The 56,635-nt window shown below is 71.5% G+C and carries 50 protein-coding genes and 1 pseudogene (1 of these 51 cut by a window edge); 28 read left to right on the forward strand and 23 right to left on the reverse strand.

The genetic code is table 11. The features are described 5' to 3' along the window. Positions 1-56: 56 nt before the first annotated feature. The 4 genes from tilS (at position 57) to folE (ending at position 4,707) form a co-directional block, all read left to right on the forward strand. Positions 57-1,109: a tRNA lysidine(34) synthetase TilS gene (gene tilS / locus ACIQAC_RS11250; protein WP_402189166.1), complete on the forward strand. Its 1,053-nt coding sequence runs from the start codon at positions 57-59 to the stop codon at positions 1,107-1,109. Between the two features lie 53 nt (positions 1,110-1,162). Continuing rightward, positions 1,163-1,723, forward strand: coding sequence for a hypoxanthine phosphoribosyltransferase (gene hpt, locus ACIQAC_RS11255; RefSeq protein ID WP_402189168.1), 561 nt, complete (start codon positions 1,163-1,165; stop codon positions 1,721-1,723). 207 nt (positions 1,724-1,930) lie between these two features. Beyond that, a complete protein-coding gene (ftsH, locus tag ACIQAC_RS11260; protein WP_402189169.1) occupies positions 1,931-3,970 on the forward strand; it encodes an ATP-dependent zinc metalloprotease FtsH in 2,040 nt (679 codons plus the stop codon). A gap of 131 nt (positions 3,971-4,101) precedes the next feature. Further along, positions 4,102-4,707 (forward strand): GTP cyclohydrolase I FolE, encoded by a 606-nt coding sequence (gene folE / locus ACIQAC_RS11265; RefSeq protein ID WP_402189171.1) that lies wholly within the window; start codon positions 4,102-4,104, stop codon positions 4,705-4,707. 33 nt (positions 4,708-4,740) lie between these two features. On the opposite strand, the gene ACIQAC_RS11270 is transcribed toward folE, so the two are convergent. The 6 genes from ACIQAC_RS11270 to ACIQAC_RS11295 form a co-directional block, all read right to left on the reverse strand. Further along, positions 4,741-5,229, reverse strand: coding sequence for a DUF3180 domain-containing protein (locus ACIQAC_RS11270; RefSeq protein WP_402189173.1), 489 nt, complete (start codon positions 5,227-5,229; stop codon positions 4,741-4,743). 109 nt (positions 5,230-5,338) lie between these two features. Continuing rightward, positions 5,339-5,950, reverse strand: coding sequence for a 2-amino-4-hydroxy-6-hydroxymethyldihydropteridine diphosphokinase (gene folK / locus ACIQAC_RS11275; RefSeq protein WP_402189174.1), 612 nt, complete (start codon positions 5,948-5,950; stop codon positions 5,339-5,341). Beyond that, the gene (gene folB, locus ACIQAC_RS11280; RefSeq protein WP_402189176.1) at positions 5,947-6,306 is read right to left on the reverse strand and encodes a dihydroneopterin aldolase; all 360 of its coding nucleotides are present in this window, start codon (positions 6,304-6,306) and stop codon (positions 5,947-5,949) included. Before folB ends, folK begins: the two co-directional genes overlap by 4 nt. 249 nt (positions 6,307-6,555) lie before the next feature. After that, positions 6,556-7,059 carry a nuclear transport factor 2 family protein gene (locus tag ACIQAC_RS11285; RefSeq protein WP_402189178.1) on the reverse strand — a complete coding sequence of 168 codons (504 nt, stop codon included), beginning with the start codon at positions 7,057-7,059 and terminating at the stop codon, positions 6,556-6,558. After that, positions 7,056-8,060: a dihydropteroate synthase gene (gene folP / locus ACIQAC_RS11290; RefSeq protein WP_402189179.1), complete on the reverse strand. Its 1,005-nt coding sequence runs from the start codon at positions 8,058-8,060 to the stop codon at positions 7,056-7,058. Before folP ends, ACIQAC_RS11285 begins: the two co-directional genes overlap by 4 nt. Positions 8,061-8,160: 100 nt before the next feature. Then, a complete protein-coding gene (locus ACIQAC_RS11295) occupies positions 8,161-9,996 on the reverse strand; it encodes a phosphatidylglycerol lysyltransferase domain-containing protein (protein ID WP_402189180.1) in 1,836 nt (611 codons plus the stop codon). A gap of 530 nt (positions 9,997-10,526) precedes the next feature. Here ACIQAC_RS11295 and ACIQAC_RS11300 point away from each other — a divergent pair. Then, on the forward strand, positions 10,527-12,203 hold the full coding sequence (locus ACIQAC_RS11300) for a hypothetical protein (protein ID WP_402189182.1): 1,677 nt from the start codon (positions 10,527-10,529) through the stop codon (positions 12,201-12,203). A 107-nt stretch (positions 12,204-12,310) separates the two neighbouring features. Here the strand turns inward: ACIQAC_RS11300 and ACIQAC_RS11305 are convergent, their stop codons facing one another. Further along, positions 12,311-13,645, reverse strand: coding sequence for a PH domain-containing protein (locus ACIQAC_RS11305; protein ID WP_402189183.1), 1,335 nt, complete (start codon positions 13,643-13,645; stop codon positions 12,311-12,313). After that, positions 13,642-14,145, reverse strand: a complete 504-nt coding sequence (locus ACIQAC_RS11310; RefSeq protein WP_402189184.1) for a PH domain-containing protein — start codon at positions 14,143-14,145, stop codon at positions 13,642-13,644. Before ACIQAC_RS11310 ends, ACIQAC_RS11305 begins: the two co-directional genes overlap by 4 nt. A gap of 31 nt (positions 14,146-14,176) precedes the next feature. Between ACIQAC_RS11310 and ACIQAC_RS11315 the strand changes: the two genes are divergently transcribed. Then, on the forward strand, positions 14,177-15,328 hold the full coding sequence (locus tag ACIQAC_RS11315; protein ID WP_402189185.1) for an NADH-quinone oxidoreductase subunit D: 1,152 nt from the start codon (positions 14,177-14,179) through the stop codon (positions 15,326-15,328). Positions 15,329-15,365: 37 nt separating this feature from the next. On the opposite strand, the gene ACIQAC_RS11320 is transcribed toward ACIQAC_RS11315, so the two are convergent. Beyond that, positions 15,366-16,403 carry an SAM-dependent methyltransferase gene (locus tag ACIQAC_RS11320; protein ID WP_402189324.1) on the reverse strand — a complete coding sequence of 346 codons (1,038 nt, stop codon included), beginning with the start codon at positions 16,401-16,403 and terminating at the stop codon, positions 15,366-15,368. Positions 16,404-16,710: 307 nt separating this feature from the next. Between ACIQAC_RS11320 and ACIQAC_RS11325 the strand changes: the two genes are divergently transcribed. The 3 genes and pseudogenes from ACIQAC_RS11325 to ACIQAC_RS11335 all read left to right on the forward strand — a co-directional run. After that, complete coding sequence (locus ACIQAC_RS11325) at positions 16,711-17,913, forward strand: sensor histidine kinase (protein WP_402189186.1); 1,203 nt, start codon at positions 16,711-16,713, stop codon at positions 17,911-17,913. A gap of 82 nt (positions 17,914-17,995) precedes the next feature. Next, positions 17,996-18,667, forward strand: a complete 672-nt coding sequence (locus tag ACIQAC_RS11330) for a response regulator (protein ID WP_402189187.1) — start codon at positions 17,996-17,998, stop codon at positions 18,665-18,667. Between the two features lie 118 nt (positions 18,668-18,785). Continuing rightward, positions 18,786-19,019: pseudogene (locus tag ACIQAC_RS11335) on the forward strand (ATP-binding protein); the annotation flags it as partial. A gap of 15 nt (positions 19,020-19,034) precedes the next feature. Here ACIQAC_RS11335 and ACIQAC_RS11340 read toward each other — a convergent pair. Further along, a complete protein-coding gene (locus ACIQAC_RS11340; protein ID WP_402189189.1) occupies positions 19,035-20,138 on the reverse strand; it encodes a DUF5937 family protein in 1,104 nt (367 codons plus the stop codon). Positions 20,139-20,266: 128 nt separating this feature from the next. Next, entirely contained in the window at positions 20,267-21,529 is a 1,263-nt protein-coding gene (locus tag ACIQAC_RS11345; protein ID WP_402189190.1) for a threonine aldolase family protein, read from the reverse strand. A gap of 198 nt (positions 21,530-21,727) precedes the next feature. Between ACIQAC_RS11345 and ACIQAC_RS11350 the strand changes: the two genes are divergently transcribed. The 10 genes from ACIQAC_RS11350 to ACIQAC_RS11395 all read left to right on the forward strand — a co-directional run bounded on the left by ACIQAC_RS11350 (position 21,728) and on the right by ACIQAC_RS11395 (position 30,141). Continuing rightward, on the forward strand, positions 21,728-22,657 hold the full coding sequence (locus tag ACIQAC_RS11350) for a Rossmann-like and DUF2520 domain-containing protein (protein WP_402189192.1): 930 nt from the start codon (positions 21,728-21,730) through the stop codon (positions 22,655-22,657). Then, entirely contained in the window at positions 22,654-23,646 is a 993-nt protein-coding gene (gene panC / locus ACIQAC_RS11355) for a pantoate--beta-alanine ligase (protein WP_402189194.1), read from the forward strand. Before ACIQAC_RS11350 ends, panC begins: the two co-directional genes overlap by 4 nt. Then, positions 23,643-25,364 carry an L-aspartate oxidase gene (locus ACIQAC_RS11360; protein ID WP_402189196.1) on the forward strand — a complete coding sequence of 574 codons (1,722 nt, stop codon included), beginning with the start codon at positions 23,643-23,645 and terminating at the stop codon, positions 25,362-25,364. Before panC ends, ACIQAC_RS11360 begins: the two co-directional genes overlap by 4 nt. A 5-nt stretch (positions 25,365-25,369) precedes the next feature. Beyond that, the gene (nadC, locus tag ACIQAC_RS11365) at positions 25,370-26,350 is read left to right on the forward strand and encodes a carboxylating nicotinate-nucleotide diphosphorylase (protein WP_402189197.1); all 981 of its coding nucleotides are present in this window, start codon (positions 25,370-25,372) and stop codon (positions 26,348-26,350) included. Positions 26,351-26,366: 16 nt separating this feature from the next. Next, the gene (locus ACIQAC_RS11370) at positions 26,367-27,164 is read left to right on the forward strand and encodes a type III pantothenate kinase (protein ID WP_402189198.1); all 798 of its coding nucleotides are present in this window, start codon (positions 26,367-26,369) and stop codon (positions 27,162-27,164) included. A gap of 427 nt (positions 27,165-27,591) precedes the next feature. Beyond that, positions 27,592-28,242 carry a hypothetical protein gene (locus ACIQAC_RS11375; protein ID WP_402189325.1) on the forward strand — a complete coding sequence of 217 codons (651 nt, stop codon included), beginning with the start codon at positions 27,592-27,594 and terminating at the stop codon, positions 28,240-28,242. A gap of 47 nt (positions 28,243-28,289) precedes the next feature. Next, on the forward strand, positions 28,290-28,469 hold the full coding sequence (locus tag ACIQAC_RS11380; protein ID WP_402189200.1) for a hypothetical protein: 180 nt from the start codon (positions 28,290-28,292) through the stop codon (positions 28,467-28,469). Positions 28,470-28,605: 136 nt separating this feature from the next. Continuing rightward, positions 28,606-29,028, forward strand: coding sequence for a BlaI/MecI/CopY family transcriptional regulator (locus tag ACIQAC_RS11385; RefSeq protein ID WP_402189201.1), 423 nt, complete (start codon positions 28,606-28,608; stop codon positions 29,026-29,028). Between the two features lie 9 nt (positions 29,029-29,037). After that, complete coding sequence (locus ACIQAC_RS11390; RefSeq protein WP_402189203.1) at positions 29,038-29,580, forward strand: amino-acid N-acetyltransferase; 543 nt, start codon at positions 29,038-29,040, stop codon at positions 29,578-29,580. Between the two features lie 225 nt (positions 29,581-29,805). Then, positions 29,806-30,141: an Lsr2 family protein gene (locus ACIQAC_RS11395; protein ID WP_402189205.1), complete on the forward strand. Its 336-nt coding sequence runs from the start codon at positions 29,806-29,808 to the stop codon at positions 30,139-30,141. Here the strand turns inward: ACIQAC_RS11395 and ACIQAC_RS11400 are convergent. Then, positions 30,120-30,824, reverse strand: coding sequence for an SCO3374 family protein (locus ACIQAC_RS11400; RefSeq protein WP_402189206.1), 705 nt, complete (start codon positions 30,822-30,824; stop codon positions 30,120-30,122). The genes ACIQAC_RS11395 and ACIQAC_RS11400 overlap by 22 nt on opposite strands. Positions 30,825-31,255: 431 nt before the next feature. Between ACIQAC_RS11400 and ACIQAC_RS11405 the strand changes: the two genes are divergently transcribed. Beyond that, positions 31,256-33,781 (forward strand): ATP-dependent Clp protease ATP-binding subunit, encoded by a 2,526-nt coding sequence (locus tag ACIQAC_RS11405; protein WP_402189208.1) that lies wholly within the window; start codon positions 31,256-31,258, stop codon positions 33,779-33,781. Positions 33,782-33,900: 119 nt separating this feature from the next. Here the strand turns inward: ACIQAC_RS11405 and ACIQAC_RS11410 are convergent, their stop codons facing one another. Further along, complete coding sequence (locus ACIQAC_RS11410; RefSeq protein WP_402189210.1) at positions 33,901-34,545, reverse strand: HAD family acid phosphatase; 645 nt, start codon at positions 34,543-34,545, stop codon at positions 33,901-33,903. A 445-nt stretch (positions 34,546-34,990) separates the two neighbouring features. Here ACIQAC_RS11410 and ACIQAC_RS11415 point away from each other — a divergent pair, with 445 nt between their 5' ends. Next, positions 34,991-35,638, forward strand: coding sequence for a M23 family metallopeptidase (locus ACIQAC_RS11415; protein ID WP_402189211.1), 648 nt, complete (start codon positions 34,991-34,993; stop codon positions 35,636-35,638). A 75-nt stretch (positions 35,639-35,713) separates the two neighbouring features. Here the strand turns inward: ACIQAC_RS11415 and ACIQAC_RS11420 are convergent, their stop codons facing one another. After that, positions 35,714-36,328: a TetR/AcrR family transcriptional regulator gene (locus ACIQAC_RS11420; RefSeq protein WP_402189213.1), complete on the reverse strand. Its 615-nt coding sequence runs from the start codon at positions 36,326-36,328 to the stop codon at positions 35,714-35,716. A gap of 132 nt (positions 36,329-36,460) precedes the next feature. On the opposite strand from ACIQAC_RS11420, the gene ACIQAC_RS11425 reads away from it, so the two are divergent. Further along, complete coding sequence (locus ACIQAC_RS11425; protein ID WP_402189215.1) at positions 36,461-38,053, forward strand: MDR family MFS transporter; 1,593 nt, start codon at positions 36,461-36,463, stop codon at positions 38,051-38,053. 317 nt (positions 38,054-38,370) lie between these two features. Here the strand turns inward: ACIQAC_RS11425 and cseC are convergent, their stop codons facing one another. The 5 genes from cseC to ACIQAC_RS11450 form a co-directional block, all read right to left on the reverse strand. Continuing rightward, positions 38,371-39,732 (reverse strand): two-component system sensor histidine kinase CseC, encoded by a 1,362-nt coding sequence (gene cseC, locus ACIQAC_RS11430; RefSeq protein ID WP_402189217.1) that lies wholly within the window; start codon positions 39,730-39,732, stop codon positions 38,371-38,373. 18 nt (positions 39,733-39,750) lie between these two features. Continuing rightward, on the reverse strand, positions 39,751-40,458 hold the full coding sequence (cseB, locus tag ACIQAC_RS11435; protein WP_402189218.1) for a two-component system response regulator CseB: 708 nt from the start codon (positions 40,456-40,458) through the stop codon (positions 39,751-39,753). A 29-nt stretch (positions 40,459-40,487) separates the two neighbouring features. Further along, a complete protein-coding gene (locus tag ACIQAC_RS11440; protein ID WP_402189220.1) occupies positions 40,488-41,144 on the reverse strand; it encodes a hypothetical protein in 657 nt (218 codons plus the stop codon). Further along, positions 41,132-41,671, reverse strand: a complete 540-nt coding sequence (locus ACIQAC_RS11445; RefSeq protein ID WP_402189222.1) for a SigE family RNA polymerase sigma factor — start codon at positions 41,669-41,671, stop codon at positions 41,132-41,134. Before ACIQAC_RS11445 ends, ACIQAC_RS11440 begins: the two co-directional genes overlap by 13 nt. Before the next feature lie 282 nt (positions 41,672-41,953). Next, entirely contained in the window at positions 41,954-42,943 is a 990-nt protein-coding gene (locus ACIQAC_RS11450) for an A/G-specific adenine glycosylase (RefSeq protein ID WP_402189224.1), read from the reverse strand. Between the two features lie 323 nt (positions 42,944-43,266). On the opposite strand from ACIQAC_RS11450, the gene ACIQAC_RS11455 reads away from it, so the two are divergent. Further along, a complete protein-coding gene (locus ACIQAC_RS11455; protein WP_402189226.1) occupies positions 43,267-44,142 on the forward strand; it encodes a hypothetical protein in 876 nt (291 codons plus the stop codon). 409 nt (positions 44,143-44,551) lie between these two features. On the opposite strand, the gene disA is transcribed toward ACIQAC_RS11455, so the two are convergent. Together disA and radA are read right to left on the reverse strand one after the other, a co-directional pair. Beyond that, positions 44,552-45,676: a DNA integrity scanning diadenylate cyclase DisA gene (gene disA, locus ACIQAC_RS11460; protein WP_402189228.1), complete on the reverse strand. Its 1,125-nt coding sequence runs from the start codon at positions 45,674-45,676 to the stop codon at positions 44,552-44,554. 81 nt (positions 45,677-45,757) lie between these two features. Further along, a complete protein-coding gene (gene radA, locus ACIQAC_RS11465) occupies positions 45,758-47,167 on the reverse strand; it encodes a DNA repair protein RadA (protein ID WP_402189229.1) in 1,410 nt (469 codons plus the stop codon). 218 nt (positions 47,168-47,385) lie between these two features. Here radA and ACIQAC_RS11470 point away from each other — a divergent pair, with 218 nt between their 5' ends. Beyond that, a complete protein-coding gene (locus ACIQAC_RS11470; RefSeq protein ID WP_402189231.1) occupies positions 47,386-49,110 on the forward strand; it encodes a hypothetical protein in 1,725 nt (574 codons plus the stop codon). Positions 49,111-49,238: 128 nt separating this feature from the next. Here the strand turns inward: ACIQAC_RS11470 and ACIQAC_RS11475 are convergent, their stop codons facing one another. After that, on the reverse strand, positions 49,239-50,162 hold the full coding sequence (locus ACIQAC_RS11475; RefSeq protein ID WP_402189233.1) for a hypothetical protein: 924 nt from the start codon (positions 50,160-50,162) through the stop codon (positions 49,239-49,241). 83 nt (positions 50,163-50,245) lie between these two features. Between ACIQAC_RS11475 and ACIQAC_RS11480 the strand changes: the two genes are divergently transcribed. The 4 genes from ACIQAC_RS11480 (at position 50,246) to ilvD (ending at position 55,121) form a co-directional block, all read left to right on the forward strand. Next, positions 50,246-51,190, forward strand: coding sequence for a Ppx/GppA family phosphatase (locus ACIQAC_RS11480; RefSeq protein WP_402189234.1), 945 nt, complete (start codon positions 50,246-50,248; stop codon positions 51,188-51,190). A 388-nt stretch (positions 51,191-51,578) separates the two neighbouring features. Continuing rightward, positions 51,579-52,403: a sugar phosphate isomerase/epimerase family protein gene (locus tag ACIQAC_RS11485; RefSeq protein WP_402189236.1), complete on the forward strand. Its 825-nt coding sequence runs from the start codon at positions 51,579-51,581 to the stop codon at positions 52,401-52,403. Positions 52,404-52,455: 52 nt separating this feature from the next. Further along, on the forward strand, positions 52,456-53,106 hold the full coding sequence (locus ACIQAC_RS11490; protein ID WP_402189238.1) for a TetR family transcriptional regulator: 651 nt from the start codon (positions 52,456-52,458) through the stop codon (positions 53,104-53,106). A gap of 161 nt (positions 53,107-53,267) precedes the next feature. Then, positions 53,268-55,121 (forward strand): dihydroxy-acid dehydratase, encoded by a 1,854-nt coding sequence (gene ilvD / locus ACIQAC_RS11495; protein ID WP_402189239.1) that lies wholly within the window; start codon positions 53,268-53,270, stop codon positions 55,119-55,121. A gap of 228 nt (positions 55,122-55,349) precedes the next feature. Here the strand turns inward: ilvD and ACIQAC_RS11500 are convergent, their stop codons facing one another. After that, positions 55,350-56,635 carry the 3' portion of a serine/threonine-protein kinase gene (locus ACIQAC_RS11500; RefSeq protein ID WP_402189241.1) on the reverse strand. 910 nt of this gene lie beyond the right edge of the window, so the window shows 1,286 of its 2,196 coding nt (coding positions 911-2,196); its start codon lies beyond the right edge, outside the window; its stop codon occupies positions 55,350-55,352.

Below are 56,635 nucleotides of genomic sequence, written 5' to 3' on the forward strand. Positions count from 1 at the left end.
ACTCTGAGTGACCGAGCTCGGGCTCACCCCCGACAACTTCATGAAGGGAACCGGACATGGGTCCCCATCCTGCGGTCGCGGCGATACGCCTGGCGGTCCGCCGCGTCCTCCACGACATCCTCACCGAACACAGCCGAATCCCCGATCCGACCGGACTGATCCCGGCCGGCCGGCACGAGCGCCCGCCGACGCCGCTCGTGCTCGTCGCCTGCTCCGGCGGTGCCGACTCCATGGCACTCGCGTCCGCCCTCGCCTTCGAGGCCCCCCGGCTCGGCATCCGGGCCGGCGGCATCACCGTCGACCACGGCCTCCAGCCCGGCTCGGGCATGCGCGCCGACGAGGTCGTCCAGCGGATGCGCGGACTCGGCCTGGACCCCGTAGAGGCCACCTCGGTCACCGTCGGCCGCGAAGGCGGCCCGGAAGCCGCCGCGCGGGACGCCCGTTACGCAGCCCTCGACGCCTGTGCCGAACGCCACGGCGCCGCAGCGGTCCTGCTCGGCCACACCCGCGACGACCAGGCCGAGACCGTCCTGCTGGGCCTCGCCCGCGGCTCCGGCATCCGGTCCCTGTCCGGAATGGCGGCCGTCTCCGGCGGCCCCGGGGCCGCCCGCCGCTACCGCCGCCCCTTCCTCCAGCTCGACCGGCAGACCGCCCGCAAGGCCTGCATGGTCCAGTCGCTGCCCGTCTGGGACGACCCGCACAACGCCGACCCCGCGTACACCCGTTCACGCCTGCGCCACGAAGGTCTGCCCGCCCTGGAGAAGGCGCTCGGCAAGGGCGTCGTCGAGGCGCTCGCCCGTACGGCCCAGCTCTCGCGCGACGACGCGGACGCCCTGGACACCTGGGCCCGCCAGGCCGAGGCCGCCGTACGGGACTCCACGGGGCTCCTGGAGTGCGCCAAGCTCTACGCGCTGCCGCCCGCCGTACGCCGCAGGATCCTGCGGCGCGCCGCCATCGAGGCAGGCGCCCCGGCCGGTTCGCTGTTCGCCCGCCACATCGAGGAAGTCGACCGGCTGATCACCGGCTGGCGCGGCCAGGGAGCCATCAACCTGCCCGGCAAAGTCGTCGCCCAGCGGCAGGGTGGCAGACTGGTCATTCGGCAAGGCTGAACCGGCACCCCTCCGTCGAGGGTCACGGTCAGCCGGTAGGACGACCGAAAGTGATGCGGGTGGACGCGAACGACATGGGTGCCGACCTCCAACAGGTGCTCCTCACCAAGGAAGAGATCGACGCCAAGCTCATCGAGCTGGCCGCGAAGATCGACGCGGAGTACGCGGGCAAGGATCTGCTGATCGTCGGCGTCCTCAAGGGTGCGGTGATGGTCATGGCCGACCTCGCCAGGGCGCTGTCCACCCCCGTCACGATGGACTGGATGGCGGTGTCCTCGTACGGCGCGGGCACCCAGTCCTCCGGCGTCGTGCGGATCCTCAAGGACCTCGACACCGACATCAAGGGCAAGCACGTCCTGATCGTCGAGGACATCATCGACTCCGGACTGACCCTGTCCTGGCTGCTCTCCAACCTCGGCTCGCGCGAGCCCGAGTCGCTGAAGGTGTGCACACTGCTGCGCAAGCCGGACGCGGCGAAGGTCGCCATCGACGTCGAGTGGGTGGGCTTCGACATCCCCAACGAGTTCGTCGTGGGCTACGGTCTCGACTTCGCGGAGAAGTACCGCAATCTCCCGTTCGTCGGTACGCTCGCGCCCCACGTGTACGGCGGCTGACACCGTCCGCAGGGGCGACTGGACCGTACGGCCCAAGCGGTACGGGGAGATCGGGAACCCCAGCGGGGTCCGCGCCGTTGGAGCATGCGTGGACGGGTTGTCGGCAGTCCCGTGCGGCTTCGCACGACAATGCTGCGGTACCGTCAGAAGAACTGTCTTATCAAACTCACTATGGCAGGAGGGACGGGGCGACACCGCTCCGTATGGATGGACGTGAAGCGATACTTCCGTGGGCCGGTCATGTGGATCGTGCTGGCCGTCCTTGCCGTGGTCGTGTTGATGCAGGTCGTCGGCTCGTCCGGCGGCTACAAGACGGTGGACACCGGCCAGGTCGTCCAGGCGATCAACGAGAACAAGGTCGAGGCTGCCAGGCTCACCACCGGCGACGAGCAGATCATCAAGGTCACCCTCAAGGACGGCCAGAAGATCGAGGGCAGCTCGAAGATCCAGGCGAGCTACATCGGCGACCAGGGCGTGACCATTGCCGGCACGCTCCAGAACAAGTTCCAGGAAAAGCAGATCCCGGACGGCTACACCGTTTCGCCGTCCAAGCAGAACCCGTTCGTCGGCATTCTGCTGTCACTGCTTCCCTTCGTCCTGATCGTGGTCGTCTTCCTGTTCCTGATGAATCAGATGCAGGGCGGCGGCTCCCGAGTGATGAACTTCGGGAAGTCGAAGGCCAAGCTCATCACCAAGGACACCCCCAAGACGACCTTCGCGGACGTCGCCGGCTCGGACGAGGCGGTCGAGGAACTCCACGAGATCAAGGAGTTCCTCCAGGAGCCCGCGAAGTTCCAGGCCGTGGGCGCCAAGATCCCCAAGGGCGTACTGCTCTACGGGCCTCCTGGTACCGGCAAGACGCTGCTCGCGCGGGCCGTCGCCGGCGAGGCGGGCGTCCCCTTCTACTCGATCTCGGGTTCCGACTTCGTCGAGATGTTCGTCGGTGTCGGTGCCTCCCGAGTCCGTGACCTCTTCGAGCAGGCCAAGGCGAACGCCCCGGCGATCGTCTTCGTCGACGAGATCGACGCGGTCGGCCGCCACCGCGGTGCCGGCCTCGGCGGCGGTCACGACGAGCGCGAGCAGACGCTGAACCAGCTGCTCGTCGAGATGGACGGCTTCGACGTCAAGGGCGGTGTGATCCTCATCGCCGCGACGAACCGGCCCGACATCCTCGACCCGGCGCTGCTGCGCCCCGGCCGCTTCGACCGGCAGATCGCGGTCGACCGTCCGGACATGCTGGGCCGGCTGGAGATCCTCAAGGTCCACCAGAAGGGCAAGCCGGTCGCGCCCGACGTCGACCTGTCGGCCGTCGCCCGCCGTACGCCCGGCTTCACCGGTGCCGATCTCTCCAACGTGCTGAACGAGGCCGCGCTGCTGACGGCCCGTTCGGACCGGAAGCTGATCGACAACCAGATGCTGGACGAGGCGATCGACCGGGTGGTCGCGGGCCCGCAGAAGCGGACCCGGATCATGTCGGACAAGGAAAAGAAGATCACCGCGTACCACGAGGGCGGACACGCCCTGGTCGCGGCGGCCTCCCCGAACTCCGACCCGGTGCACAAGATCACGATCCTCTCCAGAGGCCGTGCTCTCGGCTACACCATGGTCCTGCCGGACGAGGACAAGTACTCCACCACGCGCAACGAGATGCTGGACCAGCTCGCGTACATGCTGGGCGGCCGCGCGGCGGAGGAGCTCGTCTTCCACGACCCGACCACCGGTGCGGCGAACGACATCGAGAAGGCCACGTCGACGGCGCGCGCGATGGTCACGCAGTACGGCATGACCGAGCGGCTCGGCGCCATCAAGTTCGGCGGCGACAACACCGAGCCCTTCCTCGGACGTGAGATGGGTCACCAGCGCGACTACTCGGAAGAGGTCGCCGCACTGGTGGACGAGGAGGTCAAGAAGCTCATCGAGACGGCGCACAACGAGGCCTGGGAGATCCTGGTCGAGAACCGCGACGTCCTCGACAACCTCGTCCTGGCGCTCCTGGAGCGGGAGACCCTGGGCAAGGAGGAGATCGCCGAGGTCTTCGCCGGGATCGTCAAGCGCCCGCCGCGGCCCGCCTGGACCGGTTCCTCGCGACGCACCCCGTCGACCCGTCCGCCGGTGCTCTCCCCCAAGGAGCTCGCACTGACGAACGGCGCCAACGGCGCGACCCCGGCCATCACCACCGCGAAGGCCACCGCGACCGAGCCCACCCCCGTGGTGGAACCGGCCCCGGAGGAGCGTCCCGAGAGCTGACGTCCGTCCCATAAGGCCCGGAATGGATGCCGCGCCCCCCAGGTTTTAGCCTGGGGGGCGCGGCATTCCCGTATGCCCGAAGATCACACGCGTGGCCGGCACGCGCGACCCGCACAGGAACGAGGCCTCACATGACCGACCCCGTGACGCTGGACAACGAGGGCACCATCGGCGAGTTCGACGAGAAGCGCGCCGAGAACGCTGTCCGCGAACTCCTGATCGCGGTCGGCGAGGACCCGGACCGGGAGGGTCTGAGGGAGACTCCGGCGCGGGTGGCGCGGGCGTACAAGGAGATATTCGCGGGGCTCTGGCAGCAGCCGGAGGACGTGCTGACGACGACGTTCGACATCGGGCACGACGAGATGGTCCTCGTGAAGGACATCGAGGTGTACTCGACCTGTGAGCACCATCTGGTCCCGTTCCGGGGGGTCGCTCATGTCGGGTACATCCCGTCGACCAGCGGGAAGATCACCGGGCTGTCCAAGCTGGCCCGGCTCGTGGACGTCTACGCCCGCCGCCCGCAGGTGCAGGAACGACTCACCACGCAGATCGCCGACTCCCTGATGGAGATCCTGGAGCCGCGCGGGGTGATCGTGGTCGTCGAGTGCGAGCACATGTGCATGTCGATGCGGGGGATCCGCAAGCCGGGCGCGAAGACGATCACCTCTGCGGTGCGCGGGCAGTTGCGGGACGCGGCCACGCGGAACGAGGCGATGAGCCTCATCATGGCGCGCTGAGGGCCGCCGCTCGACGTTGTACGGCGGGCCTTGTCAGGACGCCGGGGCCGTGCCCGGGGTGTTGTGGTCGTCGTCTTCCGGGAGTTTGCAGACGCGCTCCAGGAACAGGGCCGCCGCTATGACCGCGATGCCGGCCAGGACCGAGAAGCCGGCGTAGATGGCCTGGTCGCGGCGGGCCGGGATGTCCAGGGACTCCAGGAGGAAGACGCCCGTGCCGCCGTACATCCCGGCGACCAGGGCGGCCACCAGGGCGCTGGCCTGGCCGAAGACGACCGCGCGGGCGGCCATTAGCGGATCGACGCCCTTGGCGCCGGGCTCGCGGTCGCGCTGGGCCCTGAGGCGGGCGCGCAGCGAGAGCGCGGTGGACAGCAGGACCACGGCGATCAGGGCGAGCACGATGGGGGCGGCGAGGGGGACGCTGGGGAGCGTACCCACCGAGTTCCACAGGCGGGCGCCTGCCCAGGACAGCACTCCGGCGACGACGAATACGCCGGCCAGCAGCCTGATGCGCAGCTCTCTCACGGTGTCCCTTCAGCTCCCCGGTGGTGTCCGGCCGGTGCCGGCGGGCGGGCCGTGGTCATGGTGACCCCGGCGGCGCCCGCCGTGTGTGCGGTCGTCCTGACCTTAACGACTACTCGGGCAGCCGGAGTTCCAGATCGTCGCGGGCGGCGACGCCCTCGCGGGTGACGACACCGAGGAGTTCGGCGACGGCGCCGCGGCCGGGCAGCTGGGCGCCGGGGTCGACGTCGTGCCAGGGCACCAGGACGAAGGCGCGTTCGTGGGCGCGCGGGTGAGGGAGGGTGAGCTGCGGGTCGTCGGAGACGAGATCGGCGTAGGACACGATGTCGACGTCGAGGGTGCGCGGGCCCCAGTGCTCGTCGCGGACGCGGTGGAAGGCCTCCTCGACCGCGTGTGCCCGCTCCAGCAGGGAGGACGGCGGGAGGGTGGTCTTGAGTACCACGACCGCGTTGAAGTACGAGGGCTGGCTGTCGGGGTCGACGCCCCAGGGCTCCGTCTCGTAGACGGGTGAGACGGCCTTGATGCGTACGCCCGGGGTGTCCTCCAGGGCGTCGATCGCGCCCTGGAGGGTCTCCAGGCGGTTGCCCAGGTTGGAGCCGAGGGCGATCACGGCGCGCCTCGGGTTCTGGAGGGTGATGTCGGCGGCGTCGACCTGCTCGACGACGGAGGCGGGTACCGGCTGGACGGTCGGATCGCTGTGACCCTTGGTGAAAGGTGCGGTCATACTCGGCTCCGGGTGATGGTGACGGTCACGTCGTCGAAGGGGACCGTGATCGGCGCGTCCGGCTTGTGGACGCAGACCTCGACCTCCTGGACCCCCTCGTGCTTCAGGCAGACCTCGGCGATACGGCCGGCGAGCGTCTCGATGAGGTTGACGGGCTCGCCCTCGACGACGGCCACGACCTCCTCGGCGACGATCCCGTAGTGCACGGTCTTCGTCAGGTCGTCGTCGGCCGCGGCCGGGCGCGTGTCCAGGCCGAGCACGAGGTCGACCACGAAGATCTGGCCCTCCTCGCGCTCCTTGGGGAACACGCCGTGGTGCCCACGGGCCTTCAGGCCGCGCAGCGCGACACGATCCACGCGAATCACTCCTGCAATCGTCGGTGACGACCGCTCCGTACCGCGTGCGGGCGGGAGGAACGGCCTCGGACGAATCTACCTGCGGGCACTGACAGCTCCGGGCCACGGGGGCGTGGGTCCGGGCCGGGCCCAGGAGGTTTCACCGGGTGTTTCCCTCGGGGAACCCGGCGGCTCATGGGTCGGTAGCCGCGTCTACCCGGGGGCCGGTGATTCGAACCACCTCTTGGTCCCTGCGGGGCGCCTACCCACTCAGGAGGGTGTCTCCTCGCCCTCTTCCTCGTCGTTTTCGGCCAGAACCGGCGAAGCGTGGTGCGACCAGATTTTCCAGCCCTCCGGCGTACGTCGGAACACGTTGGTCGCGACCACGAGCTGGCCGACGAGCGGGCCCAGCTCGTCGCCGTCCTCGGGGGCGGGGCCGCCGCTGAGGATGTTCTCCGTGCAGGTCACCACGGCCGTGTCGCCGGTGACGGAGACATGCACGTCGGTGAGGAAGAACTGGATGTAGTCGGTGTTCGCCATGATCAGCGCGTACGACCGCAGGACCTCGCCGCGGCCGGTGAGCACGGGCCAGCCGGGGTGCACGCAGGAGACCACGCCGGTGTCGGCCGGGTCGTGGTACTCCTCATCGACGCCCAGGTCGGAGGGGGCGAGCCAGAGCGTGGAGACCGTCTCGAAGTCGCCCTGCTCCAGTGCCTCGTAGAAGGCGGCGTTGGCGGCTTCCACCTGCTCTACGTCGGTGTGGGGGGCGCTCACCGGGCTCCTTCGTTGGAGGGCGCGTCGGGGGTGGCGGTGGTGGAGGTGGTGGCAGGCTGGTGCGAGGGCTCCTGCGCACGCCGGGTTTCTGGCGCGTGCGCGTCTTCGGCGCGCTGTGCGCGCCCGGCGTGCGGAGGCTCGTCGCGCGCTCCCTCGACCGCGCGGGCGACCCGTACCGCGTCGGCCGTCGCGTGCACCTCGTGTACGCGCACCGCCCAGGCGCCGGCCTGGGCCGCGAGGGCGGAGACGGCGGCGGTGGCCGCGTCGCGTTCGCGCGCGGGCGGCGGGGCGCCGCCGGGGCCGGCCAGTACGCGGCCCAGGAACCGTTTGCGGGACGCGGCGACCAGCAGTGGGTGGCCGAGTGCGTCGAGCCGGTCGAGGTGGGCGAGGAGCGCGAGGTCGTGCTCGACGTCCTTGGAGAAGCCGAGGCCGGGGTCGACGACGATGTGGTCCGGGGCGATGCCTCCGTCCAGGACGGCCCGCACGCGCGCGTGCAGTTCCTCGACGACTTCGGTGACGACGTCCTCGTAGACGCCCCGGACGTTGCCGCCCTCCAGGAAGCCGCGCCAGTGCATAACGACGAAGGGGGCGCCGGCCGCGGCGACGACCGGGATCATCGCGGGGTCGGCGAGTCCGCCGCTGACGTCGTTGACGAGGGCGGCGCCGGCGGCGAGGGCCTGCTCGGCGACCGAGGCGCGCATGGTGTCGACGGAGACCACGGCGCCCTCGGCGACGAGGCCGCGGACGACGGGGACGACCCGCCGCAGCTCCTCGGCCTCGTCGACCCGCGTCGCGCCCGGGCGGGTGGACTCGCCACCCACGTCGACCAGGTCCGCGCCCTCGGAGACCAGGTCCAGGCCGTGCTTGATCGCCGCCGTCGTGTCGAACCAGCGGCCTCCGTCGGAGAAGGAATCGGGCGTCACGTTCACGACCCCCATGACCGCGCAGCGGTCCCAGGTCGGAAGGCCCGCGACGCTCCGGCGTCCGCTCTGCTTGCTCATACGTTCAGCGTAGGCCCCCGCAGGCCGAGGGCTTCGCGGCGCCCGCGCGGGGCGGGTCGGGGGGACCGGCGAGAGCCCTGTTTCCTTCATGCGGGGTCGCTCATACCGCGCGGACCCCCCGTTCCGCCGTGCCGTGGGCGCACGGGCGGGGTGTGCGCGGGCGGCGGCGCAGGAGGCGGGGTGGGGCGAGGTCGACGAAGCCCTCGGCGCGCAGGGCGGCCAGGCCCAGGCGCGGAAGGTCGGCGGAGGCGCGGTAGACGACGAAGCGGGGCTCCCAGCGCGGCTGGAACTTCGCGTTGAACCGGTACAGCGACTCGATCTGGAACCAGCGCGACAGGAACACCAGCAGTCCGCGCCACGCGCGCAGCACCGGACCCGCGCCGATCCTCTCGCCGCGCGACAGCGCCGAGCGGAACATCGCGAAGTTGAGCGACACGCGCGCGATGCCGAACTGCGGGGCGGCCCGGAGCGCCGCCACGATGAGCAGTTCGTTCATCCCGGGGTCGGCCGCGCGGTCGCGCCGCATGAGGTCCAGGGAGACCCCGTCGTCGCCCCACGGCACGAAGTGCAGGACCGCCTTGAGATCGCCGTACGGACCCGTGGGCGTGTCGGCCCGGTGGGCGGTGGCGACGAGGCAGTCGCCGTCGGAGGGGTCGCCGACGCGGCCCAGCGCCATGGAGAAACCGCGCTCGGTGTCGGTGCCGCGCCAGGCGTCCGCCGCGCGGCGGATCCGCTCCAGCTCGGCGTCGCCGAGGTCACGCACGCGTCGTACCCGGGTCTCGTAACCGGCGCGCTCGATGCGCTTGACCATCTGGCGCACGTTGCGCATCGCGCGGCCGGCGAGCGAGAAATCCGGGACGTCCACCACCGCCTCGTCGCCCAGTTCGAGGGCGTCCAGGCCCGTTTCGCGGGTCCAGACCTCGCCGCCGGTCTCGGAGCAGCCCATGACGGCGGGGGTCCAGGAGTGGGCGCGGGCCACGTCCATGAAGCGTTCGATGGCGCCGGGCCAGGCCTCGACGTCGCCGATGGGGTCGCCGCTGGCGAGCATCACGCCGGAGACCACGCGGTAGGTGACGGCCGCCTTGCCGCTGGGGGAGAACACCACCGCCTTGTCGCGGCGCAGCGCGAAGTGGCCGAGGGAGTCGCGGCCGCCGTGTCGGTCCAGCAGGGCGCGGAGTCTGCTCTCGTCGTCCTCGGTGAGACGTGCGGCGGGGTGTTCTGGGCGCAGGGCGAGGTAGGCCGTGGTGACGGCGGTGAGCAGGCCCAGGGCGCCCAGGGAGACGGCCACCGTGGAGGACGTGGTGCCCTGGTAGTCGACCGGGCCCTGGAAGCCGAACAGGCCGTACAGGACGTGGGTGATGCGGGCCGCCAGGCTCGGGTCGCCGACCATGTGCCGGCCGTGCACGCTGACGACGACCAGGCCGAGGACCAGTGAACCGGCGCCCATGAGGACGAAGTTGGCCAGCGCGCGCCAGCGGCTGCGCGGGTCGGGCAGGGAGACGAACTGGTCGCGGTGGCGCAGCAGGGCCCACAGCAGCGCCAGCGAGATCAGGGCGCCGACGAGCGAGTGGCGGTAGGTGAACTGGGCCGTGGCGCCTATCGGCAGCAGCCCCACCGCCGCCCGCCAGGCCCGCCGTTTGCTCCGCCTGAGCCCGTGGGCGAGGAGGAGCAGCAGCACACCCGTGCTCAGTGAGAGCGCCGCCGCGTAGGGGCCCAGCGCGCCGGGCAGTACCTCGGCGAGGGTGTGCATACGGCTGTGCCGAAAGCGTGGGAAGACTCCGGCGGCGATGTCCAGAAGGCCCACCAGCGCGCCGGCCCGCGCCGCCAGAACGGGAACGGACTCGGCGCGCGGACCGCGCAGCAGACGCCGAACGCGGCCGTCACGAACCGGAGCCGCGGCCTTGCCCGACTTTTCCTCATCTTCCCTGACAGACATCGCATCCCGTAGTTCAGCGAGAGACCGTGCGACGGGTACCGATTCGGGCATCCGGCGACATTGCGCCCTCTAGGACGGTGTCTTGGGGAGGGAGGTTCACTCTTCCTTCCAAAGCCGGTTCAAAGCTCGTGAAAAGCGGGGGCAAGTGGCGGGTGACGTGCCGGTGTGCGAGGGAAAGCGCAGGCGGGGAGGGCGGTGCGGGACGCGGGCCGTACGGCAATCCGTCGACGGCATCGGAACCGGGCGTCCGTGATCATGCGGGAGGAATGCGGAATTGCGCCCCGGCGGGTCGAGAGTGGGGCCCAAATAGGCCGCGGATCAGGGGAGTTCGGATTCCGTACGGCGATCAATGGTGCATGCCAACTAGTTGATCTTGCGGAACTCCGGTACGGCTCTCTTCGCCGATACCGAGTTGATACCAACTGAACGCCTTGGAGTGGCCGTGTTTTTACGGCCCGGGGCACCACGATTCGCCTACGCGCGGTAAGTTTCTGGCCATGCCACGTGGACGTCATCGCCATTCCCCGCCCTTGCACAGGCTGCTGCCCCCGTCGGCGATCGCGGGCGTCTCCATCCTCTGCGCGCTCGGCCCCTGGGTGTTCACGGAGACAGCGATGCTCCGCGTGCTGGCCGCGGCCGCCGCGGTGACGGCTGTCATCGGCGCGGTCGTCATGCGGCACTGGGACATGCAGGCGGGCAAGCAGGTCGCCGACCTCGTACGCGCGCGGGCGAGCGACGAGTGGCGTCACGAGGAACGTATCGCCGAACTGGAGTCCGACCTGGAGGAGTCGCGCGATCTGCGCGTCAAGTTGGAACAGCGCCTCCGGGCCAAGCGCTCCGAACTGACCGGCCTGCGCAACGAGCACGCGGCACTGCTGCGGCGGTACGCCACGGCGGAGACCGAGCGGGCCAGCGCCCTGGAGGGCCGTCGTCTGCTTGAGATAGAGGCGACCACGCCCTCGCGCGCGTTGCCGCCGGGGCCGGCGGCGGAGGACGTGGACGCCGAGGGCGAGTCGGAGGCTGAGTCGAAGTCCGAGGCCGGTGTTTCTTCGGACGCGCCCCTGGACGGCGACGAGCAGGCCGTGGTCGCGGAGGATGCCGAGTCGGACGACGACGACGCCGAGTCCGTCGACGAGGAGTCCGACACGCCGGCGGTCTTCTCGCCCGACGGCTCCCGGTTGTTCCTTCGCGCGCAGGCGGCGCTTTCGCGCCTTGAGGACGAGGGTCAGGACGAGAACGCCGAGGACGGCGAATCCGAGGACGACGGCATCGTCGTATCGGAAGAGTCGGAGGATTCGGGGGAATCGGGAGAGTCGGAAGAAGACGGCGATGGATCGGACGAGGACGTTCGATCGGACGACGCGGCTGTAGCGGACGACGCGGCCGTGGCGGAGGACGAGGCCCAGGAGTTCGACGACTCGGAACTCGACGAGTTGGACGACGAGGACTCCGTCGGTCGGGACGCCGTTGGCCAGGAGCCTGCCGGCTCCCACGAGCACAAGCACGAGTCCGAGTCCGACCCCGACCTCGATCCGGACCCGGATCCCGGCCCGCGCGGTGAGGCCGCCGAAGGCGCGAACCGTACGACTACGGAGACCCCGGCACCCGCCCCCAACGCCCACCACCCCCGCACGGAACCGTCCGAGCCGGTCCGGGCCACCGTTCCGGCGCAGGGCGCCGCCTCCGCACCGGCCGCGACCGGTGACACGGAGGCCGCGCAGGAGGACGAGGCGCAGGGGAAGCCCGGGGCGGCCGACGCGCAGGAGCACGCGGTCGCCACCTCCACGGACCGGGTCCAGGAGTACGCGGCCCCCGGCGCCGCGTCCCACGCGCAGAGCGACGCCGTCGTGGCCGCGGAGACGCGGCCCGCCGCGTCGGTCCAGCAGCCGACGGGGCACTTCACCGTGCCGACCGCGGTGGCCGTCGTACCGGCCGCGCCCGCGCGCCCCTCGGTCGAGGGGGGATTCGACTTCTTCGGTACGAAGCAGGACGGGTCGGACGCGCTGGACGCCGTGCAGAACGAGGACCTCGCCGACGTCGTCGGCCAGGAGGCGCTCGACCTGCACAAGGCGGAGGCGGAGGGCGAGTTCAAGCCCGCCGGGGAGAAGACGGCGGACTCGGAGGAGAACGGGCGGGTCATCGACCTGACCGAGCACGACGAGACCGAGCACATCGACCTGGGTGGACTGCGCAGCGCGGTCTCCTGAAGCCTGCCCCTGTTCCCCTGTTCCCCGTTCGCTGCTCCCCGTTCCCCGTTCCCCGTCCCCCGGGAGCCCGGCGTCTCGGCGCCGGGCTCCCGCATGTTCCGGGCCCGTCAGGCCATCCAGCGGTCGGGGCGCGCGTCCCGGCGGCCGGTGCGGGACCGCTCCGCCTGCGCCCGCAGCAGCTCCGCGGCCTCCTTGGTGCCTCTCAGGCGCGCTGTCTCGCTCTGGTTGGCCCCCGTGTCCACATGGACGTCCGCGACGTCCCAGAGGCGCTGCCAGGGCCCTTGGGTGAGCCGTACGCTCTGCACCTTCGCGTGCGGAACCAGGGCCAGCCGGCGCCTGAGCAGTCCTTTGCGGGTCGCGAAGACGGCGTCCGTGACGGTGAGCCCGTAGCCGCGCCACCACAGCGGCACGCAGCGTCCCGCCCGGCGCGGCGGGCGGGACAGGGCGGACGCCGGGGGAACCGTCACTCCGGGCAGTACGCGCGCGACGATCGCCTCGGCGATCGCGCGCGGAGCGACCGGCAGCAGCAGCGAGTTGCTCGAACCGGCCACCGCCAGCTCGACCTTCACCCAGCCGCGCCGCCGCCACAGCAGCGGTTCGACGATCCGTACGGTCTGCACGCGTCCGGGCGGCACGGTCTCGTGCGACCGGTCGAGGAGTCCGTGGTCGATGCGCAGCCCGTCCGGCGACTCGGCGAGTTTCCAGTCGTACTCGGCGACAAACCGCCCCACACTGCTCGCGCCCGCCGCGCCGATCAGCGGCAGACCGGTCGCGATCACCGTCCACAGGCTGTGGGTGAAGAACCACAGCACTGGCGGTACGACGACGGCGGCGGCCAGCGTGCCCCAGGTCGCGCCGGTCAGCAGCAGCGAGATCGCCAGGTCGCGGGCCGGTACGCGCAGCAGCTCGCGGGAGGGGGCCTCGCCGACCTCGTGGGCCGTCTCGGGGGCGAAACCGGCGGCACGCGCGAGGAGTTCGGCCCGCAGCGCGCGTGCCTCGCCCTCGCCCAGGAAGGCGAGTTCGTCCTTCTTGTCGGCGCCTATGACGTCCAGGCGCAGCTTGGAAACGCCCGCCACGCGCGCGAGGAGCGGCTGGGTGATGTCGACGGCCTGGAGGCGTTCGAGGCGGATGTGCGCGGTGCGCCGGAACAACAGGCCCGTACGGATGCGCAGTTCGGTGTCCGTCACCGCGAAGTGGGTGAACCACCAGGTGAGGAAGCCGTAGAGGGCGGCGGCGGGTATCACCACGCCGAGGGCTATCAGGAGGGTGGTCGTCGTCAGGCGGGTCAGCTGGCGCTGCGCCTGGTCGGGGTCGTGCAGCGCCCAGCCGATGACCACGGCGATGGGTGCCCACGCGCGCCGGAACGGTGTCACGGGGTGCAGCCGCCGCTCGGCCAGGGGCTCCGCGGGGCGTACGGCGTCGTCGGTGCCCGGCGTCGTCACAGCCCCGCCGATCGTGCCTCGCCCAGCTCGGTGAGCCGGTCGCGCAGCCGTTCCGCCTCGTCCGGGTGGAGGCCGGGGATGGTCGCGTCGGACGCCGCGGCCGCCGTGTGCAGCTGCACGCTGGCCAGCCCGAAGTAGCGCTCCACGGGGCCGGAGGTGACCTCCACGAGCTGCATCCGCCCGTACGGCACCACGGTCTCCTCGTGCCACAGGACACCCTTGCTGATCAGCAGGTCGTCGGCGCGTTCCGCGTACCGCCAGGAGCGCCAGTTGCGGCCGAGCATCACCCAGCCCCACCCGGTCAGCGCCAGCGGCAGCAGCGCGAACGCCGCCCACGCGGGACCGGCCAGCAGCCCCGGCAGCAGCCCGGTGGCGAGGGTCAGCAGTCCCAGCCACACCACCAGCAGCAACCGCCGCATGCGCAGCAGCCCCGGCGGCAGCCCGATCCACTCCGGCTCGGCCTGCGCTGTTCCCGCGCTGTGCGGGCTCCCCGTCTCCATACCGTCAGCCTACGTAGGACAGACTGGGACCATGACTCCAACGACGGAGACCATGGTCGGGATCGGCGGCGCCGCGGAGAGCACCGACATGGTGCTCAACATCGGACCGCAGCATCCGTCCACCCACGGTGTGCTGCGGCTGAAGCTGGTCCTCGACGGGGAGCGCATCAACCACGCCGAGCCCGTGATCGGCTATATGCACCGCGGTGCGGAGAAGCTCTTCGAGGCGCGCGACTACCGCCAGATCATCATGCTCGCCAACCGCCACGACTGGCTGTCGGCCTTCTCCAACGAACTCGGTGTGGTGCTCGCCGTCGAGCGCATGCTCGGCATGGAGGTGCCCACCCGCGCGGTGTGGACCCGCACGCTGCTCGCCGAGCTGAACCGGGTGCTGAACCACCTGATGTTCCTGGGGTCGTATCCGCTGGAGCTGGGCGGTATCACCCCGGTCTTCTACGCGTTCCGCGAGCGTGAGGTGCTCCAGAACGTCATGGAGGAGGTCTCCGGCGGCCGGATGCACTACATGTTCAACCGTGTCGGCGGCCTCAAGGAGGACCTTCCGGCCGGATGGGCCTCCCGCGCGCGTGGCGCCGTCTCCGCCGTGCGCTCGCGCATGGACCGCTTCGACGACCTGGTGCTCGGCAACGAGATCTTCCGCGGTCGCACCCGGGGGGTCGGCACACTGACGCCCGGGATCGCGCAGGCGTACGGCGTGAGCGGGCCGATCGCGCGCGCCGCGGGCCTCGACCTCGACCTGCGGCGCGACGAGCCGTATCTCGGGTACGGCGAACTCCAGGACGTCCTCAAGGTCGTGACCCGGCAGGAGGGCGACTGCCTCGCGCGCTTCGAGTGTCTTCTTGAGCAGACGCACAACGCCCTGGATCTCGCCGACGCGTGTCTCGACCGGCTCGCCGACCTGCCGCCCGGCCCGATCAACCAGCGCCTGCCGAAGGTCCTCAAGGCACCCGAGGGCCACACCTACGCCTGGACCGAGAACCCGCTCGGCATCAACGGCTACTACCTCGTCAGCAAGGGCGAGAAGACCCCGTACCGGCTCAAGCTGCGTTCGGCGTCGTACAACAACATCCAGGTACTCACCGAACTGCTGCCGGGCACCTTGGTGGCGGACATGGTGGCGATTCTGGGGTCGATGTTCTTTGTGGTCGGGGACATCGACAAATAGGCGATCGGATCGACGAACAGGCGATCGGTGAGGGTCGTCAATCGGCTAGTGGGTCCGGAATTCCTACCGGCTGGACGAGCCAGCCGAAGTCGCCGAGGCCGCCCTGTGCGGTGAGTTCCGCGGCTTCTCCGGCGCTCGCGAGAGCGCGTACGTAGGCCGCGGGGTCGGTGGTCGCGAGTGTGAGCGGGGGGCGTGCGCCGGTGATGCCAAGGGTGTGCAGGGCGTCGCGCTGCCGGAGCAGGCGCCCGTCCCGTGCCGCGCACGCGTCGAGCGCGACATGCGCCGTGACATCGCACGAGCCGTCGGGCACCGGTGCGGTCTCGCGTCCTTCGCGGAAGCCGGTGAGTGTGCCGAACGGTGGGCGGGTGTCGGCGGTGTGCGCGTAGTCGGCCGCCACCGCGAGTCCGCGCGAGACGCTCGCCACCGCGTCCGCCCAGGCGGCGTCCCGCGGCAGCCCGATCTCCGCCCGCAGCCCCTCTTCGGCCCGCAGTCCCTCTTCGGCCGGCAGCGGCCACCATCGCGCGAGCCACCGTGCCTCCGCGCCGGTGACCGGCTCTCCGAGACGCTCGGTCCCGTCCTCCCGTACGAGCACGAGGCGCGGCACTCCCGCGCGGTCCACCTCGGCGATGTCCAGGGGCACGTTGTCCAGCCACTCATTGGCGAACAGCAGGCCGGTCACGTCCCGCGGGGGTGCGGCGCGCCACTCGATCCGGGGGTCGAGGTCCTCGGGCCGCGCGGCGATCTCGACGGCGTACGCGCGCGTGCGGGTGGCCACCTCGGCGGGCAGCGCGTCGAGCACACCGGTGATCAGCTCTCCGCGGCCCGCTCCCATGTCGACGAAGTCGACCACCTCGGGCCGGCCCAGCGCCGCGTCCACCCGGCGGAACAGCCGCGCGACCGCCTCCGCGAACAGGGGCGAGGCGTGCACCGACGTACGGAAGTGGCCGGCGGGGCCCTCGGGGCGGCGGTAGAAGCCGCGGGGGCCGTAGAGCGCGTCCTGCGCGGCCGCTCGCCAGCCCCGCCACGCACCGGCGGCGGGCGCGGCCGGTGCGTCGGGGGGCGTGGCCCGAGGCATGTGCGCCGGGCCGTGCGCGCCCACGCCCAGAGATTCCCGCGCCCCATGTGTCGCCGTCTCGTCCGCCTCGCGAGCCCCACCCGCCGACGCCTGCCCGGCCCCCTCCGCAGCGACCTCCAGCCTCCCGTGCCCCGGTGCTGTGTGGTGCGCGCCCGGCGGGATCGGCGTGTGCGTCGTGTCATCCGTCACGTCGCCAGGCTAGGCGTCCTGGACAACGGGGCCTCCACCTTGCGGAGTACGCGCGTGGGACACGGATCGGTCCTCCGGTTGACCCCGGCACCTGTCGCGCATCCCTACGCTGGGTTACGTGCAGCGTCTCTATGACTTCCTCCGCAGGCACCCGACGTGGGTCGACGGCTTCTGGGCCCTCGTCCTCGTCGGGATGTCCGTGGTGGCCTCGGCCGCCGGGCAGGCCGACCTCGGGACCGACGCCCCCTGGCTGACCGTCCCCGTCGCCCTGCTCCTCGGTGTTGTGATCACGCTGCGCCGCCGGATGCCGGAGTACATGCTGATCCTTGCCGCGGCCGTCGGCCTGATACAGGTCGTGCTGGACGTCTCGACGACCCTGGCGGACTTCGCGCTGCTGGTGATCGTCTACACGGTGGCGGCGGACGGCGCGCGATGGGCGTCCCGGTTCGCGCTGATAGGCGGCCTGTGCGCGGCACCACTCGCGCAGATCCGCTGGCCACTCCAGGACACCGGCGCGGCGGGCAACGTGGTGGTCGCGGTCCTTCAGACCGTGCCGTTCGCGCTGGCCTGGGTGCTCGGCGACTCGATCCGCACCCGGCGCGCCTACTTCGCACAGCTGGAGGAGCGCGCGACCCGGCTGGAGAAGGAGCGCGAGGCACAGGCCAAGGTCGCGGTCGCCGCCGAACGCGCGCGGATCGCCCGCGAACTGCACGACGTCGTCGCGCACAACGTGTCGGTGATGGTCGTGCAGGCCGACGGCGCCGCCTACGTCCTCGACGCCGCGCCCGACCAGGCGAAGAAGGCCCTGGAGACGATCTCCTCCACCGGCCGCCAGGCCCTCGCCGAGATGCGCCGCCTGCTCGGTGTGCTGCGCACGGGTGAGCACCAGGAGGGCGGCGAGTATGTCCCGCAGCCCGACGTGCAGCAGATAGAGGACCTGGTCGAGCAGTGCCGCGGCTCGGGTCTGCCCGTCGACTTCAAGGTCGAGGGCACACCCCGCCCGCTGCCGAGCGGTGTCGAGCTGACGGCGTACCGGATCGTGCAGGAGGCGCTCACCAACACCCGCAAGCACGGCGGGCCCAACACGGGCGCGAGTGTGCGGCTGGTCTACTTCGACGACGGCCTCGGCCTGCTCGTCGAGGACGACGGCAAGGGCGCCCCGCACGAGCTGTACGAGGAGGGCGGCGTCGACGGACAGGGCCACGGCCTGATCGGCATGCGGGAGCGGGTCGGCATGGTCGGCGGCACCCTGGACGCGGGCCCCCGCCCCGGCGGAGGATTCCGCATCAGCGCCCTGCTCCCGCTCAAACCGGCGCACTGACGACGTCGCACGCCCCCTGTTGACACCTGTAACAGCCCACTACCAGCCCCGCCCCCCACAGGCCGAAGGACGGAAGAGCCCGATGACGATCCGCGTGATGCTCGTCGACGACCAGGTGCTGCTGCGCACCGGATTCCGGATGGTGCTCGCCGCACAGCCGGACATGGAGGTCGTCGCGGAAGCGGGCGACGGCGTGGAGGCGCTCCAGGTGCTCGCGGCGACCGCCGTGGACGTGGTGCTGATGGACGTCCGTATGCCGAAGCTGGACGGGGTGGAGACGACCCGGCGCATCTGCTCCGACCCCAATCCGCCGAAGGTGCTCATCCTGACCACCTTCGACCTCGACGAGTACGCCTTCTCCGGCCTGAAGGCGGGCGCCTCCGGTTTTATGCTCAAGGACGTGCCGCCGGGCGAGCTGCTGACCGCGATCCGTTCCGTGCACAGCGGCGACGCCGTGGTGGCCCCGTCGACCACACGCCGGCTCCTCGACCGGTTCGCGCCGATGCTGCCGAGCGCCGGCAAGCAGCCCGAGCACAAGGAGCTGGAGCGGCTCACCGGCCGGGAGCGCGAGGTCATGGTGCTGGTCGCGCAGGGCCTGTCCAACGGGGAGATCGCCGCGCGGCTCGTCCTGTCCGAGGCGACGGTGAAGACCCACGTGGGCCGCATCCTGACCAAGCTGGGTCTGCGGGACCGGGTGCAGGTCGTGGTCCTGGCGTACGAGACGGGGCTGGTGCGGGCCGGAGGGCAGGGCTGAGCGGGGTCCGGCCGTATTACGTGCGAGCCGGGTGGCGGCGTCGGTGGGGTCTGCGCATGCTGCTGTGGATCAACGGCCCCTTCGGCTGGGTGAACTCGGCCACGGTGGGCGGGGTGTCGAGAAGTCGGGGCTGCGCCGTGAGAGTTGGGCCGTGCGGCGGCTCGACCACTGTCTGGAGCGGCTGAGCGAGCCGGAGTTCGCCGAGCACCTGTGGACGGACCACACGACCGTACCGAAGACGGCGGACCGCATCGCCGTCCTGGCCGGCCTCGGACTGCGCCCCAACAACGAGGGCCCCGTACGGACCCGGCTGCGGCAGGCGGGCGTCGGGATCCGGCACATCCGGTTCGACCGAGCACGGGCCGGGTCACCGCAGCAGCGCCTCCAGGAAGTCGCTGCCCAGCCGGGCCACGGCGGCGGCGTCCAGCTGGTACAGCACGTACCGCCCGCGTCGGCGTGTGGTGATCAGGCCCGCCTTCTTGAGCACGCTCAGGTGCCGGGATATCTCCGGTGCCGTCATGGTGTGGATCTGCGCCAGCTCACCGGTGGTGTACGTGCTGCGCGCGAGATTGCGGCAGAGCTGCATACGCATCGGGTGGGACAGCGCGGTCATCCGCAGGGTCAGCTGCTCGATCGACGGCGGCGCGGCCGGCTCGGGGGAGCCCACGGGGTAGTGCAGGACTGGCTGCCAGCCGTGCCGGTGCAGCACACTCAGGTGCGGCCAGCCGAGGCTGGTCGGCACAAGCAGCAGACCGCCGTCCCCGACCACGCAGTGGCCCTGGCGCAGCTTGTCCACGACGATCCGTCCGGCCTCGTCGAGCGACACGGCCGGTGACACGGCGGCGAGCGCGTCGCCCAGGCCCTTGTGCCGCATCAGCTCCGTCTTGTGCCGTGCGTCGGCGGTCAGCTGGTGGCGCAGCCGCGCCCACGCGTCGGCGAAGAAGGCCTCGTCGCAGTCCTGGAGGAACTGCCGCAGCCAGAACCGGATCCGCGGCGGATCGGCGAGCAGGCGCTGACTGAACCGCAGTTGCTGCGGTCCCCGCGCGGCGGCCAGCTCCAGCGCGCGGCGGCGCAGCTCCGCGTCGGCGAGCACGTCGAGCGGCGGCGTGCTGTAGGGCAGCGCGCACGTGAACTCGAGCGCCGCGTCCACGAACTGCTCGTCCGAGAGCTTGTCCAGCTGGTCCAGTTCCTCGGCGAGGGTCCCGCAGGGCAGCGCGGTCCCGCCGTGGATGCCCGCGTACGGCATGAACAGGTCGGAGAACGTGGTCCGCCACAGGAAGTCGGCCTCGCACATCCGGTCGGCCAGATGCGGGTCGAGCCGCGCGGTCGCACCGGTCACCCAGCCCTGAAGTCCCGGATGGTGGCCCGGCTCCGACAGCGCGTGCAGCGCCATGCCCAGCTCGGCCAGGGGAGAGGGCACGACGGCGATCCTCTCCGGCCGCACCCCGGCGATGTCGATGGTCACGCTCATAACGCCATGGTGCCTCCTGCCACTGACAACGCCGTCGTCGATTGACGACCGCCGTCAATCGACCGGGGCGTTGCCGCTGCTCAAGAGGCCGCCCCTACCCGGCCTTCCGTCCTACCCGGCCTACCGCCCTACCCGGCCTTCCGGGCCTCGTCCATCAGCACCGCCACGAACTCCACGACCGCCGCCTTCACGTCCTCCGCGCCCCACTCCAGCCCCGGCGCCCGTACGTCGATCTCCGTGACGGCGAGACCGGGGCCGGGGGCGTCCCAGGGGCGGGCGAACAGCAGGGTCCCGCTCTCCTCGGCATGCCGGATCGCGGCCTCCGAGACGACATCGACGTCGTACGGCAGCCAGACCTGGAACTCGTAGGTGTACGGCTCGTCGGGGTGGACGCGGGACCAGGGCAGCCCCGCCGCGGCGAACCCCTCGCGCAGCGCGGCGGCGACCACGCGCGCGTGCCGCACGTAGTCCGGCAGCCGGGGCAGCTCGCGCTCCAGCCCGGCGAGGGCGGACAGCGCGGTCGGGAACTGCTGGAAGAGCTGGCCGCCGTACCGGTGCCGCCAGGCCCTGGCCTCCTCGATCAGCGTGCCGGGACCGGCGAGGGCCGCGCCGGAGAAGCCGTTGAGGGACTTGTAGAACGACACGTAGACGCTGTCCGCGAGGCCCGCGATCTCGGGCAGGGGGCGGCCGAAGTGGACGGTCGTCTCCCACAGGCGCGCGCCGTCGAAGTGCACCACCGCGTCGCGCTCGCGCGCCGCCTCCACGATCTCCGTGAGCTCCTCGAAGGTGGGCAACAGGAAACCGGCCTCCCTGAGGGGCAGTTCCAGCATCAGCGCGCCGAACGGCTCCTCGAAGTCGCGCACCTCGGCGGCGGTCGGCAGCCGGGGCTCGCTCGTGACGCGGACCGGGCGCAGGCCGCTGACCTCGCTGAGCGCGTTGCGCTCGTGCACCTCGGGGTGGGAGAGGCCGTGCAGGGCGACCGTGGGGACGCCGGTGCGGCCGGCCCAGCAGCGCAGGGCGACCTGCTGGGCCATCGTGCCGGTCGGGAAGAACGCGGCGGCCTCCGCGCCGAGCAGCTCGGCGACCTTCTCCTCCAGGGCGGCGACGATGCCGTTGCCGTACATGTCGGCCGGTTCGTCGAGGTCGTACAGCTCCTCGGCCGACTCCAGCAGGGCCAGACGGTCCCTCAGCGAGCCGAGGACGCTGGAGTGCGCGAACTTCCGCCGCGCGCTCCCGTACGCGGCTCTGCGCCGCGCGAAGCGTCGCTTGCGCTGCTCCTCGGCCGAGGAGGACTCGTCACCCGGTACGTCCGGACCGGCCTGACCGGCCTGACCGGCGCCCCCGCCACCCGGCCCGGCACCCCGCGCGTCCCGCTCATCGCCATCGCTCATGCCCGGATCATCCCCCGCCCGCCACCGCGCGGGCACCCGGTTTTGCGGGTGCGTGGACGGGTGGGTACCGCCACGCCGGGGAGACCGGCGAGTACCCACAGCCTGTGGACAACCGGACGCCCCGGGAACCAATCGCGTTAACATGACGAGAAATCGTCCGGTACCCAGAGCGGACTGGAACGGGAAGGCCGCCGTCGCGTGAGTACAGTCCAACAGCCAGACCCCAGGGACCGCCCCGCGAGGCTTACCGTAGGCGTCGTCGGCGCCGGCCGGGTGGGCCCCGCGCTCGCCGCGTCCCTGCAACTCGCCGGGCACCGCCCGGTCGCCGTCTCCGGAGTGTCCGACACCTCCAGGAAGCGGGCCGCGCTGATGCTGCCCGACGTGCCGGTCGTCACCCCGGCCGAGGTGCTCGCGCGGGCCGAACTGGTGCTGCTGACCGTGCCGGACGACGCCCTGCCCGGTCTGGTGTCCGGCCTCGCCGAGACCGGTGCCGTCCGTCCCGGTCAGCTCCTCGTGCACACCTCCGGGCGCTACGGCTCGCGGGTCCTGGACCCGGCGCTGCGCGCGGGCGCCCTGCCGCTGGCCCTGCACCCGGCGATGACCTTCACCGGCACACCCGTCGACGTCCAGCGCCTGGCCGGCTGCTCCTTCGGCGTCACCGCGCCCGTCGAACTGCGGATGGCCGCCGAGGCCCTCGTCATCGAGATGGGCGGCGAGCCGGAGTGGATCTCCGAGGAGAACCGCCCGCTCTACCACGCGGCACTCGCGCTGGGCGCCAACCACCTCGTCACCCTGGTCGCGCAGGCCATGGAGCTGCTGCGCACGGCCGGCGTCGAGGCGCCCGACCGGATGCTCGGCCCGCTGCTCGGCGCCGCCCTCGACAACGCGCTGCGCTCCGGCGACGCGGCACTGACCGGACCCGTCGCGCGCGGGGACGCGGGCACCGTCGCCGCACACGTCTCCGAACTGCGCCGGCACGCCCCCCAGACCGTCGCCGGATATCTCGCCATGGCGCGGGCCACCGCCGACCGGGCGCTCGCGCACGGGCTGCTGAAGCCGGAGTTCGCGGAGGACCTTCTCGGGGTGCTCGCCGACGAGTCCACCGGCGCCGAAGGAGACGCCCGATGACCACCACCGTGCTGCGCACCGCCGACGAACTGCACGCACGCGCGCGTGCCGGGCGCCGCGCCGTCGTAATGACCATGGGCGCCCTGCACGACGGACACGCCACCCTCGTGCGCACCGCGCGGGAGATCGCGGGCCCGCAGGGCGAGGTCGTCGTGACGGTCTTCGTGAACCCGTTGCAGTTCGGCGAGGGCGAGGACCTCGACCGCTATCCGCGCACCCTGGAGGCCGACGTCAAGCTCGCCGGGCTGGCCGGCGCGGACGTGGTCTTCGCACCCTCGGTGGACGAGGTCTACCCGGGTGGCGAACCGCAGGTGCGGATCAGCGCGGGCCCCATGGGAGAACGCCTGGAGGGCGCCTCGCGCCCCGGGCACTTCGACGGCGTCCTCACGGTCGTCGCCAAGCTGCTCCACCTCACCCGGCCCGACGTGGCGTTCTTCGGGCAGAAGGACGCCCAGCAGCTCGCCATGATCCGCCGCATGGTGCGGGACCTGAACTTCGGTGTGGAGATCGTCGCCGTACCGACCGTGCGGGAGGACGACGGGCTCGCCCTGTCCAGCCGCAACCGCTACCTCTCGCCCCGGGAGCGGCGCACCGCGCTCGCCCTGTCCGCCGCGCTGTTCGCGGGCGCCGACCGGCACGCCGCCCAGGAGGCGCTGCGCGCGAGGGCGCGTGAGGTGCCCGCCACCCGCGCGCGTGCGGAGGCGCTCAGCGCGATCGGCGAGTCCCGCGCGGCGGCCGACGCGCACGCCGTCGCCAAGGCCCGCCCCGGCGGCCCTGCGGCCGTCCGCGCGGCGGCCCGGCTGGTCCTGGACGAGGCCGCCCGCCTCGACCCGCCGCTCGCACTGGACTACCTGGCGCTGATCGACCCCTCCGACTTCACGGAGATCGAGCACGACTTCACCGGCGAGGCCGTGCTCGCCGTCGCGGCCCGGGTCGGTGCGACCCGGCTGATCGACAACCTGCCCCTGACCTTCGGAGCCGCCTCGTGACCAGCACAGGCATACGACTGCACGCGCCCGCCCCGGGCTGGTCGATCGACGCGGACGTCGTGGTCGTCGGCTCCGGCGTGGCCGGCCTCACCGCCGCCCTGCGCTGCCAGGCGGCCGGCCTCAGCACGGTCGTCGTCACCAAGGCGATGCTCGACGACGGCTCCACCCGTTGGGCGCAGGGCGGTATCGCCGCGGCCCTGGGCGACGGCGACACGCCGGAACAGCACCTGGCCGACACGCTGGTGGCGGGCGCGGGCCTGTGCGACGAGGAGGCCGTACGGATCCTCGTCACGGAGGGCCCCGACGCGGTACGGCGGCTGATCGAGACCGGCGCGCACTTCGACGAGTCCGAGGAAGGCCTGCTGGAGCTGACCCGCGAGGGCGGCCACCACCGGCGGCGCATCGCCCACGCGGGCGGCGACGCGACCGGCGCCGAGATCTCCCGGGCCCTCGTCGAGGCGGTACGCGCGCGGGGACTTCGGACGGTCGAGAACGCGCTGGTGCTCGACCTCCTGACGGACGCGGAAGGCCGTACGGCGGGCGTGACCCTGCACGTCATGGGCGAGGGCCAGCACGACGGCGTGGGCGCCGTGCACGCGCCCGCGGTGGTGCTCGCGACCGGCGGCATGGGCCAGGTGTTCTCCGCGACCACCAACCCGTCCGTGTCCACCGGCGACGGCGTGGCTCTCGCGCTCCGCGCGGGCGCCGAGGTCAGCGATCTTGAGTTCGTCCAGTTCCACCCCACCGTGCTCTTCCTCGGCCCGGACGCGGAGGGCCAGCAGCCCCTGGTCTCCGAGGCCGTACGGGGCGAGGGCGCGCACCTGGTCGACGCCGACGGCGTGCGCTTCATGGTCGGGCAGCACGAGTTGGCCGAGCTCGCGCCCCGGGACATCGTCGCCAAGGGCATCATGCGCCGTATGCAGGAGCAGGACGCCGAGCACATGTACCTCGACGCCCGGCACTTCGGCGCCGACATGTGGGAGCACCGCTTCCCGACGATCCTGGCCGCCTGCCGCGCCCACGGCATCGACCCGGTCCACGAGCCGATCCCGATCGCCCCGGCCGCCCACTACGCCTCCGGCGGTGTCCGCGCGGACGCTCGCGGCCGGACGACCGTCCCCGGTCTGTACGCGTGCGGCGAGGTCGCCTGCACCGGCGTGCACGGCGCGAACCGCCTGGCCTCCAACTCCCTCCTGGAGGGCCTGGTCTACGCCGAGCGCATCGCCGCCGACATCACGGCCCGCCGGGCGCACAACGGCCTGCACGCGCGCGTGCCGGATCCGGTGCCGCACCCCGAGGTGCCCGAGCACCCGCTGCTCGCCCCCGAGGATCGTTTCTCCATCCAGCGGACCATGACCGAGGGCGCCGGCGTCCTGCGCTCCGCGGACTCCCTCGCCAGGGCCGCCGAACAGATCGACCGGCTGCACGCCGACGCGCGCGAGGCACTCGCCGAGCAGGGCAAGACCGCCGAGCCCGGCGTCGACACCTGGGAGGCGACCAACCTGCTCTGCGTGGCCCGCGTCCTGGTCGCCGCCGCCCGCCTGCGCGAGGAGACACGCGGCTGCCACTGGCGGGAGGATCACGCCGAGCGCGACGACCACGCGTGGCACCGCCACATCGTCGTACGGCTGAATCCGGACCGCACGCTCGCCGTGCACACCACGGATACCGCAGACTTCCCCCCGACCCGGCAGTACCGGCCATCCCAGGAGCAGTGAGCGTAGTGAGCACCCCCGACCTTCCCCTCGCCCAAGGAGGCGGCTGCGGCGACGGCTGCGCCTGCGGCGCCGACGAGGAGCACGAGGAATACGCAGAGTGCGGCCTGGACCCCGCGCTCGCCCAGCTCCTGGCGGACGCCGGACTCGACCCCCTGGAGGTCGAGGACATCGCCAACGTCGCCGTCCAGGAGGACCTGGCGGGCGGCGTGGACGTGACGACCGTCGCGACCATCCCCGAGGACGCCGTGGCCACCGCCGACTTCGTGGCGCGCGAGGACGGGGTCGTGGCCGGACTGAGGGTCGCCGAGGCGGTCCTGTCGGTCGTCTGCACGGACGAGTTCGAGGTCGAGCGGCACGTCGAGGACGGCGACCGCGTGTCGGCCGGGCAGTCCCTGCTGTCGGTCACCACCCGCACCCGCGACCTGCTCACCGCCGAGCGCAGCGCGCTCAACCTCCTGTGCCGCATGTCGGGCATCGCGACCGCCACGCGCGCGTGGGCGGACGTTCTGGACGGCACGCGGGCGAAGGTCCGCGACACGCGCAAGACCACGCCGGGGCTGCGCGCGCTGGAGAAGTTCGCCGTACGGGCCGGCGGTGGCGTCAACCACCGCATGTCGCTGTCCGACGCGGCGCTCGTCAAGGACAACCACGTGGTCGCCGCGGGCGGCGTGGCGCAGGCCTTCAAGGCGGTCCGCGAGGACTTCCCCGACGTGCCGATCGAGGTCGAGGTCGACACCCTGCACCAGCTGCGCGAGGTCCTGGACGCGGGCGCCGACCTGATCCTGCTGGACAACTTCACGCCCGGCGAGTGCGAGGAGGCCGTCGCCCTCGTCGACGGCCGCGCCGCCCTGGAGGCGTCCGGCCGGCTCACCCTGGACAACGCCAAGGCGTACGCCGACACCGGCGTCGACTACCTGGCCGTGGGCGCCCTGACGCACTCCTCCCCGATCCTGGACATCGGTCTGGATCTGCGAGCGGCGGAGTAGGGAGCGGGAACCGGTCATGCTGCTGACGATCGACGTAGGCAACACGCACACGGTGCTCGGCCTGTTCGACGGCGAGGACATCGTCGAGCACTGGCGGATCTCCACGGACGCCCGCCGCACCGCGGACGAACTGGCGGTGCTGCTCCAGGGCCTCATGGGCATGCACCCGCTGCTCGGCGAGGAGCTGGGCGACGGCATCGACGGGATCGCGATCTGCGCGACCGTGCCGTCGGTGCTGCACGAACTGCGGGAGGTGACCCGCCGCTACTACGGCGACGTGCCGGCCGTACTGGTCGAACCGGGCGTCAAGACGGGCGTGCCGATCCTCACCGACAACCCCAAGGAGGTCGGCGCCGACCGGATCATCAACGCGGTCGCGGCGGTCGAGCTGTACGGCGGTCCGGCGATCGTCGTGGACTTCGGTACGGCGACCACGTTCGACGCGGTCAGCGTGCGCGGGGAGTACGTCGGCGGGGTCATCGCGCCGGGCATCGAGATCTCCGTCGAGGCGCTCGGCGTGCGGGGGGCGCAGCTGCGGAAGATCGAGGTGGCGCGGCCGCGGAGTGTGATCGGCAAGAACACGGTCGAGGCGATGCAGTCGGGGATCGTGTACGGGTTCGCCGGGCAGGTGGACGGTGTGGTGAACCGGATGGCGCGGGAGCTCGCGGACGATCCCGAGGACGTGACGGTGATCGCCACGGGTGGGCTGGCGCCGATGGTGCTTGGGGAGTCGTCGGTGATCGACGAGCACGAGCCGTGGTTGACGTTGATCGGGCTGCGGTTGGTGTACGAGCGGAACGTGTCCCGTATGTGAGGCGTGCGGCGCCGGCGTTGCGTGTCGCGGTGTCCGGCGTGTCGCGGCCCCGCGTTGCAGTGGCGCCGGCGTGGCGGTGCCGGCGTGGCGGTGCGTGGGGGGTGGGTGGCGCTGCCCGGCGCCTTCGTGGTGCAGCCGCGCCCACCCGTGCCGCCCTGCGGCACGATTGCCCGCAGCTGCGGACGGGCGGGCGGGGCTCCGCTCTGCGGCACGACTGCCCGCGGCTGCGGACGGGTGGGGCTCCGCTCTGCGGCACGATTGCCCGCGGCTACCGGCATGCCTGCTCGCGGCTACCGGCATGCCTGCCTGCGGCTGCCGCGCGGCCGGGTGGGTGGCTTGGTCGCGCCACGCGCGCTCGCTATGCCGAGTTTGTCTGATTAGCGCGTATCGTCGCCGCATGCCCACGCCTTTCGGATCCCGTGGCGGCATGGCGTTCGGTGGGGAGGAGCTGCGTGTGGTCAGACGCGCGCTCGCCCTCACCCTGCACCCCGGCCGCGCTTCGGACGAGGACGTCCAGGAATGTCTCCGGCTCGCCGAGTCGCTCGACGAGGCGATGCGTGAGGGCGCGCGGCTGCGGGCCTTCCTGGTGGCCGACCTCGCCCGATACCGTGCCGCCCTCCCCGGCACCGTCAGCGGCTATCTCACGCTGCTGGAGGAGGTGCTGGGCGCCGGCTACCGGCCGGTGCCCGACGACCTCGCCGCCCTGCGCGCCCTGCGCGGCAACCCCGCGGCCGCGGCCCTCCTGGACCGCTGCCGGACACTCGCCGAGCGCGACGTACGCGCCCGCCTCGCCCGCCGTACGGCGCTCAGGACGGGGGCACCGGCCTCCCCGGCCGTGCCGCTTTCCCGGGCACGTCTGACGGCCCTTCCGGGCGGTCTGGCGGACGACGCGGAGCAGCTCGCCGAGCCCGGGAAGAAGCCGGCGGAGAAGAAACCCGCCGAGAAGCGGCCCGACAAGCCGGCACCCACCACGCCCGAACCCGCGCGGCGCCCCATTCCGACCCCCGGCGAGGTCTTCCCGCGCCGCAAACCGCCGCAGCCCCCCGCCGGTCCGCCCCAGCAGCTCGCGGCCGGCTGACCGCACCCCGTCCCGGGCGGCCCGGGGGCCGCGTCTACTCTGGAGCCATGGACTACGTCTCCGCGCTCCTGCCCCCGGCCGTCATGGCCGTGTTCTTCATCGGTGTCATCCGCGTGATCGTGAAGACCCAGGGCGGGACCCAGAAGGCCAAGGAGGACGCGGCCGTCGACGCCGCCCTCGCGCGCGTGGAGGGCGGCCAGACGTCCTCCGCCAAGACCGACGCCTGACCCGACACGGCGTACGACTCGCCGGGCTCACCGCCCGAGTCGTACGCCCTTTTTGTTCCCGTTTGCCGGTGAAAGCGCACGTCCGGCACGCCAATGCCGGGATCTCCCACTATTGTGCTGAGCTGTGCCTCGCCCATTGGGAGAACTCGAAGACTCGGTCATGACGCGGGTGTGGAAGTGGAACCGCCCGGTGACTGTTCGAGAAGTCCTGGAAGACCTTCAGCAGGAACGGTCCATCGCCTACACCACGGTGATGACCGTTTTGGACAATCTCCATCAGAAGGGCTGGGTGCGCCGTGAGGCAGAAGGCCGGGCCTATCGATATGAGGCGGTCTCCACCAGGGCCGCCTACAGCGCCGCCCTGATGAACGACGCCTGGGCGCAGAGCGACAACCCGGCAGCGGCTCTCGTCGCGTTCTTCGGCATGATGAGCGAGGAACAGCGCCTCGCCCTCGCGGACGCCGTACGGATCGCGCGGGGACCGGAAACGCCGGTTGAACCGGAACCGGGACAAGCCGGTGAGAACCCCGGCGCGTCGCCCGAGGACGGCGGGCGATAGCGTCCGTTCATGTCCGCACAGAGCGCAGAGAGCCCCGAAGTCACCGCTAAAGCCATCACCGTTCGGCGCGCCCGGACCGGTGATGTGCCCGTGGTGCGTCGACTCCTTGACGCGTACGCCCGCGAGCGGATCCTGCTCGACAAAGCGACGGTGACGCTTTACGAGTCCATCCAGGAGTTCTGGGTCGCGGAACGCGACGACAACGCCGAGGTGGTCGGCTGCGGCGCTCTGCACGTGATGTGGGAAGATCTCGCGGAAGTCCGCACTCTCGCGGTGAAGCCGGGCCTGAAGGGCGCCGGCGTCGGCCATCAGTTGCTGGAGAAGTTGCTCGACACAGCGCGCTGGCTGGGTGTTCGCCGCGTTTTCTGTCTGACCTTCGAAGTGGACTTCTTCGCCCGGCACGGCTTCGTGGAGATCGGCGAGACTCCGGTCGACACCGATGTCTACGCCGAGCTGTTGCGTTCTTACGACGAGGGCGTCGCCGAGTTCCTCGGTCTCGAACGAGTGAAACCGAACACCTTGGGCAACAGCCGGATGCTGCTGCATCTGTGAGCGACCCGGCATATTCCGCCCACACCCCTTGCCCAGGTTCCCTATGTCCGAAACGCGCACGTTTCCGGGCAGGGTCGGGCGTGTGAGTCTCTCCCAGGGGTTTGTGTTTTTCCAGCAAAAGCGGTTTGCTTTCCGACGTAGTGCAGTAGTGCATATAACAGGGGAGCGGCGAAACGGCGGACGCCGCACACCCCGGCCCTCACGTTATCGATGAAAGGAAATCCGGTGGCACAGAAGGTTCAGGTCCTTCTTGTCGACGACCTCGACGGCGGCGAGGCGGACGAGACGGTGACGTTCGCGCTGGACGGCAAGACGTACGAGATCGATCTCACGACGGCTAATGCGGACAAGCTGCGCGGTCTTCTTGAGCCCTATGTGAAGGGTGGCCGGCGTACCGGTGGCCGCGCTTCGACCGGGCGTGGAAAGGCGCGCGCCGCTTCCGGCGGCAGCCAGGACACCGCGGCGATCCGCGCGTGGGCCAAGGACAACGGCTTCGACGTCAACGACCGCGGCCGTGTTCCCGCGACCATTCGCGAGGCCTACGAGAAGGCCAACGCCTGAGTGCTCGAGCGGCGCAGGCGGATGCGGTGGCAGTGGTTGGCCACCGTGTCCACCAGTCGTACGAAATCGGGGGCGCCCCCAGCGCCCCGCACGGCCGACAGCGTCGGCAGCGAGGCCTCGACCTCGCACCCCGGCTCGGGGGGCCGCAGCCACACGGCGGCCCCCTGCAAGGTGTCCGGACGGCCCGCCCGCGCGGCGGGAATCCCCAGAGCGGCTGAGCCGCCCCCGACGCCGGCGTCGGGCAGCGAGCCGGTGACCCCCGACGGACCGGGCACGTTCCCGGATTCCGGGGAACGCGGCGGCAGCGGTGCCCGCATCAGCCCGCCCGCGCCGATCCCCACCAGGTCCAGCGCCAGCGTGCCCCACTCCAGCCACTCCAGCAGCCCCGGAAGCTCCTCCGCGCTGCCCGCGGCCACCAGCAGCCGCAGCCGGTCGCCCCGCACGGCCACCGGCGAACCCGGGACCAGGTGCCGCAGCGCGGCCCGGCCCGCCTCGGCCGGCACGTCCAGGACGTCGAAGCGCGCGCCCACCCGCAGCCGTACCGGATCGCCGGGTGCCGTCGGCCAGCCCAGGTCCCGCTCGTACCACCGCCTGACCGCGTCGCCCCTCCCGGACGGCCGGCGCGGGGCGGGGACGGTGGGGGCGGGGACGGCAGTGCCGTTCGGACGGAAGGCGGCAACCATGCCAAGTGCAACCGGTCCGGGAGCGCGAGAGTTACGCTGGGTGTACGTGCGAATGCGTACGGTGCGTGAAAAGGGGGCGTGCGGGGGTGCCGGGCGGCGCAAGGTTGTTCGCCCGTAGCGGAGGGAACCGGGGTGCGCGGCATGGACTGTCCGTGGCTGCGGGTAAGACATCCCTAGTGAGAGGGGGCGACACGCAGTGAAGGGCCGTCTCACGTTCGCCATCGGCGTACTGGTGGTGGGGGTAACTGCCTGGCCTGCGGGAACATCGTCTCGCACCATCAGGTTGGAGCAGATGTCGGCGTTCGGGGTCAGGAGGCCATCGACGGTGTCGGCAGTTGGAATGAGCGGTCCCCGCTTGCGGGACTAAGCTGCGGAAGGACAGGGAGGGGAAGTTCCCCCCACTGCCTGACCGCTCTGAGGAGCGATTAACGATGTTCGAGAGGTTCACCGACCGCGCGCGGCGGGTTGTCGTCCTGGCTCAGGAAGAAGCCCGGATGCTCAACCACAACTACATCGGCACCGAGCACATCCTCCTGGGCCTGATCCACGAGGGTGAGGGTGTCGCCGCAAAGGCCCTGGAGAGCCTCGGCATTTCGCTTGAGGCGGTCCGTCAGCAGGTGGAGGAGATCATCGGTCAGGGCCAGCAGGCCCCGTCCGGGCACATCCCCTTCACTCCTCGTGCCAAGAAGGTCCTGGAGCTGTCGCTCCGCGAGGCCCTTCAGCTGGGCCACAACTACATCGGCACGGAGCACATCCTGCTCGGCCTGATCCGTGAGGGCGAGGGCGTCGCCGCCCAGGTCCTGGTCAAGCTGGGCGCTGATCTCAACCGTGTGCGGCAGCAGGTGATCCAGCTGCTCTCCGGTTACCAGGGCAAGGAGACCGCCACCGCCGGCGGCCCTGCGGAGGGCACCCCCTCGACGTCCCTGGTCCTCGACCAGTTCGGCCGGAACCTCACCCAGGCCGCTCGTGAGTCCAAGCTCGACCCGGTCATCGGGCGCGAGAAGGAGATCGAGCGGGTCATGCAGGTGCTGTCCCGCCGTACGAAGAACAACCCGGTCCTGATCGGTGAGCCCGGCGTCGGCAAGACCGCCGTCGTGGAGGGTCTCGCCCAGGCCATCGTCAAGGGCGAGGTGCCCGAGACCCTCAAGGACAAGCACCTCTACACCCTCGACCTCGGCGCGCTGGTCGCCGGCTCCCGCTACCGCGGTGACTTCGAGGAGCGCCTGAAGAAGGTGCTCAAGGAGATCCGCACGCGCGGCGACATCATCCTGTTCATCGACGAGCTGCACACGCTGGTCGGTGCGGGTGCCGCCGAGGGTGCCATCGACGCGGCCTCGATCCTGAAGCCGATGCTGGCCCGCGGTGAGCTCCAGACCATCGGTGCCACCACGCTGGACGAGTACCGCAAGCACCTGGAGAAGGACGCGGCCCTCGAGCGCCGCTTCCAGCCCATCCAGGTCGCCGAGCCCTCGCTCCCGCACACCATCGAGATCCTCAAGGGTCTGCGCGACCGGTACGAGGCCCACCACCGGGTCTCCATCACCGACGAGGCCCTCGTCCAGGCCGCCACGCTGGCCGACCGGTACATCTCGGACCGCTTCCTGCCGGACAAGGCGATCGACCTGATCGACGAGGCCGGCTCCCGGATGCGCATCCGCCGGATGACCGCGCCGCCGGACCTGCGCGAGTTCGACGAGAAGATCGCCGGTGTCCGCCGGGACAAGGAGTCCGCGATCGACTCGCAGGACTTCGAGAAGGCCGCGTCCCTGCGCGACAAGGAGAAGCAGCTCCTCGCCGCGAAGGCCAAGCGCGAGAAGGAGTGGAAGGCCGGCGACATGGACGTCGTCGCCGAGGTCGACGGCGAGCTGATCGCCGAGGTCCTCGCGACCGCCACCGGCATTCCGGTCTTCAAGCTGACCGAGGAGGAGTCCTCGCGTCTGCTGCGCATGGAGGACGAGCTCCACAAGCGGGTCATCGGCCAGGTCGACGCCGTCAAGGCGCTGTCGAAGGCGATCCGTCGTACGCGTGCGGGTCTGAAGGACCCGAAGCGTCCCGGCGGCTCGTTCATCTTCGCCGGCCCGTCCGGTGTTGGTAAGACCGAGCTGTCCAAGGCCCTCGCCGAGTTCCTCTTCGGTGACGAGGACGCGCTGATCTCCCTCGACATGTCGGAGTTCAGCGAGAAGCACACGGTCTCGCGTCTCTTCGGTTCGCCCCCCGGCTACGTGGGCTACGAAGAGGGCGGGCAGCTGACCGAGAAGGTCCGCCGCAAGCCGTTCTCCGTCGTCCTCTTCGACGAGGTGGAGAAGGCCCACCCGGACATCTTCAACTCGCTGCTCCAGATCCTGGAGGACGGTCGCCTGACCGACTCCCAGGGCCGGGTCGTGGACTTCAAGAACACGGTCATCATCATGACGACCAACCTCGGCACCCGGGACATCTCCAAGGGCTTCAACCTGGGCTTCGCGGCCCAGGGCGACACCAAGTCCAACTACGAGCGCATGAAGAACAAGGTCTCGGACGAGCTCAAGCAGCACTTCCGGCCCGAGTTCCTCAACCGTGTCGACGACGTGGTCGTCTTCCCGCAGCTCACCAAGGACGACATCCTGCGGATCGTCGACCTGATGGTCGGCAAGGTGGACGAGCGCCTGAAGGACCGGGACATGGGCATCGAGCTCTCCCAGTCCGCCAAGGAGCTGCTGTCCGAGAAGGGTTACGACCCCGTGCTGGGCGCCCGGCCGCTGCGCCGGACCATCCAGCGCGAGATCGAGGACTCCCTGTCCGAGAAGATCCTCTTCGGCGAGCTGCGCCCCGGCCACATCGTGGTCGTGGACACGGAGGGCGAGGGCGAGAACCGCACCTTCACCTTCCGCGGCGAGGAGAAGTCGGCCCTCCCGGACGTCCCGCCGATCGAGCAGGCGGCCGGCGGAGCGGGCCCGAACCTGAGCAAGGAGGCCTGACCCCCCGGGGTCGAGCCGAACCCCCCGCGGGGGGCGAGCTGAAAAAGGGGCCGGTGCTTTTCGAAGCACCGGCCCCTTTCGCATGCCCGGACGCGGTCGTCCGGGCTCAGCGCCAGGACCTACGACAGCTGGCCGTCGTAGTCCGGGAGTTTGTAGGTCTTCTCGGCGTGGCCGCCCGAGAGGTCGGTGGTGCTGTTGCCGATGTTCGCGATGATCGTGTAGCCCTTGTTCTCGATGTCGACGCGCTGGGCGGTCTTGTACGCGGCGACGTCTTTGAAGAGGTCGAAGAAGCCGCGTACGTACAGGCCGGAGACCTCGTAGCCGGCCTCGTCGAGGTTGTACTCGGTGGGCAGGTAGATGATGCCGGGGCGGGCCGTCACGAAGAAGAGGTCGACGCCGTGCTCCTGGGCGTACTCGGCGACCTCCAGGACCGGCTTGTTGGCCGGCTGGGGGAAGCTGAAGCCGAAGTCGGTCTCCAGGCTGGTGTTGTCGATGTCGAGCACCAGCGCCTGCTTCTCGCCCGGCCTGGCCTGCGCGATGCGGTCCTTCACGTAGGGCAGCGCCTGGTTCATCACGGCCTGGCAGTCCTTCTGCCAGGTGGCGTAGTCGACGTCCGCCGTCGCGGCCGTGGCGGCGACGGTGGTGGTGCCCGTGCCCGTGCCCGTGCTCGTGGCGGCCTCGACCGGGGCGGCCAGGGCGACGAGGGCGGCCGCGGCGACAGCGGTCACGGCCGTACGACGGGTCCAGGGGCGTCGGCTTGTCATGGGTGGGGGGTCCTCTCGGGTCGGGAGGTGCGCTGCGAAGTGTCGTGTGCATGATGCTGCCCAAGAGTGGCGGCCGGGGAACCGTGGGGTTACTGGACGGTAGGCGCGGCGTAGTGCCGGTCACATCGCGCAGCCTCTTGATCTCGGGGCGCGGTGACATGCCGCACAGGTGATTTGTCCGTTACTACAGGGAATAGTGGAGATCTTCATTCGGGCAAAACGGACTAAAGGCCTGGAATCTTTTATGGACATACGCCATCCTGGGCGGATTCGTCCCTGATGGGCCCTCTGTCAAGGGACGTTTGGATTGGCGTACAACTACTAATTTTCGTCGTAGATCACACGTTTGGGGGGTGCTGGGGGTCGGGGGTACCAAGGGATCTGCTCATCCGGCGGGTGTCCCCGCGCCGGGTGGCTTTTCTGTCCCCGTCCCCATGAGGTTGAGATGTTCCAGCGCGTCACGTCCCGTTCTTCCCGTACGTCCCTGCTCCGCACCCGCGCCGCCGTGCTGGCCGCGGGACTGGGGACCTCGGTCGTACTGGGGGTCGGTGTCGCGGCCGCCGTCGAGGCTCAGGCCGCGCCCGCGAAGGCGCCCGCCGCGCCCGCCGCGGCGCCGGCGGCCAAGGCCGCGACGGTCACAAAGGCCGCCAAGGCCGCCAAGGCCGCCTCGGCTCCCTCGTGGGTCAAGCCGGTGAAGAAGTACACGAAGAGCGCCAGCTTCCACCAGAACGGCGCCATGTGGCAGTCCACCCACAGCGGCCAGGACTTCGCCGTGCCGAGCGGCACCAAGGTCTACGCCGCCCACGGCGGCACCGTCGTCAAGGCCGGCGGCAACGGCGCCGGTGACGGCCCGGCCTACGGCAACGCCGTCGTCATCAAGCACGGCAACGGCACGTACTCCCAGTACGCGCACCTGTCGCGCGTCGAGGTGAAGGTCGGCCAGATCGTCAAGACCGGCCAGAAGATCGCCCTGTCCGGCAACACCGGCAACTCCAGCGGTCCGCACCTGCACTTCGAGATCCGCAAGACGGCCAACTACGGCACGGCCATCGACCCGGTCGCGTTCCTGCGCGCCAAGGGCCTGAGCGTCTGAGGGCCTGAGGGGCTGCCCCGGCACTCCGCCGTAGGCCGGTCGCTCCGTCAGCCGGTCACCCCGCAGACGAGCCGGTCACCCCGCAGGTGACCGGTCCTCGCGGTCCGCGCCGCCGTGGGCCTGGGTCACCAGGTCGATCGCGACCTCGAGGACGGCCCTGCGCTTCTCCTCGGGGTTGCCCTCGATCTCCCGCAGCATGAACATGCTGGCGTGCATCGTGAACAGCGCGCTCATGCAGCGAACCTGGTCGACCAGCTCTGCGTCCGGGTCGACGATGATGTCCCGCATGCCCATCATGCGGGACTTGAACGTCTCGCCGATGCTCAGCTCCCGTAGCGTCGCCTGGTTCTCCTGCATAAAGCGGAACAGGGGCGCCGCGTCCGTCAGGGCCTGGTTGTAGCGCCCGAGGATCTCCCGCTTGGTCTCCAGGGTGTGCGGCTGCTGCTTGCCCCAGTCGATCAGGTCCTCGATCGGCTTCGTCAGGTCCTCGAAGAGGCTGACGATGATCTCTTCCTTCGTCTTGAAGTGGTAGTAGAGCGCCGCCTTCGTGACGTCGAGGCGTTCGGCGATCTCCCGCAGGGACGTCTTCTCGTAGCCCTGTTCGGCGAAGAGCTCCAGTGCGATGTCCTGGATGCGCTGGCGGGTGTCCCCGCGACGCCGCTGCTTGGTGCCCTCCGTGGTACCGGCCATGGCGCCCATCCTCCTACTTCAGCACTTTCCACAAAACTTACTTGACGCCCGGCTAGTTGCGCCAGTAGCTTCATCGTCGTTGAGAACTAGCCGGGCGGCAAGTAAGTAGCGCAGCTTGGGGGAGTGGGAGCGATGGCGGACACAGCGATGGCGGAGACGGAGACGGGCAAGGAGCCCAGGAGTGTGCGGGTCGTCATACTCGCGCTGATGATCGCGATGATGCTCGCGATGCTGGACAACATGATCATCGGTACGGCGATGCCGACGATCGTCGGAGAGCTCGGCGGGCTGGAGCATCTCTCCTGGGTGGTGACCGCGTACACCCTGGCCACCGCCGCCTCCACCCCGATCTGGGGCAAGCTCGGTGACCTTTATGGGCGCAAGGGCTCCTTCCTCGCCTCGATCGTGATCTTCCTGGCCGGCTCCGCGCTCAGCGGCATGGCACAGGACATGGGTCAGCTGATCGGGTTCCGCGCGGTGCAGGGTCTGGGCGCCGGCGGTCTGCTGGTCGGCGTCATGGCGATCATCGGCGACCTCGTCTCGCCCCGTGAGCGCGGCAAGTACCAGGGCATGATGGCCGGCGTCATGGCGCTCGCGATGATCGGCGGACCGCTGGTCGGCGGCACCATCACCGACAACTGGGGCTGGCGCTGGGCCTTCTACATCAACCTGCCGCTCGGCATCGTGGCCCTGGCCCTCGTCATCGCCGTACTGCACCTGCCGAAGAAGCGGTCGCAGGCCCGTATCGACTACCCGGGCGCGGCGCTGCTGACGGTCGGCATCACCGCGATCGTGCTGGTCACCACCTGGGGCGGCACGGAGTACGCGTGGACGTCCGCGCGGATCATGGAGCTGATCGGGATCGGCGTGGCCGCTCTCGTCGGGTTCGTGTACTGGCAGACGAAGGCCGCCGAGCCGATCCTGCCGCTGCACATCTTCCGCAACCGCAACTTCACGCTGATGGCGGTCATCGGCTTCGTCACCGGGTTCGTGATGTTCGGCGCGACGCTGTTCCTGCCGCTCTACCAGCAGTCCGTGCAGGGCGCGTCCGCGACCAACTCCGGTCTGCTGCTCCTGCCGATGCTGGGCGCGATGCTGGTGACGTCGATGGTGGCCGGACGGGTCACCACGAACACCGGGCGCTACAAGATCTTCCCGCTGGCCGGCGGGGTGTTCATGGTCGTGGGTATGTTCCTGCTGGCCCAGATGGACACCGGGACCTCGCGTCTGACGTCCGGCGTCTACATGGCCGTACTCGGACTCGGCATGGGCTGTCTGATGCAGATCACGATGCTGGTCGCGCAGAACAGCGTGGAGATGAAGGACATGGGCGTCGCGTCCTCCTCCGCGACCCTCTTCCGCACCCTCGGCTCCTCCTTCGGTGTCGCGATCATGGGCGCGCTGTTCAACAACCGCGTCCTGGACGTGATGTCCGAGCGGGCCGGGGACCTGGGTTCGAAGGTGACCGAGCAGTCCGCACAGCTCGACGCGGCCAGCCTCGCCAAGCTGCCGGCCGCGGCCAGGGAGGCGTACCAGTACGCGGTCTCGGCGGGCACGCACACGGCGTTCCTGGTCGGTGCCGGTGTGGCCCTGGTCGTACTGGTGGCGGCGTTCTTCGTGAAGGAGGTGCCGCTGCGGGGCGCGGGCCCGAAGGAGGCGTCGGCCGACGAGACCGGACCGAAGAACGCGGCCGCGGCATCGCTCCCGGTGACCGAGACGGTCTGACGTCCGGTACGACGGCGAAGGCCCGCCGGTACGACGGCAAAGGCCCGCCGGTACGAGCGGTGGGGGCCCGCCAGTACGAACGGCGGAGGCCCGCCAGTACGAACGGCGGAGGCCCGCCGGCACGAACAGCGGGGGCCCGCCGGTACGACGGTGGGGGCGGCGCCGGGCCGGGCCCGTAGGACGGTGGCGGCGACGGTGGAGCGGGGCGTGACGGGTGACCGTCACGCCCCGCCCGTCTGCGTTACGGCGGCGTCGGCGTCGGCATCGGTGTCCGGGCTCGGCGTCGGCCAGGTACCCCACGCACCGCGCGCCGCGGACTACGCCTGGTCGCCCGACAGCGGCAGCATCGGATGGCTGCCGGTGTTCGTCGGCGCGTGCTCCGGCAGCCACAGCACGGCGACGGCACCCTCGGACGGTATGTGGTCGGGGGCGCCGGGCGGCCGGACGTTGCGGAAGGTCAGCCGGGCGCCGAGGACCCGGGCCTGGCCGGCCGCGATGGTCAGGCCGAGGCCGTGTCCGACGCCGGCCCGGTCCTGGCTGCCGGTACGGAACCGGCTGGGGCCCTCGTCGAGCAGATGCTCGGGGAAGCCGGGCCCGTGGTCGCGGACTCTTATGACCCGGCCCTCGACGGTGACCTCTATGGGCGGGCGGCCGTGCCGGGCGGCGTTCGCGAGCAGGTTGAACAGCACCCGCTCCAGGCGCCGCGGATCGGTGGTGACCTCCGACTCGTGCACCACGGCCACCCGGATCGCCGGGTCCTTCACCGCGACGCGCCGGGCGACGAACTCGCCGAGCATGATGTCCTGCAACTCGGCCCGCTCCGAGGCCCCGTCGAGCCGGGCCACCTCCAGCACGTCCTCCACCAGCGTCCGCATCGCCTTGGCCCGGTCCAGGACCAGCTCGGTGGGCCGGCCCGGCGGCAGCAGCTCGGCCGCGGTGAGCAGTCCGGTCACCGGCGTCCGCAGCTCGTGCGCGATGTCGGCCGTGACCCGGCGCTCGGCCTCAAGACGCTGGCGCAGCGCGTCGGCCATCGCGTCCACGGCCCGCGCCAGATCGTCGGTCTCGTCCCGGACGACCCCGCCGATGGCCTCCCGGACCTGCACCTCGGTGTCGCCCTTGGCGACCCGGTTCGCGGCGTACGCGGCCTTGCGCAGCCGGCGCGACAACTGCGCCCCGATCAGCACCCCGATCGCGCTGCCGCCGAGGACCACCGCGATCGAGCCGATGAACAGGGCCTGGTCGAGATCCTTCAGGATGTCGGTACTGCGGTCGGTGAACCCGGTGTGCAGGGACATCACATGCCCGTCCTTGAGCGGTACGGCCGCCCAGATGTCCGGCGCCCCGCCGTCGCCGTCCGCCACATAGGTGGCCCGGCGACCCTCCTCGACCTTCTTCCGCAGCTCCGGCGGCAGATCCATGTCGTCGATCTTCACGCCGGGGAAGTTGGGCCGCCCGGACAGCTCGTAGTTGCGCTGCGCGATCTGCACCCGCTCGTCGGCGAGATCGCGCGCGTTGTCCAGCATCGACACCCGGGCGGCGTTGTGCACGACCAGGCTGAGCGCGATCGCGACCAGCGCGCCGACCAGCGCGATCGCGGCGCTGAGCTTCCATCTGAGCCCCGTACGGATCCCGGTGCGGTCCACGCGCACCGGAACCATACGGCGGAGGGTCCCCCGCATGATCTGTCCCGCCCCCGCCTAGGCCTTCAGCTTGTAGCCGAAGCCGCGGACCGTCTCGATGCGGTCCTGCCCGATCTTCGTACGCAGCCGCTGCACATGGACGTCGACGACGCGGGTGTCACCGCCCCAGCCGTAGTCCCACACCCGCTCCAGCAGCTTGTCCCGGGACAGCACGGTGCCGGGGGCCGAGGAGAACTCCAGCAGCAGCCGCATCTCCGTGGGCGTCAGCGCGACCGGCTCGCCCGCGCGGCGCACCTCCATACCCACGGTGTCGATCTCCAGATCACCGAAGGTCAGCACACCGCCGGTACCGGCGGACGGGGACTCGTCTCCCTGGCCCGCGGCGCCGCCCGCGTGGCCGAAGCGGCGCAGCACGGCCCGGATCCGGGCGACCAGGACGGCCCCGTCGAAGGGCTTGGTGACGTAGTCGTCCGCGCCCGCCTCCAGACCCAGCACCACGTCGATGGAGTCGGCACGCGCGGACAGCATGATCACCGGGACCGTCGACTCGTCCCGGATACGGCGGCACAGGCTGACCCCGTCAAGACCCGGCACCATCACGTCGAGCAGCGCGATGTCCGGGCGGTCGGCGCGGAACGCCTCCAGGCCGGACAGTCCGTCCGGCATCGCGGTGACCGCGAAACCGTCCCGCTCCAGGGCGAGCTGGGTGGCCTCGCGGATGACGTCGTCGTCCTCCACGAACAGGACGTGGGTCTGTTCAGCCATCCGGTGCTCTCAGTCCTCTTGCGGGTACGTCAGTTGACCTCGGGGGCCGCGCTGGGCTGGTCCCCGGTGGTGTTGCCGTAGTCGTTGTGCGTGCGGTACTTCTCGTCGAATCTGCCGGCGGTCCAGCGGTATGTGATCACGTTCTCGCCGGAGGGGTTCGAGACCGGGTCGCCGCGCTCGTAGACCTGCTTGGTGACGACCAGGTCGCCGCGGTCTATCTCCGCGTAGACGGGCGGTTCCTCGGTGCGGAACACGTTCTCGTACTTCCCGGCCTCCTCGCGGTACACATACGCGCCTATGCCCACGGCGTCTCCGCAGGTCAGTACGTTGACCACCACATCGTCGGCGGGGCCGCCGGTCAGGTCGCCGTAGGAGACGTCCACCGGGTACTCGTCCGCGACGCACGGCTGGAGGCCACGCTTGACGGCCGTCGAGACCCGCGGGTCGGCCTTCACCAGCCGGACGGCGTCCACCGGGCTCGGGGTCGCCGAGGCACGTGCCTTCGGACCGGGTGTGGCGCCCGCCACCGCGTCGGCGTGGGCCGGGCCCTCGTCGCGGGCGCCCGTGCCACCGGTGCCGCAGCCCGCGAGCAGCAGGGCGAGGGCGGCGAGCACGGCCGTCGCCGTCGTCGCCGCCCGGAAACTGTTCAGGGCCCGAGTGTGCCCCGCGCCGGTCAGGCCGCGCACCGCTCCCGCTCCTCACGCTCCAGCGCGCGTGCGTCCAGGTCGCGCGCCTCCAGCTCCTCACGGAGCCGCGCGAGCGCCCGGTGCAGCGTGCTCTTGACCGTACCGGCCGACATACCGAGGGCGGCGGCCGTCTCCTCCGTGGACATCTGCTCCCAGTGTCGCAGCACGACCACGCTGCGCTGCTTGGGGGCGAGCACCCGCATGACGTCCATCAGGAGCGCACGGTCGGCGTGCTGCTCGGTGGAGTCGTCCACACACGCGTCGGGGAGCTGCTCGGTCGGCACTTCCTCCAGCTTGCGGGCCCGCCACCACTCGGTCCGCGTGTTGATCATGACCCGGCGCAGATACGCGTCCGCGAGCCGCTTGTCGGCTATGCCGTCCCAGCGGCCGTACGTCCTCGCCAGTGCCGTCTGGAGCAGGTCCTGGGCGTCGACGGGGTCCGGGACCAGCCGGCGCGCGCTGCGCAGCAACGCGTCCTGCCGGGTGCGGACGTACTCCTCGAATTCGAGCACCTCGCCCTGCGCCATGATCAACCGCCTTCCGGTCCCCGTACACCGGCCTGCCTGTCGGCCGGCCTCCCACTGCCTGTGATCCGTAGTCGCCCTGTACCGCCGGGCATGGCAAGAAAGTTACGGAGGCGTTGTCACGGGGCTGTGCGAGACAGCATTCGGACAGCAATCGGCTGTCCGTCGGTTGTGTAACGAAGGGATGAAAGGGGTAAAACGCCAGGTCGGCAGGGGTGGTTATGGGGTGAATTGCCGTTTCGGGCGGCCGGGACGGGGGTGCCGACCGTTACGGAAGGGGGAGGGTCAGCCGACCGGCAGCCGGTACAGACCGCCCTGCAACGGCTCGACCAGACCGTCCGACACCAGTCCGTCCAGGGCACGCGCGCGCTGCACCGGCTCGTGCCACACCCGGTCGAGGACTGTCTGCGGCACCGGCCCGTGCGACTCGCGCAACACCGCGAGCAGCTTGCCGCGGACCTGCCGGTCGGTCCCGGCGTACGTCTGTCCGCGCCGCGGCGGACCGCTGTGGGCCGGCTTGCCCGCGAGCCGCCACGCGCACTGCGCGGCGATCGGGCAGCGGTGGCACTCCTCGTTCTTCGCCGAGCACACCAGCGCGCCCAGCTCCATGGAGGCGGCGGCCCACCGCGCGGCGGTGCGCTCGTCGTCCGGCAGCAGCGCGCGGGCCAGCTTGCGCTCGGCGGCGGTCGTCGCGTTCGGCGGGTACTGCACACCGCCCACCGCGCGTGCGAAGACCCGGCGGACGTTGGTGTCGAGCACCGCGTGCCGCTGCCCGTACGCGAAGGACGCCACGGCCGCGGCCGTGTACTCGCCGATGCCGGGCAGCGCGAGCAGCTGACCGTGTTCCGTCGGTACGTCCCCGCCGTGCCGCTCCGTTATGGCAACGGCCGCCCCGTGCAGCCGCAGCGCGCGGCGCGGGTAGCCGAGCCGGCCCCACGCGCGCACGGCCTCACCGGGGGACTCCGCGGCGAGGTCCGCGGGGCGCGGCCAGCGCGCCACCCACTGCTCGTAGACCGGAAGGACCCGGCTCACCGGCGTCTGCTGGAGCATGAACTCGCTGACCATCACCCCCCACGGTCCGGCCTCCGGGCGCCGCCAGGGCAGGTCGCGCGCGTGGTCGTCGAACCAGTCGATGACGGGGGAGTGCAGGTCACCTCCCCGGGCGGAGCGGTCCTGGGCCGGGAGGGAGCCGTGGTGCTGGGCGCCGTCGCGCGGGGCGGCGTCGGAGGCCGCGTCGGCGAGGGTGCTGTGCGGGAGCTTCGTGGGCGCAGTCATGACGGTTCCGATCCTGCCATGCCGGGCCCACGAGTCGGGCGAAGCGCCACTCGTGAGGACTACGGCGCTGACGACCGGGGTGTGTTTCAGGGCTTGTTCAGGGCTTGGTGACGCCGGGTCAACTGTCTTGCGCGTGTGGGGGATTGACGGGGGGCGCAGGTGGGGCGTGGCGGGCGTTCGATCACGTGTGGTGATCGAGGTGTGGCTCATTGTGGGGATTTCGGCCGGGTGTCGACGGAGCCGGGATGATGATCCGCAAAAGTTGCGGCTCCGGGCGGCGGGTGGGGCCGGTGACGGCGCGGATCTCTCGTACAGTTTGCGCCGTGGGATCTCTGCGCAATCCGGTCGGGCCGCTTCCCTCCTCCATCTACTGGCGACGGAGGGTCGTCATCGTGTCCGTGGTCGCCGTGCTGGCACTGCTGGTCACCTGGATCGTGACCTCGGGCGGTGGTGGCGGGAAGAACGGTGCCGACGGCAGCAACGGCAAGAATCCCGCGCCCTCCATCACCCCGGGACCGTCCGGATCCGGACCCGCGATCAGTCAGGCGCCGGGCGGACGCGACGAGTCGGGGGACGAGGAGACCGGCGGCGGTTCGGGCGGCGGGACCGGTGACGGGGCGTCCGGCGGTGCCGGGGGCGGGTCCGGGGACGAGGGGTCCGGCGGGTCCGCGGGGGCCGGGGGATCGGGATCGGCGGGTTCGGCCGGGTCGTCCGCCGGGTCGGCCGGGGCCGGGTCGGGTGGTGGCTCGGGTGGGGGTGTCTCTACGGGGGACGCCTTGCCTGCGGGGTCCTCGTTGCCCAACTGCACCGCCGGGGCTGTGACGTTGACTCTGCGCAGTGTGCGTAATGACTACTCGCCGGATCAGACGCCCGCGTTCCAGTTGGTCGCGCGGAACACGTCCGCCGGTGACTGCAAGGTTGATCTCGGGCCCAAGAGCGCGGTGTTGAGTGTGACGCAGGCCGGGGAGGACGAGGAGTTCTGGTCCTCGGCCGACTGTCCCTCCGGGGCGGGGAGCCGGCTCTACCGGGTGCCGGCCGACAGCAGCATCACTTACACGGTGGAGTGGGATCGGCGGCGGAGCGCTGCCGCGTGTGGGACGCCTGTGGGTGGGCGGGCCGGGGCCGGGACGTATTTGTTGGAGGCTCGGGCGGCGGGGTTTGCGAAGGCGCAGACGTCGTTTGTACTCAAGGCGGACTGACGGCCCCTGGCTCTTGCCGGGCGCGGATGTGCGGGGTCCGGCGTCGCGCTGTGGGGGGTGTCGCGCTGGACGTCCGTTCTGCTGGGCCCCGCGTTGCACTGTGAGGGCGTTGCGCAGCCCGGCGTTTGCGGGTGCCGCCCGCGCCCACCCGTGCCGCCCCAGGCGGCACGCATGCCCGCGGGCTGTGTGAGTGGGTGGGGTGGGGCGCGCGTGCGCGCGGGCTACGTGAGTGGGTGGGTGGGGCGCGCGCGTGCCTGCGGGCTGTGTGAGTGGGTGGGGCGCACGCATGCCCGCGGGCTGCGTGAGTGGGTGGGGTGCGCGCGGCCCGAGCGCGGGGTGCGTGGGTGGGGTGCGCGGTCCGAGCGCGGGCTGGGTGCTGTGGTGGGCTTGGCCGTGGGCCTGGTGGGGGTTAGACGTAGCGTTCCAGGATTGAGGATTCTGCTAGGCGGGAGAGGCCCTCTCGGACGCTTCGGGCTCGGGCCTCGCCGACTCCGTCGACCGTCTGGAGGTCGTCCACGCTGGCGGCGAGCAGCTTCTGGAGGCCGCCGAAGTGTTCGACCAGGCGGTCGATGATGGCGCCGGGGAGGCGCGGGACCTTGGCGAGGAGGCGGAAGCCCCGGGGGGAGACCGCCGAGTCGAGGGTCTCCGGCGCGCCGGTGTAGCCCAGGGCGCGGGCCACGGTGGGCAGTTCGAGCAGCTCGGCGTGGGTGAGGGCGTCCAGCTCGGCGAGGGCCTCGTCGACCGTGCGGGAGCGCTTCGCGGTGGGCTCGGGGACGTAGTCCCGCACGACCAGCTCGCGCTCGGGCTCGACGCCGGCGATCAGCTCGTCCAGCTGGAGGGCCAGCAGGCGCCCGTCCGTGCCCAGTTCGACCACGTACTCGGCGATTTCGGTGGCGATGCGGCGGACCATCTCCAGGCGCTGGGCCACGGCGGAGACGTCCCGGACCGTCACCAGGTCCTCGATCTCCAGCGCGGAGAGCGTGCCCGCGACCTCGTCGAGACGGAGTTTGTAGCGCTCCAGGGTCGCGAGTGCCTGGTTGGCGCGGGAGAGGATCGCCGCCGAGTCCTCCAGGACGCGGCGCTGGCCGTCGACGTAGAGCGCGATGAGGCGCATGGACTGGGAGACGGAGACCACCGGGAAGCCGACCTGCTTGGAGACCCGGTCGGCCGTGCGGTGCCGGGTGCCCGTCTCCTCCGTGGGGATCGCCGGGTCCGGCAGGAGCTGGACGCCCGCGCGCAGGATCTTCGACAGGTCGGAGGAGAGGACGATGCCGCCGTCGAGCTTGCACAGCTCACGCAGCCGCGTCGCTGTGAACTCCACGTCCAGCACGAATCCGCCCGTGCACATCGACTCGACGGTCTTGTCGGACCCGAGCACGATGAGGCCGCCGGTGTTGCCCCGGAGCACCCGCTCCAGGCCGTCACGGAGCGCCGTACCAGGAGCCACGGCGCTCAGGGAGGCGCGCATCAGGCCATCGGCACCGGCACTCCCACCGGACTTTCCGGGAGCTGCTGCCCGGTCGTTGGCTGCCACTGCACTCCTCCGGTCGCAGGTTCTGGAACGCTCCCGTATCGCGCACTCTGTTCGTACGCACGGGCGAGACCAGGGCAAAGTCTACCGGCGGTCCTCGTCGTCCCGGGGGGCCTCTCGGCGACGCGAGCGCGGCAGCACCCTCAGGGCGTCCCCTATGTCCGCGACTTCCTGGACCTTCATACCGGCCGGGATCTTCCCCGGATCACCCGGTACGAGCGCGTGCGTGAAGCCCAGACGGTGTGCCTCGGAGAGTCTGCGCTGAACGCCCGTGACCCGTCTGACCTCGCCCGCGAGGCCCACTTCGCCGATCGCGACAAGGTTCTTCGGCAGCGGAGTGTCGCTGGCCGCGCTCGCCAGCGCGAGGGCCACGGCGAGGTCCGCGGCCGGCTCCGTGAGCTTCACGCCGCCGACCGTCGCGGAGTAGATGTCCCTTTTGCCCAACGCGCTGATCCGGCCCCGCTGCTCCAGGACCGCCAGCATCATCGAGACCCGGGACGTCTCCAGGCCCGACGTGGTGCGGCGCGGGGACGGGATCTGTGAATCCACGGTGAGCGCCTGCACTTCGGCGACCAGCGGGCGGCGGCCCTCCAGGGTGACGGTCAGACAGGTGCCCGGCACCGGCTCCGCGCGGCGGGTCAGGAACAGCCCGCTGGGGTCGGTGAGGCCCGTGATGCCCTCGTCGTGCAGCTCGAAGCAGCCGACCTCGTCCGTGGTGCCGTAGCGGTTCTTGACTCCTCGTACGAGCCGCAGGCGCGCGTGCCGGTCGCCCTCGAAGCTGAGCACCACGTCGACCAGGTGCTCCAGCAGGCGCGGGCCCGCGATGGCGCCGTCCTTGGTGACATGGCCCACAAGGAGCGTCGACATGCCGCGCTCCTTGGAGGCGCGGATCAGGGCGCCGGCCACCTCGCGCACCTGCGCCATACCGCCGGGCGCGCCGTCGATCTCCGGGGACGCCACGGTCTGGACGGAGTCCAGGACGAGCAGCGACGGCTTCACCGCGTCCAAGTGGCCGAGGACGGCGGCCAGATCGGTCTCGGCGGCGAGATACAGGTGGTCGTCGATGGCCTTGATGCGGTCGGCGCGCAGCCGGACCTGGCTCGCGGACTCCTCACCCGTGACGTAGAGCGTGCGGTGCTCGTCGCTCGCCGACTTGGCCGCCACGTCCAGCAGGAGCGTCGACTTGCCGACGCCGGGTTCGCCCGCGACCAGCACCACCGCGCCGGGCACAAGACCACCGCCCAGCACACGGTCCAGCTCGGGCACACCGGTGGAACGGGCGGTGGCCTGACGGCCGTCCACCTGGCCGATCGGCACGGCGGAGGTGGTGACGCGGCCCGGTGTCGTCGTACGGACCGCGGGCGCGCCGTACTCCTCGACCGTCCCCCATGCCTGGCATTCGGGGCAGCGGCCGAGCCACTTGGCCGTCTGCCAGCCGCACTCGGTGCAGCGGTAGGACGGCCGGTCCTTCGCGGTCTTCGTACGGGCAGCCATGCGTGAACCGTAACCGCTGGGTCGGACAGTGCCCGGACACGGCCCGGAGAGCGCTTGCGCGCGCCCTCGCCGGACGGCTCTAACCGGCCACGGAATCGAGAACCGGCCACGGAATGAATCGTTCCTGTCCCCGATTGAGGGATCGTTTCACCCGTACGGATTAAATGTGCTCAAGGTGGAGGAAGGGGCGGTCGAGAGCCCCCTACGGTCCACGAGTGATGACCAGCAGCTCGACGACCTCGACCCGCACCACCGGCGCGCACCGGGCGCGCCGGGAGGCTCGCGACCGCGCTGCGTCGCGCACGCTGGCGCAGCGCCCGCCCGCTCGCTACGAGCCCTTCCTGGACGGCCTGTTCACCTACTGCCTGTCCGTGCTCTGCGACCACGACTCCGCGACCGCCGCACTCGGCGACGCACTCGCCGTGGCCGAACGCCGGGGCGCGCGCGCCCCGGAGGCCGCCGGGGACCGCCGCGCCTGGCTGTACGCGCTGGCCCGCTGGACCTGTCTGCGCAAGCTGGCCGAGGCCAAGCAGAAACGTCAGGCCACCCACGCGGCGGGCCGGCACACAGGCGCCCGCGCGGCCGAACCGCCCGTCGCCGAGGACGTCCAGGAGCAGCGGCGCCGTGAACTCGCCCTGCTCGCCTGGCCGGAGGCGGCCGGCACCACCCCGGAGCAGCGCGAGGCGCTCGAACTCGCCGTCCGCCACCACCTCGCCGCCCACGAGGTCGCCGCCGTGCTCGGCACCGACCTCGCCGCCACCCGTGATCTGCTGGCCGCTGCGGCCTGCGAGGTGGAGCGCACCCGCGCGGTGCTCGCCGTCGTCGAGACCGGCGGCTGTCCCGGCGTGGCCCGGCTCACCGGCGACAACCAGCTGGTGCTCAGCACGGCCCTGCGCCGCGAACTCGTGCGCCACGTCGACGACTGCCCGCGCTGCCGCCGTACCGCCGAGCGCGCGGTGCCCGGCCGCTGGCCCGGCGCCACCGTCACCCCCGCCGAACTGCCCGTCCTGGAAGCCCCCCGACCCGCCCTGCACATGGCGCTGGCCCACCACCCACGCGCGCGGGGTGCCGACGTGCCGCGCTTCGACCGGCGTGGCTTCCCCATGGACCCGAAGGACCGCGCGGCGCGAAGGGACCGCCTACGCGCGCGTGCCGTCACCACGACAGTCGTCGCCACCGTCGTCGCCGCACCGGTGATCGCCCTCTGGTCGGCCTATCGCGGCGCCCCCGCGATCGCGGACGGCGAGGGCGGGCCCGGCGCGACCGCCACGCGGGAGGACGGTCCCGGCGCGCTTGACGGCGACGCGGGCGGCGGCTACCAGAACGCGGGCAACGCCGACACCCGGCCCGGCGCCTTCGGACCCGGCAACCGGCCCGACGTCTCCGTCGAGGTGATCAGCGTCGCGGGCGCCGGCCGCAAGGGCGCCGCACAGCTCCAGGTGACCGCGGACAACAGCGGCGACACCACCCTCGTCACCCTGACCGCGACCGGTACGGCCCCCGTGAACTGGTCCCTGTCCACCGGGGCGTCCTGGCTCTACCTCAGCCGCTCCTCGGGAACGCTCCGGCCCGGCGAGTCGTTCACCGTCAAGGTGTACGTCGACCACCTGCGCGAGCCGGCCGGGTACTGGAGCGCGCGGGTGGCGGTCGCACCCGCCGGTGCCGTCGTCTCCATCGAGGGCTACGGCACCGCGCCCACGCCGTCCGACCCCGGCGGGCCCGATCCCAGGCCGACCCGTCCGGGCACCCAGCCGCCGCCCGGCTGGGAGCCCACCCACCCCGAGCCGACGCCGACGACGCCTTCGCCGACCGGGGAGCCGAGCAGCCCGCCGTCGTCGTCTCCCGATCCGGAGCCCACGCCCAGCGGCTCCTCGCCACCGGACCCGGACGGCTCGACGCCTCCGCCGGACAACGGCGGAGACCCGAGCCCGTCGACGTCGTAGTCCGGGGGTCCGGGGGTCCGGGGGGTCCGGGGGGTCCGGGGGTCCGGGGGGTCCGGGGGTCCTCAGGGGTAGCCGAACGGCCCGGGGCCCGGGGAGCCCGAACGCCCCCGGTCCCCGACTTGTGCCGGTCAGTCCCCCGACTTCACCGGGTCCGCCGACTCCGACTCCACTGGCTTCACCGGGTCCGCCGGGTGCGGGGCCAGCAGGGGCAGCTGGGACGCCAGGCGCTCCTCGCAGAGATCGACCAGACGGTCGTAGCCCGCCTTGCCCATCAGCTCGGTCAGTTCCGGGCGGTAGGAGACGTACACCGGGTCGCCCGCGCCGTGCGCCGACGTCGCCGACGTGCACCACCAGTGCAGGTCGTGGCCACCGGGACCCCAGCCCCGCCGGTCGTACTCACCGATCGAGACCTGGAGCACGCGAGTGTCGTCGGGCCGTTCGATCCAGTCGAAGGTCCGGCGGACCGGCAGCTGCCAGCACACGTCCGGCTTGGTCTCCAGCGGCTCGCGGCCCTCCTTCAGCGCCAGGATGTGCAGCGAGCAGCCCGCGCCCCCGGCGAACCCGGGCCGGTTCTGGAAGATGCACGAGCCCTGGAACGGGCGGGTCTGCCGGTCGCCGTCCTCGTCCTCCGAGATCCAGCCCTCCCGCACGCCCTCGTCGTGGTGCTGCCAGATGTCCGGCGTGAGCCGGGCCACATGGCCCGCGACCCGCTTCTCGTCGTCCTCGTCGGAGAAGTGCGCGCCCAGCGTGCAGCAGCCGTCGTCCGCGCGGCCCGCCTGGATGCCCTGGCAGCCGCTTCCGAAGACGCAGCTCCAGCGGGAGGTCAGCCAGGTGAGATCGCACCGGAAGACCTGCTCGTCGTCCGCCGGATCCGGGAACTCCACCCACGCGCGTGCGAAGTCGAGGCCCTTCTCGTCCCCGGCCGGAATCCGCCGCCGGGCCTCCAGGACCGCCTTCTTCGACACCTTCGCAGGCGAAGAACCCTTGGCCAACTTGTCCTTCTTGCCGACCTTGTCGGTCTTGCCGTTCTTCGCCTTGTTCGTCTTTGGCACGGGTCCAGGGTAAGTCGCCGTGGGCCGTCCTCGGCACCGCCTCGGGGGCAGTGCCCGGCGCGGCTGGCAGTAGCGTTCCGTATATGAGACTCGGTGTCCTCGACGTGGGAAGCAATACGGTGCATCTGCTGGTGGTGGATGCGCACCCGGGCGGGCGTCCGCTGCCGGCGCACTCGCACAAGGCGGATCTGCGCCTCGCCGAACTGCTCGAAGGGGACGGCTCCATCGGCCCCGACGGCGTCGACAGGCTGGTCAACGTCGTCCATGACGCTCTTCAGGCCGCCGAGGACAAGGGCGTGGAGGAGATCCTGCCGTTCGCGACCTCCGCGGTGCGTGAGGCGACGAACGCCGACGACGTGCTCGCGCGCGTGCGCGAGGAGACCGGCGTCGAGCTCCGGGTCCTCACCGGCGAGGAGGAGGCCCGGCTGACCTTCCTCGCGGTCCGCCGCTGGTTCGGCTGGTCGGCCGGCAAACTGCTGGTCCTCGACATCGGCGGCGGCTCCCTGGAGATCGCCTACGGCATCGACGAGGAACCCGACACGGCCGTCTCGCTCCCGCTCGGCGCCGGGCGCCTCACCGCCGGCTGGCTTCCCGGTGACCCGCCCGACCCGGCCTCGATAAGGTCCCTGCGCCGCCATGTGCGGGCCCAGATCGCCCGTACGGTGGGCGAGTTCACCCGCTTCGGCGCCCCGGACCACGTCGTCGCCACGTCCAAGACGTTCCGGCAGCTCGCCCGGATCGGCGGCGCCGCCCGCAGCGCCGAGGGCGTGTACGTCCAGCGTGACCTCAAGCGCGAGTCCCTGGAGGCCTGGGTCCCGCGGCTCGCGGGCATGACCGCCGCCGAGCGCGCCGAACTTCCCGGTGTCTCCGAGGGCCGGGCAGGGCAGCTTCTCGCTGGTGCGCTGGTCGCCGAGGGTGCGATGGATCTGTTTGGGGTGGAGAGGGTCGAGGTCTGTCCCTGGGCCCTCAGGGAGGGGATCATCCTGCGCAGGCTGGACCATATGGGGACGGCGATGGACACGCACTGAGCGGTTGCGCGCCGGCTGTTGGCGGTTTCGCGGGTCCCCGAGCCGCTGGCCCGGTGGTTGTGCGGCTGCGGGCCGGTGGGGGGTTTCGCGCAGTTCCCCGCGCCCCTGAAGAGGTGGTTGTGCGGGTGCGGGCCGGTGGGAGGTGTTCGCGCAGTTCCTCGCGCCCCTGGAAGGGTCGTTGTTCGGGTGCGGGTCCGTGGGGGGTGTTCGCGCAGTTCCCCGCGCCCCTGAAGAGGTCCGTGGGGGGTGTTCGCGCAGTTTCTTGTGCTTCTGGGCGTTGGCGCTCGTGTCTGTTGGCAGGTTGGCCCACCGGCGTGTGCGGCTGGATCGGGTTGGTCGGGGGTTGGTGGTGCCGGGCCGTCTCCCGGATCCACGTACTCTGTGCTTCGTGGTCAACCCCGTTGTACGCATCCCGGATGCGAAGGTCGCGCTGTCGACGGCCTCCGTGTATCCGGAGTCGACGGCGACGGCCTTCGAGATCGCCGCACGTCTGGGCTACGACGGCGTCGAGGTCATGGTCTGGAACGACCCGGTCAGCCAGGACATCGAGGCCCTGCGCAGGCTCAGCGACTACCACCGCGTCCCGATCCTCGCCGTACACGCGCCCTGTCTCCTCATCACCCAGCGGGTCTGGTCCACCGACCCCTGGACCAAGCTCCAGCGCGCGCAGGCGGCGGCGGAGAAGCTCGGCGCGTCGACGGTCGTCGTCCATCCGCCGTTCCGCTGGCAGCGGCAGTACGCGCGGGACTTCGTCACCGGAATCTGGCGGATGGCGGACGAGACGGATGTGCGATTCGCCGTGGAGAACATGTACCCGTGGCGCTACCGCGACCGCGAGATGCTCGCCTACGCCCCCGAGTGGGACGTCACCAAGGACGACTACCGGCACTACACCCTCGACCTCAGCCACACGGCGACGGCCCGCAGCGACGCCCTCGACATGGTCGACCGGATGGGCGACCGCCTCGGCCATCTCCACCTCGCCGACGGCAGGGGCTCGGCCAAGGACGAGCACCTGGTCCCGGGACGCGGCACCCAGCCCTGCGCCGAACTGCTCGAACGCCTCGCCCTGACCGGCTTCGACGGCCATGTCGTGATCGAGGTCAACACCCGCCGGGCCATGTCCGGCGCCGAGCGCGAGGCCGACCTGGCGGAGGCCCTGGCCTTCACCCGCCTCCACCTGGCCTCCTCGGTGCGGGTGCGGCGCGCATGACGGCGAGGATGTCCATGTCCGTGTCGCGTACGACGGTGAAGGTGGCCGGACGATGAGCAGGACCCAGCCCCAGCCCACCCCGCGGCCCGAGCCCGCCGCCACCCCCCGGCGCCGCGGCCGGCCCTCCCGTTCGGAGAGCGCCGACGGGCCCGCCGCCCGCGACCGGATCCTGGAGTCGGCCCGCGAGGAGTTCGCCGAGCGCGGCTACGAGAAGACGTCCGTACGCGGCATCGCGAAGGCGGCCGGCGTCGACTCGGCGCTGGTCCACCACTACTTCGGCACCAAGGAGCAGGTCTTCGAGGCCGCCGTCGCTGCCGCCGCTGCCCCCGCGCTGGGCGCGTCCGAGGCCATCGCCGACGGCCCGGTCGACGGCGTCGGCCAACGCCTGACCCGCTTCTTCTTCGGCGTCTGGGAGAACCCGGCCACGCGGACGCCGCTGCTGGCGGTGGTCCGCTCCGCCATGAACAACGAGACCGCCGCCACCGTCCTGCGCCGCCTCGTCGTGGCCCAGCTGCTGAGCCGGATCTCGGACGAGCTGGAGCTGCCGGACGCGGAGCTGCGGGCCGAGCTGGCGGCGGCACAGCTGGTGGGTACGGCCATCCTCCGGTACGTGATCAAGCTGGAGCCGCTGGCCTCGGCGGACGCCGAGCAGATCATCGCGCGCGTGGCACCGGTCGTACAGGGACATCTGACCGGCCGCTGAGCCCGGGCCGACGGCCACCCGCTCTGAGATACATGTCCCGCATTCCGGACACCATGTCCATCCCTTGGAGCACGGGCGTACGCTCGTAGAGGTCAGAAAACACAGGAGTCAGAAGTCCGTCCGTCCCGCACGGCCGGAACTCTCCGAAGGAGCGAGCGACGATGCCCGAGCTGAGGTCCCGCACAGTCACCCACGGCCGCAACATGGCGGGCGCACGCGCCCTTATGCGCGCCTCCGGTGTACCCGGTGCGGACATCGGCCGGAAGCCCGTCATCGCGGTCGCCAACAGCTTCACCGAGTTCGTGCCGGGCCACACGCACCTGGCGCCGGTCGGCCGGATCGTCAGCGAGGCGATCGTCGCGGCCGGAGGCATCCCGCGCGAGTTCAACACCATCGCCGTGGACGACGGCATCGCGATGGGCCACGGCGGCATGCTGTACAGCCTGCCCTCGCGCGACCTGATCGCGGACAGCGTGGAGTACATGGTCGAGGCGCACTGCGCCGACGCCCTGGTCTGCATCTCCAACTGCGACAAGATCACCCCGGGCATGCTGAACGCCGCGCTGCGGCTCAACATCCCGACCGTGTTCGTCTCCGGCGGCCCCATGGAGTCCGGCCGCGCCACGCTGGTCGACGGCACGGTCCGCACGCTCGACCTGGTCGACGCGATGTCCGAGGCCGTGAACGAGAAGATCTCGGACGAGGACATCCTCCGTATCGAGGAGAACGCCTGTCCGACCTGCGGCTCGTGTTCCGGCATGTTCACCGCCAACTCGATGAACTGCCTGACCGAGGCCATCGGCCTCTCCCTCCCCGGCAACGGCTCGGTCCTCGCCACCCACACCGCCCGCAAGCAGCTCTACGTCGACGCCGCGTACACGGTCATGGACCTGACCCGGCGCTACTACGAGCAGGACGACGAGACGGTCCTGCCGCGCGGCATCGCCACGTTCGCCGCCTTCGAGAACGCCATGGCCCTGGACATCGCCATGGGCGGCTCCACCAACACGATCCTGCATCTGCTGGCCGCCGCCCAGGAGGCCGAGGTGCCGTTCGGCCTGGAGCAGATCGACGCCGTCTCCCGGCGGGTGCCGTGCCTGGCGAAGGTCGCGCCGAACATCGCCAAGGACCGTACGTACTACATGGAGGACGTGCACCGCGCGGGCGGCATTCCGGCGCTGCTCGGCGAACTGCACCGCGCGGGGCTGCTCAACGAGGACGTGCACTCGGTGCACAGCCCCTCGCTCGCCGACTGGCTGAAGACCTGGGACGTGCGGGCCGGCTCGCCCTCCCCCGAGGCGATCGAGCTGTGGCACGCGGCGCCCGGCTGCCGGCGTTCCGCCGAGGCCTTCTCGCAGTCCGAGCGCTGGGAGGCCCTCGACGAGGACGCCGAGGGCGGCTGCATCCGCTCCGCCGAGCACGCGTACTCCAAGGACGGCGGGCTCACCGTGCTCCGCGGCAACCTCGCCGTCGACGGCTGTGTCGTCAAGACGGCCGGCGTCGACGCGTCGATCTGGACCTTCGAGGGTCCCGCGGTCGTCTGCGAGTCGCAGGAGGAGGCCGTCGAGAAGATCCTCACCAAACAGATCACCGAGGGCGATGTCGTCGTCATCCGCTACGAGGGTCCCAAGGGCGGGCCCGGTATGCAGGAGATGCTCTACCCGACCTCGTATCTGAAGGGCCGGGGGCTGGGCAAGGTGTGTGCGCTGGTCACCGACGGGCGGTTCTCCGGGGGTACGTCGGGGCTGTCCATCGGGCATGCGTCGCCCGAGGCGGCGTCCGGCGGCACGATCGCGCTCGTCGAGGACGGCGACCGTATCCGGATCGACATTCCGAACCGGTCGATCGAGCTGCTTGTCGACGATGCGGAGCTGGCTCGTCGTGAGGGGGAGCTGGGTGGGGTGTACGCGCCCCGGAACCGGGAGCGGAAGGTGTCGGCGGCGTTGCGGGCGTATGCGGCGATGGCCACGAGTGCGGATCGCGGCGCTGTGCGGGATGTCAGCAAGCTGGGCTGAGCGTCGCTGCTCGGGTGCGGGTCCGTCGTGGCCGTTCGCGCAGTTCCCCGCGCCCCTGAAAGCCACAAGCGACCGGCGTAGCCGCGGGCATGCGTGTCGCCTGGGGTGATGGGGGTCCCCCCGCTCGCGCGACGCCGAGAGTGGGGGAGGGTGGGCGCGGCGGCACCCCCGTCGCGCCGGGTTGCGCAACGTCTCCCGACCCGCGCCCCGACGCCGGGTGCCGCATCCTCACCAGTTGCCCGCGGCACCCCCGTCCACCCCGAACAGCGTTCCGTCCGGGGCCGCGGCGAAGATCTCGCCGTCGCCGACCACCGGCACCGCCAACCCCGACACCACGGACTCCCGCGCGGCCCCGGGCCGAGCCCCCGTCTGCCCCAGCAACGCACCCTTCACCGTGTCCACGGCCACCAATCGCCCGTCCCCGGCACTGAAATACAGCCGTCCCCCCACCGCCACCGGCGCGGACGGAAAACTCACCGACGTCTCCAGCCGCCACCGCTCCGCGGATGACGTACCCGTGTCGACGGCGACCAACGCCCCGTCGACCCCCATCAGATACACGGTGTCCCCGTCCACCACCCCCTGCGCCCCGGCCACGGGATACCGCACGTCGATCCGCCGCTGACGACGCTCCTCGACGTCGTACCGCACCACCGCATCCGTGTCCGCGTACGCCGCCGTCGTCGAGGTGAACCACAGCACACCGTCGTCCCGCGCCCCCACCAGCCCGAGCGCCCCGGAAAGCCGCCGCTCCCACCGCACGGCCCCCGTTTCCGCGTCCACCGCGGTGACCCGCGTCCCGTCACTGCCGTCGGTGCCGACGACGTAGGCGACCCCGCCCCCGTACGACTGGAACACCGGCTGGGTGAGCCCCGCCACCGCGTGCCGCCACTTCCGCTCGCCCGTGGCCGCGTCCAGCGCGGTGACCGTCGAGTCGTCGGCCGTCAGCAGGACCACCCCGCCGACGTGCGCGATCCGCCGGCCGTAGCCGGTCAGGTCCTGGCTCCAGCGGGTTCTGCCGGTGGTGGGGTCGAGCGCGTCCAGCCGCCCCCCGCCCTCGGCGACGACATGCACCAACCCGCCCGACAGCACCGGCGGTTCGGCGATCCCCCCGCCGTCGGACCCGGTCGAGCCCGCGGCATCCGCGCGCGCCCACCTCACCTTGCCGTCGACCGGATCGACTGCCGCCGCCAGCAGCCCCGGCCGGGTGCAGTAAAGAGCCGCGGGCGCATACACGCACCGCGGCATCCCGCTCACCTCGGCCCCCGGCGCACCCAGATCGACGTCCCACGCCCGGAACCGCTCGGCCTTCCCCTGCCCGGCCGACGCCCGAGCCGGCCCGCCCCCCGGGAACTCACCGCCCGCCACGGCCAACGCCCCCGCCGCGAGCGCGAGTACGGCCACCCCGGCACCGGCCACCGTCCACCACCGCCGCCGTCTTCGCCGTACGTCCCCGGGAACCCGAATCCGCACCCGGTCCCGGTGGTGCGTCGGCGCCTCGGAGGCACGGGCGC

The sequence above is a fragment of the Streptomyces sp. NPDC088387 genome (assembly GCF_044753385.1).
GTDB lineage: Bacteria > Actinomycetota > Actinomycetes > Streptomycetales > Streptomycetaceae > Streptomyces.

Excerpts from the sequence above, each read along its gene's own strand:
- folE (WP_402189171.1), top strand. The coding sequence starts at position 4,102 with ATGACCGACCCCGTGACGCTGGACAACGAGGGCACCATCGGCGAGTTC.
- ACIQAC_RS11410 (WP_402189210.1), bottom strand. The coding sequence starts at position 34,545 with ATGACAAGCCGACGCCCCTGGACCCGTCGTACGGCCGTGACCGCTGTC.
- folK (WP_402189174.1), bottom strand. The coding sequence starts at position 5,950 with ATGACCGCACCTTTCACCAAGGGTCACAGCGATCCGACCGTCCAGCCG.
- tilS (WP_402189166.1), top strand. The coding sequence starts at position 57 with ATGGGTCCCCATCCTGCGGTCGCGGCGATACGCCTGGCGGTCCGCCGC.
- panC (WP_402189194.1), top strand. The coding sequence starts at position 22,654 with ATGACCACCACCGTGCTGCGCACCGCCGACGAACTGCACGCACGCGCG.
- cseC (WP_402189217.1), bottom strand. The coding sequence starts at position 39,732 with ATGCGGGGGACCCTCCGCCGTATGGTTCCGGTGCGCGTGGACCGCACC.
- ACIQAC_RS11450 (WP_402189224.1), bottom strand. The coding sequence starts at position 42,943 with ATGACTGCGCCCACGAAGCTCCCGCACAGCACCCTCGCCGACGCGGCC.
- ilvD (WP_402189239.1), top strand. The coding sequence starts at position 53,268 with ATGCCCGAGCTGAGGTCCCGCACAGTCACCCACGGCCGCAACATGGCG.
- ACIQAC_RS11470 (WP_402189231.1), top strand. The coding sequence starts at position 47,386 with ATGACCAGCAGCTCGACGACCTCGACCCGCACCACCGGCGCGCACCGG.
- ACIQAC_RS11490 (WP_402189238.1), top strand. The coding sequence starts at position 52,456 with ATGAGCAGGACCCAGCCCCAGCCCACCCCGCGGCCCGAGCCCGCCGCC.
- ACIQAC_RS11375 (WP_402189325.1), top strand. The coding sequence starts at position 27,592 with ATGGCGTTCGGTGGGGAGGAGCTGCGTGTGGTCAGACGCGCGCTCGCC.
- ACIQAC_RS11340 (WP_402189189.1), bottom strand. The coding sequence starts at position 20,138 with ATGAGCGTGACCATCGACATCGCCGGGGTGCGGCCGGAGAGGATCGCC.
- ACIQAC_RS11310 (WP_402189184.1), bottom strand. The coding sequence starts at position 14,145 with ATGGAGACGGGGAGCCCGCACAGCGCGGGAACAGCGCAGGCCGAGCCG.
- ACIQAC_RS11295 (WP_402189180.1), bottom strand. The coding sequence starts at position 9,996 with ATGTCTGTCAGGGAAGATGAGGAAAAGTCGGGCAAGGCCGCGGCTCCG.
- radA (WP_402189229.1), bottom strand. The coding sequence starts at position 47,167 with ATGGCTGCCCGTACGAAGACCGCGAAGGACCGGCCGTCCTACCGCTGC.
- ACIQAC_RS11320 (WP_402189324.1), bottom strand. The coding sequence starts at position 16,403 with ATGCCTCGGGCCACGCCCCCCGACGCACCGGCCGCGCCCGCCGCCGGT.
- ACIQAC_RS11415 (WP_402189211.1), top strand. The coding sequence starts at position 34,991 with ATGTTCCAGCGCGTCACGTCCCGTTCTTCCCGTACGTCCCTGCTCCGC.
- cseB (WP_402189218.1), bottom strand. The coding sequence starts at position 40,458 with ATGGCTGAACAGACCCACGTCCTGTTCGTGGAGGACGACGACGTCATC.
- ACIQAC_RS11380 (WP_402189200.1), top strand. The coding sequence starts at position 28,290 with ATGGACTACGTCTCCGCGCTCCTGCCCCCGGCCGTCATGGCCGTGTTC.
- folP (WP_402189179.1), bottom strand. The coding sequence starts at position 8,060 with ATGAGCAAGCAGAGCGGACGCCGGAGCGTCGCGGGCCTTCCGACCTGG.
- ACIQAC_RS11315 (WP_402189185.1), top strand. The coding sequence starts at position 14,177 with ATGACTCCAACGACGGAGACCATGGTCGGGATCGGCGGCGCCGCGGAG.
- ACIQAC_RS11480 (WP_402189234.1), top strand. The coding sequence starts at position 50,246 with ATGAGACTCGGTGTCCTCGACGTGGGAAGCAATACGGTGCATCTGCTG.
- ACIQAC_RS11425 (WP_402189215.1), top strand. The coding sequence starts at position 36,461 with ATGGCGGACACAGCGATGGCGGAGACGGAGACGGGCAAGGAGCCCAGG.
- ACIQAC_RS11400 (WP_402189206.1), bottom strand. The coding sequence starts at position 30,824 with ATGGTTGCCGCCTTCCGTCCGAACGGCACTGCCGTCCCCGCCCCCACC.
- ACIQAC_RS11370 (WP_402189198.1), top strand. The coding sequence starts at position 26,367 with ATGCTGCTGACGATCGACGTAGGCAACACGCACACGGTGCTCGGCCTG.
- ACIQAC_RS11405 (WP_402189208.1), top strand. The coding sequence starts at position 31,256 with ATGTTCGAGAGGTTCACCGACCGCGCGCGGCGGGTTGTCGTCCTGGCT.
- ACIQAC_RS11330 (WP_402189187.1), top strand. The coding sequence starts at position 17,996 with ATGACGATCCGCGTGATGCTCGTCGACGACCAGGTGCTGCTGCGCACC.
- ACIQAC_RS11345 (WP_402189190.1), bottom strand. The coding sequence starts at position 21,529 with ATGAGCGATGGCGATGAGCGGGACGCGCGGGGTGCCGGGCCGGGTGGC.
- ftsH (WP_402189169.1), top strand. The coding sequence starts at position 1,931 with ATGGACGTGAAGCGATACTTCCGTGGGCCGGTCATGTGGATCGTGCTG.
- ACIQAC_RS11445 (WP_402189222.1), bottom strand. The coding sequence starts at position 41,671 with ATGGCGCAGGGCGAGGTGCTCGAATTCGAGGAGTACGTCCGCACCCGG.
- hpt (WP_402189168.1), top strand. The coding sequence starts at position 1,163 with ATGCGGGTGGACGCGAACGACATGGGTGCCGACCTCCAACAGGTGCTC.
- ACIQAC_RS11420 (WP_402189213.1), bottom strand. The coding sequence starts at position 36,328 with ATGGCCGGTACCACGGAGGGCACCAAGCAGCGGCGTCGCGGGGACACC.
- ACIQAC_RS11390 (WP_402189203.1), top strand. The coding sequence starts at position 29,038 with ATGTCCGCACAGAGCGCAGAGAGCCCCGAAGTCACCGCTAAAGCCATC.